The 57671-nt window shown below is 62.3% G+C and carries 55 protein-coding genes (2 of these 55 running past the window's edge); 23 read left to right on the top strand and 32 right to left on the bottom strand.

All coding sequences use genetic code 11. The features are described from left to right. On the top strand, nt 1-1125 hold the 3' portion of the coding sequence (locus KG698_RS01915; protein ID WP_213683859.1) for an aminotransferase class I/II-fold pyridoxal phosphate-dependent enzyme. The gene continues 51 nt to the left of window position 1, outside the view; 1125 of the gene's 1176 nt are visible here — the last part of the coding sequence; the start codon falls outside the window, past its left edge; the stop codon is at nt 1123-1125. Here the strand turns inward: KG698_RS01915 and eda are convergent. The 7 genes from eda to KG698_RS01950 all read right to left on the bottom strand — a co-directional run bounded on the left by eda (nt 1122) and on the right by KG698_RS01950 (nt 10186). Continuing rightward, nucleotides 1122-1763 (bottom strand): bifunctional 4-hydroxy-2-oxoglutarate aldolase/2-dehydro-3-deoxy-phosphogluconate aldolase, encoded by a 642-nt coding sequence (eda, locus tag KG698_RS01920; protein ID WP_300982811.1) that lies wholly within the window; start codon nt 1761-1763, stop codon nt 1122-1124. The two genes, KG698_RS01915 and eda, sit on opposite strands and share 4 nt — an antisense overlap. 60 nt (nt 1764-1823) lie before the next feature. Further along, the gene (gene edd, locus KG698_RS01925; protein ID WP_213683860.1) at nt 1824-3629 is read right to left on the bottom strand and encodes a phosphogluconate dehydratase; all 1806 of its coding nucleotides are present in this window, start codon (nt 3627-3629) and stop codon (nt 1824-1826) included. A 69-nt stretch (nt 3630-3698) separates the two neighbouring features. Next, nucleotides 3699-4832 (bottom strand): ABC transporter ATP-binding protein, encoded by a 1134-nt coding sequence (locus tag KG698_RS01930; RefSeq protein ID WP_213683861.1) that lies wholly within the window; start codon nt 4830-4832, stop codon nt 3699-3701. A gap of 24 nt (nt 4833-4856) precedes the next feature. After that, the gene (locus tag KG698_RS01935) at nt 4857-6530 is read right to left on the bottom strand and encodes an alpha-amylase family glycosyl hydrolase (RefSeq protein WP_213683862.1); all 1674 of its coding nucleotides are present in this window, start codon (nt 6528-6530) and stop codon (nt 4857-4859) included. 17 nt (nt 6531-6547) lie between these two features. Then, nucleotides 6548-7723 (bottom strand): carbohydrate ABC transporter permease, encoded by a 1176-nt coding sequence (locus KG698_RS01940; RefSeq protein WP_213683863.1) that lies wholly within the window; start codon nt 7721-7723, stop codon nt 6548-6550. A gap of 21 nt (nt 7724-7744) precedes the next feature. Next, nucleotides 7745-8746: a sugar ABC transporter permease gene (locus KG698_RS01945; RefSeq protein WP_213683864.1), complete on the bottom strand. Its 1002-nt coding sequence runs from the start codon at nt 8744-8746 to the stop codon at nt 7745-7747. An 81-nt stretch (nt 8747-8827) separates the two neighbouring features. Continuing rightward, nucleotides 8828-10186 (bottom strand): ABC transporter substrate-binding protein, encoded by a 1359-nt coding sequence (locus KG698_RS01950; protein ID WP_213683865.1) that lies wholly within the window; start codon nt 10184-10186, stop codon nt 8828-8830. A gap of 272 nt (nt 10187-10458) precedes the next feature. On the opposite strand from KG698_RS01950, the gene KG698_RS01955 reads away from it, so the two are divergent. Genes KG698_RS01955 through KG698_RS01965 form a run of 3 tightly spaced genes read left to right on the top strand, consistent with a single transcriptional unit; the run spans nt 10459 to nt 13795 of the window. Continuing rightward, complete coding sequence (locus tag KG698_RS01955) at nt 10459-11481, top strand: substrate-binding domain-containing protein (RefSeq protein WP_213683866.1); 1023 nt, start codon at nt 10459-10461, stop codon at nt 11479-11481. Nucleotides 11482-11505: 24 nt separating this feature from the next. Next, a complete protein-coding gene (locus tag KG698_RS01960) occupies nt 11506-12819 on the top strand; it encodes a GH1 family beta-glucosidase (RefSeq protein ID WP_213683867.1) in 1314 nt (437 codons plus the stop codon). 16 nt (nt 12820-12835) lie between these two features. After that, complete coding sequence (locus KG698_RS01965; RefSeq protein WP_213683868.1) at nt 12836-13795, top strand: glucokinase; 960 nt, start codon at nt 12836-12838, stop codon at nt 13793-13795. Here KG698_RS01965 and KG698_RS01970 read toward each other — a convergent pair. The 3 genes from KG698_RS01970 to KG698_RS01980 all read right to left on the bottom strand — a co-directional run bounded on the left by KG698_RS01970 (nt 13792) and on the right by KG698_RS01980 (nt 17317). Further along, nucleotides 13792-15261, bottom strand: coding sequence for a carboxypeptidase M32 (locus KG698_RS01970; RefSeq protein WP_213683869.1), 1470 nt, complete (start codon nt 15259-15261; stop codon nt 13792-13794). The genes KG698_RS01965 and KG698_RS01970 overlap by 4 nt on opposite strands. Then, the gene (ctaA, locus tag KG698_RS01975; RefSeq protein ID WP_213683870.1) at nt 15258-16400 is read right to left on the bottom strand and encodes a heme A synthase; all 1143 of its coding nucleotides are present in this window, start codon (nt 16398-16400) and stop codon (nt 15258-15260) included. Before ctaA ends, KG698_RS01970 begins: the two co-directional genes overlap by 4 nt. 155 nt (nt 16401-16555) lie before the next feature. Then, a complete protein-coding gene (locus KG698_RS01980; RefSeq protein WP_213683871.1) occupies nt 16556-17317 on the bottom strand; it encodes an RNA methyltransferase in 762 nt (253 codons plus the stop codon). 100 nt (nt 17318-17417) lie between these two features. Here KG698_RS01980 and KG698_RS01985 point away from each other — a divergent pair, with 100 nt between their 5' ends. Further along, a complete protein-coding gene (locus KG698_RS01985; protein ID WP_213683872.1) occupies nt 17418-18038 on the top strand; it encodes a thiamine phosphate synthase in 621 nt (206 codons plus the stop codon). A 36-nt stretch (nt 18039-18074) separates the two neighbouring features. Here KG698_RS01985 and KG698_RS01990 read toward each other — a convergent pair whose 3' ends face one another. Further along, on the bottom strand, nt 18075-18398 hold the full coding sequence (locus tag KG698_RS01990; protein WP_213683873.1) for a hypothetical protein: 324 nt from the start codon (nt 18396-18398) through the stop codon (nt 18075-18077). A 95-nt stretch (nt 18399-18493) separates the two neighbouring features. After that, entirely contained in the window at nt 18494-19111 is a 618-nt protein-coding gene (locus KG698_RS01995; RefSeq protein ID WP_213683874.1) for an XRE family transcriptional regulator, read from the bottom strand. 91 nt (nt 19112-19202) lie between these two features. Here KG698_RS01995 and KG698_RS02000 point away from each other — a divergent pair, with 91 nt between their 5' ends. From KG698_RS02000 to KG698_RS02010, 3 genes are all read left to right on the top strand, one after another. Then, on the top strand, nt 19203-20660 hold the full coding sequence (locus KG698_RS02000; RefSeq protein ID WP_367114017.1) for a class I adenylate-forming enzyme family protein: 1458 nt from the start codon (nt 19203-19205) through the stop codon (nt 20658-20660). Next, entirely contained in the window at nt 20657-21304 is a 648-nt protein-coding gene (locus KG698_RS02005) for a DsbA family oxidoreductase (RefSeq protein WP_213683876.1), read from the top strand. The genes KG698_RS02000 and KG698_RS02005 overlap by 4 nt, the downstream gene beginning before the upstream one ends. Nucleotides 21305-21383: 79 nt before the next feature. Beyond that, nucleotides 21384-22586 carry a multidrug effflux MFS transporter gene (locus tag KG698_RS02010; protein ID WP_213683877.1) on the top strand — a complete coding sequence of 401 codons (1203 nt, stop codon included), beginning with the start codon at nt 21384-21386 and terminating at the stop codon, nt 22584-22586. A gap of 6 nt (nt 22587-22592) precedes the next feature. Here KG698_RS02010 and mfd read toward each other — a convergent pair whose 3' ends face one another. Both mfd and KG698_RS02020 read right to left on the bottom strand, forming a co-directional pair. After that, complete coding sequence (gene mfd / locus KG698_RS02015) at nt 22593-26033, bottom strand: transcription-repair coupling factor (protein WP_213683878.1); 3441 nt, start codon at nt 26031-26033, stop codon at nt 22593-22595. A 39-nt stretch (nt 26034-26072) separates the two neighbouring features. Continuing rightward, the gene (locus KG698_RS02020; protein WP_213683879.1) at nt 26073-26591 is read right to left on the bottom strand and encodes a component of SufBCD complex; all 519 of its coding nucleotides are present in this window, start codon (nt 26589-26591) and stop codon (nt 26073-26075) included. Between the two features lie 169 nt (nt 26592-26760). Between KG698_RS02020 and hemB the strand changes: the two genes are divergently transcribed. From hemB to KG698_RS02060, 8 genes are all read left to right on the top strand, one after another. Continuing rightward, on the top strand, nt 26761-27753 hold the full coding sequence (gene hemB / locus KG698_RS02025; protein ID WP_213683880.1) for a porphobilinogen synthase: 993 nt from the start codon (nt 26761-26763) through the stop codon (nt 27751-27753). A 128-nt stretch (nt 27754-27881) separates the two neighbouring features. Next, nucleotides 27882-28439, top strand: coding sequence for a YSC84-related protein (locus KG698_RS02030; RefSeq protein ID WP_213683881.1), 558 nt, complete (start codon nt 27882-27884; stop codon nt 28437-28439). Between the two features lie 64 nt (nt 28440-28503). Beyond that, a complete protein-coding gene (locus tag KG698_RS02035; RefSeq protein ID WP_213683882.1) occupies nt 28504-30978 on the top strand; it encodes a penicillin acylase family protein in 2475 nt (824 codons plus the stop codon). 97 nt (nt 30979-31075) lie between these two features. Then, a complete protein-coding gene (locus KG698_RS02040; protein WP_300982813.1) occupies nt 31076-31954 on the top strand; it encodes an ATPase in 879 nt (292 codons plus the stop codon). Between the two features lie 31 nt (nt 31955-31985). Continuing rightward, nucleotides 31986-32930, top strand: a complete 945-nt coding sequence (gene metA / locus KG698_RS02045) for a homoserine O-succinyltransferase (RefSeq protein ID WP_213683883.1) — start codon at nt 31986-31988, stop codon at nt 32928-32930. Next, on the top strand, nt 32927-33886 hold the full coding sequence (locus KG698_RS02050) for an alpha/beta hydrolase (protein WP_213683884.1): 960 nt from the start codon (nt 32927-32929) through the stop codon (nt 33884-33886). The genes metA and KG698_RS02050 overlap by 4 nt, the downstream gene beginning before the upstream one ends. 59 nt (nt 33887-33945) lie before the next feature. Beyond that, nucleotides 33946-34836, top strand: a complete 891-nt coding sequence (ppk2, locus tag KG698_RS02055) for a polyphosphate kinase 2 (RefSeq protein WP_213683885.1) — start codon at nt 33946-33948, stop codon at nt 34834-34836. A 6-nt stretch (nt 34837-34842) separates the two neighbouring features. After that, entirely contained in the window at nt 34843-35460 is a 618-nt protein-coding gene (locus tag KG698_RS02060) for a TetR/AcrR family transcriptional regulator (protein ID WP_213683886.1), read from the top strand. A 27-nt stretch (nt 35461-35487) separates the two neighbouring features. Here the strand turns inward: KG698_RS02060 and KG698_RS02065 are convergent, their stop codons facing one another. Further along, nucleotides 35488-37032: a helicase HerA-like domain-containing protein gene (locus KG698_RS02065; protein WP_213683887.1), complete on the bottom strand. Its 1545-nt coding sequence runs from the start codon at nt 37030-37032 to the stop codon at nt 35488-35490. Nucleotides 37033-37440: 408 nt separating this feature from the next. Between KG698_RS02065 and KG698_RS02070 the strand changes: the two genes are divergently transcribed. Continuing rightward, nucleotides 37441-38073: an invasion associated locus B family protein gene (locus KG698_RS02070; RefSeq protein WP_213683888.1), complete on the top strand. Its 633-nt coding sequence runs from the start codon at nt 37441-37443 to the stop codon at nt 38071-38073. 20 nt (nt 38074-38093) lie between these two features. On the opposite strand, the gene KG698_RS02075 is transcribed toward KG698_RS02070, so the two are convergent. The 4 genes from KG698_RS02075 to KG698_RS02090 are packed head-to-tail and all read right to left on the bottom strand — an operon-like array spanning nt 38094 to nt 42352. Then, nucleotides 38094-39305: a beta-ketoacyl synthase gene (locus KG698_RS02075; protein ID WP_213683889.1), complete on the bottom strand. Its 1212-nt coding sequence runs from the start codon at nt 39303-39305 to the stop codon at nt 38094-38096. 6 nt (nt 39306-39311) lie between these two features. Further along, a complete protein-coding gene (locus KG698_RS02080) occupies nt 39312-39581 on the bottom strand; it encodes an acyl carrier protein (protein ID WP_213683890.1) in 270 nt (89 codons plus the stop codon). 30 nt (nt 39582-39611) lie between these two features. Next, on the bottom strand, nt 39612-40709 hold the full coding sequence (lpxD, locus tag KG698_RS02085; RefSeq protein WP_213684282.1) for a UDP-3-O-(3-hydroxymyristoyl)glucosamine N-acyltransferase: 1098 nt from the start codon (nt 40707-40709) through the stop codon (nt 39612-39614). A 41-nt stretch (nt 40710-40750) separates the two neighbouring features. Continuing rightward, nucleotides 40751-42352, bottom strand: coding sequence for a murein L,D-transpeptidase (locus KG698_RS02090; protein WP_367114018.1), 1602 nt, complete (start codon nt 42350-42352; stop codon nt 40751-40753). A 379-nt stretch (nt 42353-42731) separates the two neighbouring features. On the opposite strand from KG698_RS02090, the gene KG698_RS02095 reads away from it, so the two are divergent. The 3 genes from KG698_RS02095 (at nt 42732) to msrA (ending at nt 44381) form a co-directional block, all read left to right on the top strand. Beyond that, nucleotides 42732-43292 carry a DUF882 domain-containing protein gene (locus tag KG698_RS02095; RefSeq protein ID WP_213683891.1) on the top strand — a complete coding sequence of 187 codons (561 nt, stop codon included), beginning with the start codon at nt 42732-42734 and terminating at the stop codon, nt 43290-43292. 133 nt (nt 43293-43425) lie between these two features. After that, nucleotides 43426-43875, top strand: a complete 450-nt coding sequence (msrB, locus tag KG698_RS02100; protein WP_213683892.1) for a peptide-methionine (R)-S-oxide reductase MsrB — start codon at nt 43426-43428, stop codon at nt 43873-43875. Next, a complete protein-coding gene (gene msrA, locus KG698_RS02105; protein WP_213683893.1) occupies nt 43872-44381 on the top strand; it encodes a peptide-methionine (S)-S-oxide reductase MsrA in 510 nt (169 codons plus the stop codon). The genes msrB and msrA overlap by 4 nt, the downstream gene beginning before the upstream one ends. A gap of 48 nt (nt 44382-44429) precedes the next feature. Here the strand turns inward: msrA and KG698_RS02110 are convergent, their stop codons facing one another. From KG698_RS02110 to pufB, 4 genes are all read right to left on the bottom strand, one after another. Next, on the bottom strand, nt 44430-45101 hold the full coding sequence (locus tag KG698_RS02110; RefSeq protein WP_213683894.1) for a hypothetical protein: 672 nt from the start codon (nt 45099-45101) through the stop codon (nt 44430-44432). Continuing rightward, nucleotides 45073-46584: a PucC family protein gene (locus KG698_RS02115; RefSeq protein WP_213683895.1), complete on the bottom strand. Its 1512-nt coding sequence runs from the start codon at nt 46582-46584 to the stop codon at nt 45073-45075. The genes KG698_RS02110 and KG698_RS02115 overlap by 29 nt, the downstream gene beginning before the upstream one ends. 114 nt (nt 46585-46698) lie before the next feature. Beyond that, a complete protein-coding gene (locus tag KG698_RS02120; protein WP_213683896.1) occupies nt 46699-47034 on the bottom strand; it encodes a light-harvesting protein in 336 nt (111 codons plus the stop codon). 12 nt (nt 47035-47046) lie between these two features. Further along, entirely contained in the window at nt 47047-47202 is a 156-nt protein-coding gene (pufB, locus tag KG698_RS02125; RefSeq protein ID WP_213683897.1) for a light-harvesting antenna LH1, beta subunit, read from the bottom strand. A 330-nt stretch (nt 47203-47532) separates the two neighbouring features. Here pufB and KG698_RS02130 point away from each other — a divergent pair, with 330 nt between their 5' ends. Next, the gene (locus KG698_RS02130) at nt 47533-48162 is read left to right on the top strand and encodes a GntR family transcriptional regulator (protein ID WP_213683898.1); all 630 of its coding nucleotides are present in this window, start codon (nt 47533-47535) and stop codon (nt 48160-48162) included. Between the two features lie 4 nt (nt 48163-48166). On the opposite strand, the gene KG698_RS02135 is transcribed toward KG698_RS02130, so the two are convergent. Next, nucleotides 48167-49228 (bottom strand): Ldh family oxidoreductase, encoded by a 1062-nt coding sequence (locus KG698_RS02135; RefSeq protein WP_213683899.1) that lies wholly within the window; start codon nt 49226-49228, stop codon nt 48167-48169. 90 nt (nt 49229-49318) lie between these two features. On the opposite strand from KG698_RS02135, the gene KG698_RS02140 reads away from it, so the two are divergent. Further along, nucleotides 49319-50110, top strand: a complete 792-nt coding sequence (locus KG698_RS02140; protein WP_213683900.1) for an aldolase/citrate lyase family protein — start codon at nt 49319-49321, stop codon at nt 50108-50110. Here the strand turns inward: KG698_RS02140 and KG698_RS02145 are convergent. The 7 genes from KG698_RS02145 to speB all read right to left on the bottom strand — a co-directional run bounded on the left by KG698_RS02145 (nt 50107) and on the right by speB (nt 56067). After that, nucleotides 50107-50631, bottom strand: a complete 525-nt coding sequence (locus KG698_RS02145; RefSeq protein WP_213683901.1) for a chromate transporter — start codon at nt 50629-50631, stop codon at nt 50107-50109. The genes KG698_RS02140 and KG698_RS02145 overlap by 4 nt on opposite strands. Continuing rightward, entirely contained in the window at nt 50624-51202 is a 579-nt protein-coding gene (locus KG698_RS02150) for a chromate transporter (protein WP_213683902.1), read from the bottom strand. Before KG698_RS02150 ends, KG698_RS02145 begins: the two co-directional genes overlap by 8 nt. 188 nt (nt 51203-51390) lie before the next feature. Then, nucleotides 51391-52611 carry a mandelate racemase/muconate lactonizing enzyme family protein gene (locus KG698_RS02155; protein WP_213683903.1) on the bottom strand — a complete coding sequence of 407 codons (1221 nt, stop codon included), beginning with the start codon at nt 52609-52611 and terminating at the stop codon, nt 51391-51393. A gap of 97 nt (nt 52612-52708) precedes the next feature. Continuing rightward, nucleotides 52709-53158, bottom strand: coding sequence for a cytochrome c maturation protein CcmE (gene ccmE, locus KG698_RS02160; RefSeq protein ID WP_213683904.1), 450 nt, complete (start codon nt 53156-53158; stop codon nt 52709-52711). 109 nt (nt 53159-53267) lie between these two features. Next, a complete protein-coding gene (locus KG698_RS02165) occupies nt 53268-54089 on the bottom strand; it encodes a glutamate racemase (protein WP_213683905.1) in 822 nt (273 codons plus the stop codon). Then, nucleotides 54089-55033, bottom strand: a complete 945-nt coding sequence (locus KG698_RS02170) for a lysophospholipid acyltransferase family protein (RefSeq protein WP_213683906.1) — start codon at nt 55031-55033, stop codon at nt 54089-54091. Before KG698_RS02170 ends, KG698_RS02165 begins: the two co-directional genes overlap by 1 nt. 35 nt (nt 55034-55068) lie before the next feature. Next, complete coding sequence (gene speB / locus KG698_RS02175) at nt 55069-56067, bottom strand: agmatinase (protein WP_213683907.1); 999 nt, start codon at nt 56065-56067, stop codon at nt 55069-55071. A 141-nt stretch (nt 56068-56208) separates the two neighbouring features. Between speB and KG698_RS02180 the strand changes: the two genes are divergently transcribed. Continuing rightward, on the top strand, nt 56209-56727 hold the full coding sequence (locus tag KG698_RS02180; RefSeq protein ID WP_213683908.1) for a flavin reductase family protein: 519 nt from the start codon (nt 56209-56211) through the stop codon (nt 56725-56727). Nucleotides 56728-56852: 125 nt separating this feature from the next. Here KG698_RS02180 and KG698_RS02185 read toward each other — a convergent pair whose 3' ends face one another. Next, nucleotides 56853-57671, bottom strand: the 3' portion of a protein-coding gene (locus tag KG698_RS02185; protein WP_213683909.1) for a M20 aminoacylase family protein. 348 nt of this gene lie beyond the right edge of the window; the window shows 819 of its 1167 coding nt (coding positions 349-1167); its start codon lies off the right edge, out of view; it ends in the stop codon at nt 56853-56855.

Consider the following 57671-nt stretch of genomic DNA (forward strand, 5'->3'; position numbering starts at 1 on the left):
GGCTGGGAGATTTTCTACCGCGCGCGCGCGATGAAGGCGGCGGGTCATGCTGTGCTGGAACTTACCATCGGCGAACATGATATCGGCACAGACCCTTTGATCTTGGACGAGATGCACCGCGCGGCGCGCGCCGGTCACACCGGCTATGCCGCCGTGCCGGGCGTGGCGCGGTTGCGCGCCGCCGTGGCCGCAAGGCTGAGCGCGCAGCATGGGCAAAGCTATACGGGCGACAATGTGCTGATCGTGCCGGGTGGGCAGGCGGGGCTTTTTGCCGCCCATCACGCGGCCTGCGATCCGGGCGCGCGGGCCTTGATGATCGACCCTTACTACGCCACCTACCCCGGCACGATCCGCGCGGTGGGCGCGCTTCCTGTCGCCGTGGCCGCGCGCAGCGAGGATGGGTTTCAACCCGATCTTGCCGCATTGGCCAAGGCCGCCCCCGGTGCGCGGTCGCTTTTGATCAATAGCCCCAACAACCCCACGGGTGCCGTCTATAGCGCAGCCAGCCTTGCTGGGATCGCTGCCATCGCAGAGGATCATGATCTTTGGGTGATTTCCGATGAGGTCTATGACAGCCAGATCTGGCAGGGCCAGCATCGCCCGATCGCCAGCCTACCCGGCATGGCCGCGCGGACGCTGACCATCGGATCGCTGTCGAAAAGCCATGCGATGACCGGCTCACGGCTGGGTTGGGTCTGTGGCCCAAGCGATGTCATCGCGCAGATGATCACGCTGGCCACCCACACCACCTATGGCGTGCCGGGCTATATTCAGGAAGCGGGGCTTTTCGCGCTGGCCATGGGGCCAGCGGCCGAGGCTGCGGTGGCAGCCCCCTTCAAGCGGCGGCGCGATCTGCTTTTGGGGCGGATCGCGGGCCATCAGGTCTTGCGCGCCATCCCGCCCGAGGGGGCGATGTATGTCATGCTCGATATCCGCGCCACGGGGCTATCGGGCGATGACTTTGCCGCGCGTCTTCTTGATGTGGCGCATGTGGCCGTCATGCCCGGCGAAAGCTTTGGACAGGCGGCAGCGGGTCATGTGCGGGTCGCGCTGACACTGCCCGACGACCTCTTCGCCGAGGCGGTGGCCCGGCTCATCGGCTTTGCCGAAGCCGTGGTTTCCTAACGCGCCAACGCGGCCGCCGCGGCGGCCAAGGCGGTGATGCCGGCCCAATCGCCATTGGCGATTTTGTCCTTGGGCGCGACCCATGATCCGCCTGCGCAGATGACATTGGGCAGGGCAAGATAGCTGGCCGCATTCTCAGGCGTGATGCCACCCGTGGGGCAGAACGACACCTGCGGGATCGGCGCACCGATGGCCTTGAGCGCGGGCGCGCCGCCTGCGGCCTCGGCGGGAAAGAACTTCAGCATATCATAGCCCTGCTCCCACAGCGCCATCACCTCAGAGGCGGTGGCGGCACCGGGCAAAAGCGGCAGGCCGATCTCGATGGCGGCCGCGATCAAGCGCGGCGTGGCACCGGGCGAGACGCCAAATTTGGCCCCGGCCTCTTTGGCAGCGCGGATATCTTGCGGGCTCAAAAGCGTGCCTGCCCCCACGATGCCGCCCGGCACATCGGCCATGGCGCGGATCGCATCAAGCGCGGCAGGCGTGCGCAGCGTCACCTCGAGCGCGGGCAGGCCACCGGCCACCAGTGCATGGGCCAGTGCAGCAGCCGAGGCTGCATCATCAAGCACCAGCACCGGGATGATCGGGGCGCGCGACGCGATCTCACGCGTGGCGGCGGATTGGGCCATGGGGGTCATCGGATGATCCTTTGCGCAGATCGTGTTTGCGTATTTCCAGAAAGATGAAGGGGTCAGCGGTCAGACGACCACACCCGCCCCCATCGTGGCAGGTCCGGCATTGGCGCGGAAGATCTCGAACAACTCGCGACCAACGCCGTGGCTATTGGCGGACAGATCGGGCTGGGCGGCGATCCGGTCTGCCACACCTTGGGTCAGCACCTCTAGCTGTCCGGCGCTGGCATCGACGCGGACCAGATCACCATCGCTGAGCTTGCCGATCAACCCACCATCAAGCGCCTCGGGGGCGACATGAATGGCTGAGGGGACTTTGCCTGATGCGCCCGACATGCGGCCATCGGTAACAAGCGCCACCTTATGACCGCGATCTTGCAGCACCGACAAAAGCGGCGTCAGCGCATGAAGCTCCGGCATGCCATTGGCGCGCGGGCCTTGGAAACGGACCACAACCACCACATCACGGTTCAGATCGCCGCGCTGAAAGGCGGCTTTGACGGCGGCTTGAGACTCAAACACAGCCGCCGGGGCTTCGATCACATGGCGGGCGGGATCGACGGCCGAGACCTTCATCACGCCACGCCCGAGATTGCCGACAAGTTCGACCAAGCCGCCCTGTGGCTGGAAAGCGTCGCGCGCCGGGCGCAAGATCTTGTCGTTCAGACTGGCCCCCGGTCCTGCCTCCCACGACAGGGTGCCATCGCGGAGTTTGGGTTCTTGGGCATAAAGCGCCAAGCCTTGGCCCGCCACGGTCTTGGTGTCGGGGTGAAGCAGCCCAGCCTCCAGCAGCTCACCGATCATATAGGCAAGCCCGCCCGCCGCGTGGAAATGGTTCACATCGGCCAGACCATTGGGATAAACCCGCGCCATCAGGGGCGTCGCCGCCGAGATATCTGCGAAATCAGTGGGCTCGATGATGATGCCAGCGGCCCGCGCCATAGCGACCAGATGGATCACAAGGTTCGTCGAGCCACCCGTGGCCATCAGCCCCACGATCCCGTTCACGAAGGCCTTTTCGTCAAGGATATCGCAGACCGGCGTAAAGGAATTGCCAAGCGCTGTGATCGCTGCTGCCCGTTCGGTCGCGGCATCGGTCAGCGCCTCGCGCAAGGGGGTTCCGGGGTTCACGAAACTTGCGCCGGGTAGGTGCAACCCCATGAATTCCATCAACATCTGGTTGGAATTGGCCGTGCCGTAAAAGGTGCAGGTGCCGGGGCCATGATAGCTATCCATCTCGGCCTTCATCAGCACGTCGCGGCCCACGGCACCGGTGGCGAATTGTTGGCGCACCTTGGATTTCTCATCATTGGGCAGGCCCGAGACCATCGGCCCCGCCGGCACGAAGAGCCCCGGCAGATAGCCAAAGCTCGCCGCCGCCATCACCAGACCCGGCACGATCTTGTCACAAACGCCCAAGTACAGTACCGCATCAAAGGTATTGTGGCTGAGCGCTACGCCGGTCGCGAGCGCGATCACATCGCGCGAAAACAGCGACAGCTCCATCCCCACCTGCCCTTGGGTGACGCCATCGCACATGGCGGGCACGCCACCCGCGACCTGTGCGGTGGCGCCAACACGGCGGGCGGCAGCCTTGATCTTGTCGGGATAGGTTTCAAAGGGCTGATGGGCCGAGAGCATGTCATTATAGGCCGTCACGATCCCGATACTGGGCGCGCGCGCGGCCACAAGCGCATCCTTGTCAGCCCCCATCGCGGCATAGGCATGGGCTTGATTGCCACAAGACAGATGCGCGCGGCGCGGGCCATCCTCGGCAAGCTTGCGCATACGCTCCATGTAAGGGCCGCGCGCCGCCTTTGAGCGCGCGATGATCCGATCGGTTACTGCAGCGATACGACCGTCCAAAGACATGCCGCCCCTCCCCTTGATGCGAGTCGCCGCTAGTCTATCATGTTAGCGCTAACAAGACCAGTGACGGCCTCAATGCGGCTGCACGCCCGGCAAGAATACAGGCTGGTCGCGGAAATGCAGCGAAATACCGTCGCGGAAAACATGGACCTTCTCGGGCGATGCGCTCAGCCGCACGGTCTTGCCGCGCAGGCCGGGGTGGATACCTTGCAGCTTGCCGATCACGCTATTTTGGCCGCCATTGGGTTTGGCAAAATAAAGCAGCGTCACCTCGCCAAGCGCCTCGACAATCTCGACCTTACCTTCAAAGGCATAGGCGGCATCGGCTGTCTCAACCATATCTTCGGGGCGGATACCAACTTGCACATCCGCTCCCAAGTCACTGGGAAGCGATGGATAATGTGACTGCACCTGCCCCGCACCTTGGGCCAGTTCAAGCGTGGTCACAGCGCCCGTGCCCACGATCTTGCCCGCCATCAGGTTCATCGCGGGGCTGCCGATGAATTGCGCGACAAAGGTGGAATTGGGCCGCTCATAGAGCTCAAGCGGGGCGCCCACCTGCGCGATGCCGCCCCCCGCAAGTACCACGATGCGGCTAGCAAGCGTCATCGCTTCGACCTGATCATGGGTGACATAGATCATGGTGCTGTCAGGCATCTGTTCCTTGAGTTGCGCAATCTCGATCCGGGTCGCCACGCGCAGCGCGGCATCTAGGTTCGATAGCGGCTCGTCAAAGAGATAGACCTTGGGGTCGCGCACGATCGAGCGCCCGATGGCCACGCGCTGACGTTGACCACCCGACAGCGCCTTGGGCAGGCGGTCAAGGAAATTGGTCAGCTGCAACTTGTCAGCCGCCGCGCGCACTTTTTGGTCGATGCTCGCGCGGTCAAGCCCTGCGATTTTCAGCGAGAAGGCCATGTTATCATAGACGGTCATATGCGGGTAAAGCGCATAGGATTGAAAGACCATGGCGATGCCGCGCTGGCTGGGGGGCACGTCGTTGACCACCTGACCATCAATCTCAAGCGTGCCGCCCGAGATCTTTTCCAGCCCCGCGATCATGCGCAAAAGCGTGGATTTCCCACAGCCCGAGGGGCCGACAAAGACGATCAACTCACCCGTCTTGATATCGAGATCGATATCATGCAGCACCCTGACGGAGCCGCCATAGAGTTTTTCTACCCCGCTCAGCTTTAGATCGGCCATGTCCTCTCCCCCCCCTTGCCCGCGTTACGTCGCGTTTTGCGTATTCTCGGCGGCCGCGAAAACGGCGTGATAGGGCAGAAGGGTCAAAACACCCCCCTCCTGCTCAGCCAAGGCAAAGGGCGCGCCACGATCTTGGCGCCATTCACCCGCGGGCATCGCCACGCGCTGCGCAGTGTCGGTCATGTTGAAGGCACAAAACAACACCTGCCCCTCATGGCTGCGCTGAAAACGCAGCACACCGTCGATGGCGCTGATATCGGACAGATCGCCCTTGATCAGCGCCGCGAGGGCTTGGCGATAGCCGATCATGCGGCGGTAGAAATCAAGCATGCTGTCCGCCTGTCCCGTTTGCGCCCCCACTGCGCGGGGCAGATGTTCGACCGCGACGGGCAGCCAAGGCCGCGCTTGCGAAAAACCGCCATTGTGATTGTCGGTGGTCCAAGGCATCGGCGTGCGGCACCCATCGCGCCCTTTGAATTTGGGCCAAAAGCGGATGCCATAGGGGTCTTGCAGATCGGCATAGGCGACATCAGCCTCGGTCAGGCCAAGCTCTTCGCCTTGGTAAATGCAGACCGAGCCGCGCAGCGACAAAAGCAGCGCCGCGAAAAGCCGCACCGCCCCATCATCAAGCCCCCATCGCGTGGCATGGCGCACGACGTCATGGTTGGAAAAGGCCCAGCAGGCCCAGCCATCACCAATCGTGGCCTCATAGGCGGTCAAAACCTCGGCTACCTTGGCGGCATCGGGGGTGGTGCCTGACAGAAACTCAAAGCTGTAGCACATATGCACCTTATCGCCGCCGGCGGTGTATTGGGCCTGAATCTCCATGCCCCTTTGCGCATCGCCCACCTCGCCCACGGCGGTGGTGCCGGGATAGGCGTTCATCAGGGCGCGCAGCCGTTGGAGAAAGGCAAGGTTTTCTGGCTGGTTCTTATCATACAGGTGATCTTGCCAGTTATAGGGGTTCACCTCGGGGGCGATGGTGGCATTGCGCGCCTCGGGCGGCAGTGCCGGGTTGTCGCGCAACAGCTTGTCATGGAAGTAGAAGTTGATCGTATCAAGGCGGAAGCCATCGACCCCGCGCTCAAGCCAAAAGCGCGCCACATCCAAAAGCGCATCTTGCACATCCGCGTTGTGCAGGTTCAGATCGGGCTGTTCCTTGAGGAAGTTGTGCAGGTAATACTGCATCCGGTCGCCCGACCATTCCCAAGCCGGGCCGCCAAAGATCGAGAGCCAATTATTGGGCGGGCTGCCATCGGGCTTGGCATCGGCCCAGACATACCAATCGGACTTGGCATTGCTGCGGCTGAGTTGGCTTTCCTGAAACCAGACATGCTGGTTGGAACTGTGGCTGATCACCAGATCGATCAGCACCTTGATCCCCAATTCATGCGCCCGTGCGATCAGCGCATCGAAATCGGCCAGCGTGCCGAACATCGGATCGACATCGCAATAATCGCTGACATCATAGCCGAAATCCAGCATGGGCGAGCGGAAGAAAGGCGAGATCCAGATCGCATCGACGCCCAAACCCGCGACATGTTCCAGCCGCGCGATGATCCCCGCCAGATCGCCGATCCCGTCGGCATTGCTGTCTTGGAAACTGCGCGGATAGATCTGATAGATCACGGCACCGCGCCACCAATCAAGGTCAGGGGCAATGATATCTTCGGGCCGCAGGGATTGCATGGCAGTCATCGTGGGGGGAGGCTTTCCTATTTCACCGATCCGGCCAACAGGCCGCGAACAAGGTAGCGTTGCATTGTAAAGAACACGATCAGCGGCACTGCGATGGAGACAAAGGCCGAGGTGGCCAAAATCTCCCAATCGCCGCCGCGGGTACCCATCAACTCGACGATCTGGCGCGTCATCACCGTGGTCTGGCCGGAACTGTCGATCAAAAACACCATGGCGACGAGTAGGTCGTTCCATGTCCACAAGAACTGAAAGATCGCGAAACTTGCCAGCGCCGGAAAGCTCAGGGGCAGCACGATCTTGGTAAAGACCTGGAAATCCGTCGCGCCATCGACCTTGGCACATTCGATGATCTCGCGCGGCAGGCCGACCATGTAGTTGCGCAAAAGGTAGATGGCGAGCGGCAGGCCAAAGCCCGTATGCGCAAGCCAAACGCCCAAGTAACCCTTTCCGATGCCGATCTGGTTGTGCAGCGTCAAAAGCGGGATCAGCGCCAGTTGCAGCGGTACGACCAGCATGGCCACCACGGCGGCCACCAACAGCGCGCGGCCCGGAAACTCCATCCATGCCAGCGCATAGGCCGCGAAAGCCGCGATCAGGATCGGGATGATGGTCGCCGGGATTGTCACGGTCAGCGTGTTGAAAAAGGCCTTCGCCATCCCCTCGCGATTGCGGGGATCGAACAGCACGCCGCGGTAATTGGCGAGGGTAAATTCCGGCGGGCTTTCGGCAGTGACAAAGACACGCTGGCCCCGCCCGCTGATCTGATCGTCATTGCCCGACCAGATGTAATCGCCGTTTTCCGCCACTTGCAGGGTTTCCCCCTCGCCCAAATCGGCGGTCTCGCCGGGGCCAAAGGCCGCGATATCGCGCGAGGATACGCCCCATGCGCTGATCACGGCGGCAACATCCGCGGCCGTCTCGGCGCGGCCATCGACGACATAAAGATTGCCCTCGACGACAAAGACACCCTCACGTTCGACGCGGAACGCGCCGGGGTTTGCGGTGCGGAACACCTCGTTCTGGACAGCCGGAAACATCGCCGCCCACCAGCCCGAGGTGCGAATTTGGTCGGTGGTGCGGAACGACGACACCAACAGCCCCAGCGTAGGAAAGACCCACAAAAGCACCAATGCCGCGACCGACAGATGCACAGCCCATGTCAGGCCGGATTTCTTGCCCGCGATATTATCCATGACACGATCCCCCGCCCAGCATCACCGCATCTCCTTGCGGGCGTTATAGACGTTCCACACAAGGATCGGCGTCACGAGCAGCATGATCACCATCGCCGCCGCCGAACCCATGCCCCAATCATTGGCGCGGAACAGCTTGTCATACATGAAATTGGCCAAGACCTGCGTCTCCCACTGGCCGTTGGTCATGGCAAAGACGATGTCAAAGACCTTGAGCACCACGATAGTGATCGTGGTCCAGACCACCACGATGGTGCCCGCGATCTGTGGCACCTTGATTTTGAAAAAGATCTGGAACGGGTTCGCGCCATCGACGATCGCGGCCTCAATGGTTTCTTCGGGGATGCCGCGCAGAGCGGCCGACAAGATCACCATGGCAAAGCCCGTCTGAATCCAGATCAGCACCACCATCAAAAACAGGTTGTTCCAAAACGGCACGGTCAGCCATGTAACCGGCGCCGCCCCGCCCAGTTGCATATAGACAGCGTTCAAAATGCCGATCTGCGCCACATCTTCGGGGCGGGCATCATAGACCAGCTTGAAGATCACCGCCGCACCCACAAAGGAAATCGCCATCGGCATGAAGATCAGCGATTTCGCGATATTGCCCCAGCCGATCCGGTCGGTCAGCTGCGCGGCCAAAAGCCCAAAGGCGGTCGAGGCGGCAGGTACGATCAACAGCCACATGAAGTTGTTGCGCAGCGCTTCCCAGAATTTCGGATCGTTCAGCATGCGCGCGTAATTCTCGGCACCCACGAATGCCCCGCCCGCGTTGCGGTCGATCAAGGACAGGCGAAAGGTCTCGAACACCGGATAGGCAAGGTATAGCCCCAGGGCGAACAGCGCGGGAAACAGGAAAAGCCATGGCCGCACCGCATTGGCGCGGTTAATGTTGCGCCCGGTATTTGGGCCGCGCGCCGGAAAGAGAACCCGGTCAAGAAACAGGTTCGAGAGGTAGAAATACCCAACGCATCCGCCGACACCCACGATGATGGTGATCAAGGCCTGAAATGCCGGATTCATCTGCAAACCTCCCCCTAGACGCTCAACGGGATGATCCGGCCCCGCAGGGCCGGATCGGGATCACTGGCCCAAAGGCCAAGCTTACTTCAGCGCGTCCCAGCTGGCCTGGATCGTGTCTGCCACAGCCTGTGCATCGGCACCGCCGACGAAATCGACCATGCCGGTCCAGAAGCTACCAGCACCCACGCCGCCCGGCATCAGGTCGGACCCGTCAAAGCGGAAGGTGGTCGCGTTGAGCAAGATCTCGCCCTGACCCGCCTCAACCGCACTGGGATAGGCCTCGAGGTTCACACCCGAATGGGGCGTGAGGAAGCCACCCTGCGCCATCATGATCTCATGGGCAAAGGGTGTTTGCAGGAAGGCCATGAAAGCCGCCGCCGCATCGGACGGATCGGTCACAGCCATCAGCGTGCCGCCACCCAAGACCGGGTTGCCCAGATCTTCACCCGCGAAGGAGGGGAAGTAGAAGTAATCGGCGTCTTCGCCCACAACGGTGCCTTCGGGGAAGAAGGCGGGGATGAAGCTTGCCTGACGGTGCATGTAGCAGCCCGGGGGGGATGCGAACAGGCCCGCGGGGCTGTCACGGAAATCGGTTGTGGCAACAGCCCCGGCACCGCCCGCGACATAGGCGTCATTGCGTGCAAACGAGCCAAAAACTTCGAGCGCGTTCACGACGCGGGGGTCGTTGAAGGGCATCGCGTTGGTGGTCCAAGCGTCATAGACATCGGGGGTCTGCGTGCGCAGCATGATGTCCTCGACCCAGTCGGTAGCGGGCCAGCCGGTTGCCGCCCCCGACCCCAGACCGATACACCACGGCGTGCCGCCATCAGCCACGATCTGGTCGCTCAGCGCGATCAATTCTTCCATCGTGGTGGGGATCTCGTAGCCCGCATCCTCGAAATTCTCAGGCACGAACCACACGAGCGACTTGAGGTTCACGTTAAAGAAAAAGCCGTAGAACTCATCTTGACCGGCGGCATTGGCATAGGTGCCAAGATCAACCCAAGACGAACCAGCGGCGTAGTTTTCACCGACCCAAGCGGCCATATCAGCACCAAGGGGGCTCAGCTGGCCATTGCCTGCCAGAACGGCGGCAAGACCGGGCTGCGGGAAGACCGCGATATTGGGGGCCGAACCTGCCTCGACGTCGATCACGATCTGCTGCTCGAAGCTGTCCGAACCCGTATAGCTGGCGTCTGCGCCCGTGGCCGCTTCGAAATAGTTGAGCAGGATGTCAAAACGCTCGGCCTCGGGCGACAGCCATGGGCCGGAAACGGTCAGGGTTTGGCCAGCAAGGCTAGGCGCCGATGCCGCGAAAGCGGCGTAGCTATCCCAATTGAATGCCCCCTCGCCCTGCGCGAAGGGCATATGTGCATCGGCCAAGGCACCATTAGCCGAAAGCGCGACAACAGCCGCGCTGATCATCAAAGAATGTTTCATCTTATCCTCCCAGGAAACAGCCGACCTTGCGGGCCGGCGCGATCTTGCACCCAAGCGTTGATGGCCCTTTGCCACATCTTCCAAAGCGCTTTGGGTTGCTGTTACATTTTCGAATACAACTGAGTCTGTCAATCCGTCACAGGCGGAATAGTAAATTAACTTGAAGTATTTCGCAGTTGCAGAATAACGAAGCACTTTTGACTCTTTGACAATCCGCCCGATCCGGGGCTAGCTTTGCCGCAATACTCAAACCGGTTTGGAACGCCTCGCGCATGAATCTCAAAGAACTCGCAGATTCGCTGAAGCTCAGCCCGACGACGGTCAGCCGGGCGCTGAACGGCTACCCCGAAGTGCGCGAAGAGACCCGCAACCGCGTCATGGCCGCAGCGAAAGCGGCCAATTACGCCCCCAATATCAGGGCGCGCCGCCTGGCCACGGGGCGGGCGATGACCATCGGCCATGTGATCCCACTGACCGGTCGGGCCGAGATGGTGAACCCGATCTTTGCCGATTTCCTGATCGGCGCAGGCGAGGTTTATGCCGCCGAAGGCTATGACCTGTTGCTGTCGATGGTGCCGGAAACAGAGACCGAAGCCGCCTTTCGCCAAATGGCCGCCAATGGCGCGGTCGATGGTGTGATGGTGCAAGCCCCGCAAGAAAACGACCCACGGATCGGGCTGTTGACCGAGCTTGGCCTGCCATTTTTGGTGCATGGCCGCACGGGCGACGCGCAGGGTTACAATTGGCTTGATATCGCCAATATGCGCGCCTTTCGACGGGCCACGGATTTCTTGCTTGATCTGGGCCATCGCCGCATCGCCTTGATCAATGGTCAAGAAACCTTTGATTTCGCCCGCCGCCGCCGCCGTGGCTTTGAAGAGGCGCTGGCCGCGCGCGATATCCCCGCCCTGCCCCATCTGATGGCCAGCGACGCGATGACCGAAAGCTTTGGCTATCTGACCGCCGCGCGCATGCTTGATGGCCCCAACCCGCCCACGGCCTTCTTGGTCTCATCTGTGATCCTTGCCATCGGGGTGCGCCGCGCCGCCGGTGAGCGCGGCTTGCGCATGGGGCGTGATATCTCGGTCATCTGCCATGATGACGAGTTGAGCTATCTCAACAATGATGTGGGCGGGCCGGCCTTTACCGCGACACGATCCTCGATCCGCGCGGCGGGGCGGCGCTGCGCCGAGATCTTGATCACCTTGATCCGCAACCCCGACCATCCCCCGATCCAAGAGCTATGGGATGTGGACCTGACTGTTGGCCGCTCGACCGGCCCCTGCCCCGGCTAAACGCCCAGACAAAGGACAAACGCGATGCAATTCGCCCGCGCGGATTTTCCCGAAGGGTTCCTTTTCGGTGTTGCCACCTCGTCTTACCAGATCGAGGGGCATCGCTTTGGCGGCGCGGGCCTGACGCATTGGGACAGCTTTGCCGCCACGCCGGGCAATGTCGTGCGCGCCGAGCATGGCGCGGTGGCATGCGACCATTACCACCGCTGGGCCGAAGACCTTGACCTGATCGCGGCGATGGGGGCGGATGTCTATCGCTTCTCGACCTCTTGGGCGCGTGTGCTGCCCGAAGGGACAGGCCAACCCAATGCAGAAGGCCTCGATTTCTATGATCGGCTAGTCGATGGGATGCTGGCGCGCGGGCTGAAACCTGCGGCCACGCTTTACCATTGGGAATTGCCGCAAGCGCTGGCCGACATGGGCGGCTGGCGCAATGCCGACATGCCCGATTGGTTTGCCGATTACACCCATCTGGTGATGTCGCGCATCGGTGACCGGGTCTGGTCGGCCGCCCCCATCAACGAGCCGTGGTGCGTCAGCTGGCTATCGCATTTCGAAGGGGTGCATGCACCGGGCCTGCGCGATATCCGCGCCGCGGCCCGCGCGATGCATCATGTGCTGCTCAGCCATGGCCGCAGCATCGCGGTGATGCGCGATCTTGGCATGCAAAACCTTGGGGCTGTGTGCAATTTCGAATGGGCCGAACCCGCAAGCGACAGCCCCGAAGATATCGCCGCAGCAAACCGCTATGACGCCATCTACAACCGCTTTTTCCTTGGCGGGCTGTTCAAGGGCGCCTATCCGGCCGAAGTGCTGGCAGGGCTCGGCCCCCATCTGCCAAAGGGCTGGGAGGATGATTTCCCAACCATAATGGCACCGCTCGATTGGCTTGGGCTGAATTACTATACCCGCAAGCTTGTGCGCCACAAAGATGGGCCATGGCCCAGCTACGCCGAGGCCCCCACCCGCCTGCCGCTGACCCAGATGGGATGGGAGATTTACCCAGATGGCTTGCGCGATTTCCTGATCCGCACGGCGCGCGATTACACCGGCGCACTGCCGCTGTTTGTCACGGAAAACGGCATGGCCAATCCCGACCGCGTCGATCAACCCGATGCCGCGCGCATCGCCTATCTCGGGTCGCATCTGCAAGCGGTGCAAGGCGCAATCGCCACCGGTGCGCCCGTGGCGGGCTATTTCGCTTGGTCCTTGATGGACAATTACGAATGGTCGCTTGGCTATGAGAAACGCTTTGGGCTGATCCATGTCGATTTCGAGACCTTGGCAAGGACGCCCAAAGCATCCTATCACGCGCTCGCGCAATGGTGGCGCGGCTAAGGGCAAGACACGCGAGATGGGCAATCTGACAGATTCAGGCGGGCTGAGCCTTGTGGCCGATATCGGCGGCACGAATACCCGCGTCGCCTTGGCACGCGGCGCCGTGGTGGATCGCGCCACGGTGATGCGCCATGCCAATGCCGATCACCGCGATCTGGCATCGGTCTTGGCCCAATACTTGGCCCAAAGCGACATCGCCGCCGATCAAATCAGCGGCATCTGCGTGGCCGCAGCCGGACCCGTGCATGATGGCGTGGCGCAACTCACCAATCTCGATTGGCAGATCGACCGCGCCTTGCTGGGACGCACGCTGGGCACAGAGAAAGTCTCCGTGCTCAATGACCTACAGGCCCAAGGTCATGCCATAGGCCATATCGATGCCGCCGATCTCGACATCATCATCGCCCAACCCAATGCACCCGCCCATGCCACCAAGCTGGTGGTGGGGCTTGGCACGGGCTTCAACGCCTGCCCGGTCTTTGACACCAGCGCCGGGCGCTTCGTTCCCCCGTCTGAGGCGGGGCATGTCAGCCTGCCTGCCCTTGGCGGGGCGATGGCCGATCTGACCGCCGCGATGATGGAAGATTTCGGCTTTGCCTCGGTGGAAGAGGTACTTTCGGGGCGCGGCATCAGCTATCTGCACCGCGTCCTCCACGGCCAGATGGCCGAGCCCGCGCAAATCATGGCCAGCCTTGCCCAAGATGAAGAAAAGGCGCGCCAAACCGCCGCGGCCTTTGTGCAGGTCATGGGCACGGTCGTGGGCGATCTGGCGCTCTCGCACCTGCCCTTTGGCGGTGTCTATCTGGTGGGCGGCGTGACGCGCGCCTTTGCCCCCTATCTCGACCACTTCGGCTTTGCCGATCATCTGCGCGCCAAGGGGCGTTTCGCGGGCTTCATGGACCGGTTCGGCGTCTTTGTCGTACGCGATGATTACGCGGCCCTGACGGGCTGCGCCTCGCATTTGTCCAAGCTTTAAAGCGCGTAAAGCGCGCGATATTTCGCCTCCAGATAGCCCAAAAGCGCCGCCTCATGGACGGGCGCACCTGTCGCATGCTCTACCGTCGCGCGCGGGGTGCGCAGCCCGCCATGCGCCTGTAGATTGTCGCGCAACCAGCCCAAGGCCGGGGCAAGATCGCCCTTGGCCATGTGCTGATCCAACGCGGGCAGCGCAGCGCGCAACGCGGCATGGAGGCAGCCTGCATAAACATTGCCAAGGCTATAGGTCGGGAAATAGCCAAACAGCCCCACGGGCCAATGCACATCTTGCAGCACGCCATTGGACGGGCGATCCACCGCTACCCCGAAATCGGCAGCGAAACGGTCGTTCCATGCGGCCTCCAAATCGCCGAGCGCCAGATCACCGCTGATCAGCGCGCGCTCCAGATCGAAGCGGAGCATGATGTGCAGATTGTAATGCACCTCATCGGCCTCGGTGCGGATATATCCCGTGGCCACGCGGTTCACGGCGCGGGCGAAATCCTCGGGCGTATCCACCGAAAGCGGGCCGAAATGGTCACGCATCCGCCCAAAAAGCCAGTGACAAAATGCGGGCGAGCGGCCAAGCTGGTTCTCGTAAATCCGGCTTTGGCTTTCATGCACCCCCATCGAGACGCCTTGCCCCAAAACGCTCAGCCCAAATTCCTGCGCGATGTTCTGCTCATAGCCCGCATGCCCCACCTCATGGATGGTGGAATAGATGCAGCCCAAGGGCTCAGCCTCGTCGATCCGTGTGGTGATGCGCACATCATTATGCGAGCCGGATGAAAAGGGATGCACCGCCTCATCAATGCGGCCACGTTCCAGATCATAGCCGAAAACTTGCGCCACCTCGCGGGCAAGGGCCAACTGGCCCGCACGCGGGAAATGCCCCGTCAGCACAGGTGCCGGGGGCGCATCGCGCAAAGCCGCGCGCAACGCCACCAGCCCGGGGCGCATCCGGTCAAAAAATGCGGCAATCTCGGCCCCGGTGATGCCGGGCTCATAGCCATCCAAAAGCGCATCATAGGCATCACCGCCATCGGCCAAAGCCTGCGCCTCCACCCGGCGCAGCGCAATGACCTGCCCCAGCACAGGCAAAAAACCCGCCAAATCATCGGCCTTGCGCGCCGCGGCCCATTTGCCCTGCGAGACAGAGGTCACGCGCGCAATTTCGGCGGCCAAATCCCCCGGCACGCGGCACGCGCGGGCATAGCTATGCGAAATCAGGCGCAGCTGCGCGGCCTCCGCCTCACTGCTGGGTGTGGCCTGATCCAGCCATTCCCCCACACGCGGATCGGTGCGCCGCGCATGCAAAACACCCTCCAGCGCCGCCATTTCTTCGCCGCGCTGCACCGCGGCCCCACGCGGCATCATGGTTTCTTGGTCCCAGCCCAAACGCCCCATCACTTGGCCTAGCGCCTCGGTCTCGCGCTGAAAGGCCAAAAGCGCGCCAAGCGCGCTCATGCCTTGGCCCCCTTCACGCTTTGCACCGCGGGATACATGCTCAAGAACCGCGCGCGCAGCACCAGTGTCAGCACCGCCACAGCGCCGAGCTGATGCCAGATCGCGATATACCAAGGCGAAGAATGCATGACCGTGACCACGCCCAAGACCATCTGCGCGAATATCGCGACCAAAACCCAATCAAAGGCCCGCTTGGTGGCCAATCGCGCGCTGCGCCTTGCGGCAAACCAGACACCGATAGCCAGCGCCAAGATCACATAGCCCACCATGCGGTGAATGAACTGTACCGTACCGTCATTCTCAAACAGGTTGCGCCAGACGGGTTCGATCGCCCACATGCCGGGCGGGAAAAATCCCCCCGCCATCAAGGGCCAATCGACATAGTTGCGCCCCGCATCGATACCCGCCACCAGCGCGCCGATCAGGATTTGCACGAAACTCAGATGCAAAAGCCCCGTCGACATGCCCTTGAGCTTGCGATCACCCTCGCGCCGCGCGGCCATCAGCGCGGCCTCCTCGCGGCCAAGCTTCATGATGAACCATGCAATCAGCCCTAGGATCAAGAAGGCCAGCCCCAGATGCGTGGCCAAGCGGTATGAGGCGACCGAGATCATCCCTTCCTGCAGGCCCGAATGCACCATCCACCAACCAATGGCCCCTTGCAGGCCACCCAAGCCACCCAGCAACAGCAAGCGCCCCGTCCAACCGGCGGGGATATTGCGGCTGACCAACAGCCCCACAAACCCCAAAGCCCAGACAAGCCCAATCACGCGCCCAAGCTGCCTGTGTCCCCATTCCCACCAATAAATCACCTTGAATTCCGCAAGGCTCATGCCGCGGTTCATCAACTGGTATTGCGGGATTTGGCGATAGGCGTCGAACTCGGCCTGCCAATCCTCCGCATTCAGCGGCGGCACGGCGCCTGACAAGGGCGCCCATTCGGTGATCGACAGCCCCGAATCCGTCAGCCGCGTCAGCCCGCCCACGGCGATCATGGTAACCACCAGCGCAAACAGCGCCATCAACCAAGCCCGCACCAATCGGCGTGCAAGCCCTGTGTCACGGGTCACGCCACCCGGCGTGGCGGCAGGTTTTTGGGCACTGTCCACCTCTTGGAAAATGCTGCGCGTCTTTGCCATGAGCCGTCCCCTTTTCTCTTGGCCACAGACCTATCGCGCGACCGCTCCCCCTTCAAGCGACTGCGGCAAGGCGTCCAACCACTTCTCTGTTTTCTAAATATCCCGGGGGAGTCGCGGCCAAGGGCCGCGGCGGGGGCAGCGCCCCCAGCGCGCGATCAGCCATCCTTGCGCCGGGTCTCGGCCCAGCGGACGATCTGGCGAAACGCGCCATGCAGCGTGCGCACATCGGCCTGCGTCAGGGGCAAGCGGCTCCAGATCTGGCGCAGGTTGCGCTTCATGCGGGGCGCTTTGTCTTCGGGGAAAAAGAACCCGGCCTGCTCGAGTTTTTCTTCTAGATGATCGCCAAGTGCCGTGATCTCGGCCAGATTGGCGAAATCGGTCCCTGCCATATCCAGCACTTCGGGCGGCGTGGTATCGGCCAAGCGGCGCAACTCATAGGCGCACAAGAGCACGCATTGCGCCAAGTTGAGCGAAGGGAAATCAGGGTTCACCGGCACCGAGATCACGGCGTTCGCGCGTGCGATATCGTCATTCTCCAGCCCCGCGCGCTCTGGCCCGAACAAGACCGCGACGCGGCCGCCTTGGGCCATGATCGCGCGCGCCTGCGCCATCGCATGCTCGGGCGTCAAGATCGGCACGGTGATGCCGCGCGCGCGCGCCGTGGTCGCAAACACATAGGTGCAATCGGCAATGGCGCTTGGCACTTCGTCATAATGACCCGCATGGTCCAAAAGCCGCCCGGCCCCCGAGGCCAAAGCCACCGCGCGTTCATTGGGCCAGCCATCGCGGGGCGCCACCACCCGCATGCGTTCCAGCCCGAAGTTCCACATCCCGCGCGCGGCCGCGCCGATATTCTCGCCCATTTGCGGGCGCACAAGGACAAAGACGGGCTGGGCGGTCGGCGGCGTATAGGTCATGGCGCAAGCGGTTAGCGCGACGCGGCGCGCGCGGCAAGCGCCCCATTGCCCCACGGCCCCACGGGCGCTATCACGCAACCAGCCGCAAGGATGCCCGCACATGTCGCAAACCGAACAGCCGAACCTTTATCTGATCACGCCGCAAAGCTTCGAGATCGCAGCCTTCGCGCCGCGCCTTTCGGCGGTGCTTGATGCCGAGCCCATTGCCTGTCTGCGTCTGGCACTCGTCAATGATGACGAGGATGATCTGGCGCGTGTCGCTGATGCCTTGCGCGAGATTGCCCATGCCCGCGATGTGCCCTTGGTGATCACCAGCCATGTCGCCTTGGTGGAACGGCTGGGGCTCGACGGGGTGCATCTGAGCGATGGGGCGCGCCATGTCCGCGCCACGCGCAAGGCGCTGGGGGCTGATGCCATCATTGGGGCCTATTGCGGTGCGTCGCGCCATGACGGGCTGACCGCTGGTGAAAGCGGGGCCGGTTACGTGGCCTTTGGTCCGATGGGTGAACACGCGCTTTTGCCCGGACCGCGCGCCGAGTTTGCGCTTTTCGAATGGTGGTCGCAGATGATCGAACTGCCCGTCGTGGCCGAAGGCGCACTTGACCGCGACCTGATCGCGGCACTTGCCCCCGTCACCGATTTCTTCGCCATCGGAAACGAGATTTGGCGGGCTGATGATCCGGTCGCAGCGCTGCGTGCGCTGATTGCACCGATCCGTTAAGGCAACCGGCGCAGATCTGGGCGCGTTTGGCCGCGATTACTCGGTATTGACAAGGCCAAGGCTGACGATCGGGGCAGCTTGCACCAGATCGTAACCAAAGCCGAACACGCCACTTTCAAAAAGATAGCCTGCAAAGACATCGACGCCGATCTCGCCGGTGAACAGGTAATAGGTCACACCGGCACCTAGCGTACTTTCATTGGCGCGGTCGTTTTCCAACAAGCGCGCGGTGATGCCAAAATTCGGGTCTTGCATGGCGCCAAAGGTAAAGGTGCCACCCAGCATCAGGGCGGGGTCGGCCAAAACAGGGCCGGTGGCGACCAGAAAAGCACAGGCGGTGGCCAAGGAGAGATTTTTCACAGGACTGCTCACATTATGCGTTATCAACGCAGCAATAGTAGCAGAATTATCGAAAGACACAAGTAAGAGTGTGCGCTTCGATATCTTGGGGCAGCTTAGCCCAGCGATGTCACCCATAAGATCGTCGCATCATCCTCGGAGAGCGAGATCACATTATGCCCCATCGAGGCGTCGTAATAAGCGCTATCCCCGCGCTTAAGGTCCACGGGCGCATAAAATTCGGTCAAAAGCCGCACGACACCTGTCAGCACATAAAGAAACTCTTCGCCGTCATGGCGCACCCAGCCGTCGAATTCGTCAAAGCTGCGCGCGCGGATGCGGGCGCGGTAGGGCAGCATGGATTTGCGCGTCAGCGCACCTGCCAGCAACTCATGCTCATAGGTGGTGGTGGCATGGGCCTGCCCCTCGCCCAGCCGGGTGACGGCCATACGCCCGTTGACATGCGGGTCGGTGGGCGGCGTGAAGAGCTGCGGCACCGAGATGCCCAGACCCAGCGCCAGCTTTTTCAGCGCCTCATAAGTGGGCGACATCTGCCCATTCTCGATCTTCGACAGTGTCGAGCGCGCCAGCCCCGCGTGATTTGCGGCCTGTTCCAGCGTCCAGTCACGCGCACGGCGCAATTCGCGCACCCGCAGCCCGAGATCAACGGGTTGCGGCGGGGTCTGGTCCCCGGTTTCACGCGCAAGGCGGATCAGGCTGGGTTCTTCATTCATGGGCAGGGTTTAGCGCGGGCGCAGATGGCTTGCAACGTGGCGATGGCAGGCGTAATTCCGCGCCATGCACCCCTGCCCCAGCCCTTTCAACTTGGCCGATGACGTCCTGACCGCAGGGCGCGCGACACCTGACAAGATCGCGCTGGCCGTGCTTGGCCCGACAGGGGCCGAGCGCTGGCGCTTTGCCCGGCTGGAGGGGGCGGTGCGCGCCATGGCGGGCGGCTTGCGCGCGCTTGGCCTTGCCCCCGGCGCGCGGGTGTTGCTCAGGCTTGGCAATGATGCGCATTTTCCCGTGGCCTTCCTTGGGGCAATTGCCGCAGGGCTGGTGCCCGTCCCAACTGCGCAAGCGCTGAGCGTGGCCGAGCTTGACGCCATGATGCCGCTGATTGCCCCCGATGCGATCCTTGCCGCGCCCGGCGTCACACTGCCCACGGCACCACGCTGCACGGTGATCAGCGATCTGGGCGCGCTCATGTCCGGCACGATGGGCGATTTCGTGATGGGCGATCCGGATCGGCCCGCCTTTATCGTTTTTACCTCTGGCTCATCGGGGCGGCCCAAGCCCGTGGTCCATGCCCATCGCGCGATCTGGGCGCGGCGGATGATGTGGGATGGCTGGTATGGGCTGACCCCGGATGACCGGGTTTTACATGCGGGTGCGTTTAACTGGACCTTCACCCTTGGCACCGGGCTGCTTGATCCATGGGCGATCGGGGCCACAGCCCTTATCCCCGCCCCCGGCACCCCGCCCGAGGCGCTGGCGCTGTTGCTCAAACGCCATGACGCCACGCTCTTTGCCGCCGTGCCGGGTGTGTTTCGCAAACTGTTGAAATCAGGCGCAACATTGGATCTGCCCAAGCTGCGCCACGGGCTGAGCGCGGGTGAGAAACTGTCCGAGGGGTTGCGCCAGCAATGGCATGATGCGACGGGCCGCATGATCCACGAAGCCTTGGGCATGTCGGAATGTTCCACCTTCATCTCGGGCAGTCCCGCGCGTCCGGCACCCGCAGACAGCCTTGGCTATCCGCAACCCGGCCGCCGCATCGCGGTGATCGATGAAACGGGCACCCCGCTGCCCAAGGGTGAGACGGGCATCTTGGCCATCCACCGCGATGATCCGGGGCTGATGCTGGGCTATCTGGGGCCGGATGGCCAAGTCCATCTGCCCTTGGTTGGGGAATGGTTTGCGACCGGCGATCTTGTGCGCGAAATGCCCGATGGCGCGCTCAGCTATCACGGGCGGCGCGACGATATCTTGACCACCGGCGGCTACCGCATCGCCCCGCTGGAGATCGAGGCCGCCTTTCACGACGCCGAAGGGCTGGTCGATTGCGCCGCCACCGCGCTGCCGGTCAAGGCCGATACCGAGGTGCTGGTTTTGGCCTATTGCGGCACCACGACACCCGAGGCTTTGGCAACACTGGCCCAAGCGCGCCTTGCCCGCTACAAGCAACCAAGGCTTTATCTGCCGCTGGCCGCGCTGCCACGCTCGGCCAATGGCAAACTCGACCGAAAAGCGCTGGTGGCGCTGCTCAAGGACAGATCATGATCAAACTCGATATCCTCAGCGATCCCATCTGCCCGTGGTGCTATATTGGCTGGTCCAACCTGACCCGCGCGATGGAGGCGCGGCCAGATCACCCGTTTTTGATCGAATGGCACCCCTTCCAACTCAACCCCGATATGCCCGCAGGCGGCATGGATCGCCGCCAATACCTGACCGAGAAGTTCGGCGGCACCGATGGCGCGCTGCGCGCCTATCGCCCCGTGGTCGAACATGGGATAGCGGCGGGGATCACGCTGAACCTTGACCAGATTGCGCGCACGCCCAACACGCTTGACGCCCATCGCCTGATCCATTGGGCAGGGCTTGAGGGGCGTCAAACCCCGGTCGTTGCGGCACTGTTCCGGGCCTATTTCACCGATGGGCGCGATATTGGCGATCATGGCGTGCTGGCCCAGATCGCGGTTGATGCGGGCATGGCGCAAGACCTGGTGGCCACGCTTTTGGCCGGCGATGCGGATGCCGCCGACATCATGGCGCGCGATGCCCATACCCGTTCGCGCGGCGTAAGCGGCGTGCCGAGTTTCGTGATCGCAAGTCAACATGTGCTCTCGGGCGCGCAACCCACCGACACATGGATCGCCATCATCGACGAGATCGCGGAACAAATCCGGGATCAGCCACAATGACACTGCCAGCTTCATCTTTCCAAAAATACGCAGACAGCCATCGCACATCCGGACTTGGTCGTTGAGCGGCGCGCGCCCAATGGCGGCGGTCTCGCGGTGGGAATTCATCGCCATGATGGGGATGATGTTTGCCACCATCGCCTTTTCCATCGACGCGATGCTGCCCGCCCTGCCCGAGATCGCGCAAGAGCTGACACCAAGCGACCCGAACCGTGCGCAGCTGATCTTGACCAGCTTTCTGTTTGGCATGGGGGTAGGCACACTTTTCGCGGGGCCGCTGTCGGATGCGCTGGGGCGCAAGGCGGTCATCATGATCGGGGCAGCACTTTACTGTGGCGGCGCGCTCTTGGCCTATCTTGCACAAGATCTTGAATGGATTTTGGCCGCGCGCGTGCTGCAAGGCTTAGGCGCTGCGGGGCCGCGCGTGGTCTCGCTTGCTATGGCGCGCGATCTGTTTTCGGGCCGCGCCATGGCCCAAATCGTCTCTTACGCGATGCTCGTCTTTACCATCTTTCCCGCCATCGCACCGCTGATCGGGGCATGGATCATCTTGGGCTTTGGCTGGCGGGCGATCTTTCTGGCATTCTTGGTGTTTTCCTTCATCTCGGTCGCATGGCTAGGTCTGCGCCAGCCCGAGACTTTGCCGCGGGACAAACGCCGCCCCTTGGCGCTCATCACGCTGTGGTCGGGCCTGCGCGAGACGCTGATCCACCGCCAGATGCAGCTGTCGATCCTTGTGCAAGCATGCGTTTTCGCGGGGCTTTTCGGCTCGCTTTCTTCGATCCAGCAGATTTTCGACACCACATTCGGGCGCGGTGACAACTTTCCTGTGTGGTTCGGGCTGATCGCGCTGGCCTCGGCACCGGCGGGGCCGATCAACGGGCTTTTGGTGATGCGCCTTGGCATGCGGCCCTTGATCGGGATCACGCTGATCTTGCAGGCCGTTTTCGCCTTGGCCCTCGCCCTGCTCTTTGCGAGCGGCGCTTTGGGCGGGGCGGCGTTTTGGGTCTATTTGTTCTGGAACGTCACGCTTTTTGCCACGGCCGCCTTTACCATCGGAAATCTTAACGCGCTGGCACTGGAACCCTTGGGCCATATCGCGGGGATGGCGGCATCGGTGATGGGGTCCATTGCCACGGTGATCGGCGCGCTGGCGGGTGCCGCTGTCGGTGCGCTGTTCAATGGCACCCCCGTGCCGCTTTTATGCGCGATGGCAGGTCTGATGACCATCGGGGCTGTGATCATGCGCTTCATGCCGCAAGAGCGCGGTAAACAAGCCTAAAGCGCGCTAGGCCTTGGCCTTTTCGGCCAGATCGCGGGCAATGGCAAAGGCACCCTTGATCTTGTCTGCCTCGCTGGTCCAAGCGCGCATCAGCACGATCTTATTGTCCTTGATCCGCGCCTCGCCCTTTTGATCTTGGACAAAAGCCACAAGCCCTGCGGGGTTGGGGAACTTGTCATTGTGAAACTGCACCGTCGCCCCCTTTGGCCCGGCGTCGAGCTTGGCGATATGGGCGCGTTTGCACATCGCCTTGATCCGCACGACCAACAAAAGCGTGTTCACCTCGCGGGGCAGCGTGCCGAAACGGTCGATCAATTCGGCGGCGAAACCCTCGAGGTCGACCTTGGTCTCAAGCTGGCTGAGGCGGCGATAAAGCCCAAGGCGCACATCCAGATCGGGGACATAGGCCTCGGGGATCAAGACAGGCACGCCCAGATTGATCGTGGGCGACCATTGGCCGTCGGCAACAATCGGTTCGGCCGCGCCTGAGCGGATCGCGGCAATCGCCTCTTCCAGCATGGATTGATAAAGTTCGAACCCCACCTCGCGCACATGGCCGGATTGCTCTTCGCCTACGATATTGCCCGCGCCGCGGATATCGAGATCTTGCGATGCGATGGTAAATCCCGCCCCAAGGCTGTCGAGGCTGCCCAAAACCCGCAGGCGCTTTTGGGCGGCTGGCGTCAGCTTCAGCCGTGGCTTGGTCGTGAGATAAGCATAGGCGCGGGTCTTGGCGCGCCCCACCCTGCCCCTGATCTGGTAAAGCTGGGCCAGCCCGAACATATCTGCGCGGTGGATGATCATCGTGTTGGCGGTCGGAATATCGATGCCCGATTCCACGATGGTCGTGGCCAAAAGCACATCATATTTGCCGTCGTAAAAGGCGTTCATGCGGTCGTCGAGTTCACCTGCCGCCATCTGGCCATGGGCCACGACGACGCTGACCTCGGGGACTTGATCGCGCAAGAAGGCCTCGATCTCGGGCAGGTCTTCGATCCGGGGGACAACAAAGAAAGACTGGCCGCCACGGTAATGTTCACGCAGTAGCGCCTCGCGCAGTGTGACCGCGTCGAACTCCGACACATAGGTGCGGATCGCAAGCCGGTCGACCGGCGGCGTGCCGATCATCGACAGATCGCGCACACCCGTGAGCGACATCTGCAAAGTGCGCGGAATAGGCGTGGCCGACAGCGTCAGCACATGCACATCCGAGCGCATCTCTTTCAGCCGCTCCTTGTGGTTGACGCCAAAGCGCTGTTCCTCGTCCACGATCAACAGGCCCAGATCCTTGAAAGCCACCCCCTTGGCCAAAAGCGCATGGGTGCCGATCACGATATCGACCGAGCCATCGGCCATGCCGCGCTTGGTCTCGGCCACCTCTTTCTGGCCGACAAAGCGCGACAATTGCCGCACATTGACGGGAAAACCCCGGAAACGGTCGGTGAAGGTCTTGGCATGTTGGCGCGCCAAAAGCGTGGTTGGCGCAATCACGGCCACCTGTTGGCTTTGGGCTGCGGCAACAAAAGCCGCGCGCATCGCCACCTCGGTCTTGCCGAAACCCACATCGCCCACGACAAGGCGATCCATCGGGCGGCCCGCCTCCAGATCGCTCAGCACATCGGCGATGGCCGATAGTTGATCATCGGTTTCTTCATAGGGAAAGCGGGCGCAAAACGCCTCCCACATATCGGCGGGGGGTATCAAGATCGGGGCGCGGCGCAATTCACGCTCGGCGGCGATGCGGATCAGCTTATCAGCGATCTGGCGCAGCCGCTCTTTCAGCTTGGCCTTCTTGGCCTGCCACGCGCCGCCGCCCAAGCGGTCCAAAAGCCCATCATCTTGCCCATAGCGCGAGAGCAGTTCGATATTCTCGACCGGCAAGAACAGCCTGTCGCCGCCTGCATATTCCAGCAAAAGGCATTCATGCGGCGCACCCATCGCGGTGACGGTCTCTAGCCCCTTGTAGCGGCCCACACCGTGATCGACATGGACCACCAGATCGCCGGGGCTGAGCGATTGCGCCTCGGTCAGGTAATTGTCGGCGCGCTTGACCTTGCGCTTGGGCCGGATCAAGCGATCACCCAGCACATCTTGCTCTGAGATCACGCAAAGCCCGTTGCCAGTGAACCCCTCGTCCAGCGGCCAAACAGCAAGGCTAAGGCTGCCCTTGGGGCCAATGGCGCGCGCATCATCGACCAGCTTGGTGTCGGCAAGCCCCTGATCCTCAAGCAAGCCCTGCAAGCGCTCGCGCGCGCCCTCGGACCAAGAGGCGATGACAACGGCGCTTTCTTCACGTTTTGCTTTAATATGATCCGCCAAAGCACTGAAAAGGATAATCGATTCACTTTGGCGTTCCGGCGCGAAATTGCGACCGACCCGTCCACCCACATCGATCACGCGCGGCCCCGGTGCGGCGGGGATGGGTGCAAACTGCAGCACGCGATGGGTGGCGACCGCGCCCACCCAAGCCGCATCATTGAGATAAAGCAGCTCGGGCGGCACGGGCTTATAGACCGTATCAAGCCGCCCTTTCTGGGTCAGCGCGGTTTTGCGCGTATCATATTGATCGGCAATGCTATCCCAGCGCGCCACGCGCTGCGCGCTGGTCTGGTCATCAAGCGTGATCCGCGCATCGGGCAGGTAATCAAACAGCGTCTCCAGCCGTTCGTGGAAGAACGGCAGCCAATGCTCGACCCCTTGATGCTTGCGTCCGGCGCTGACCGCCTCGTAAAGCGGGTCATCGGTACCTGCCGCGCCAAACTCGATCCGGTAGTTCTGGCGGAACCGCGTGATCGCAGCCTCGTCAAGGATCACCTCGGACACGGGCGCAAGCTCGACCCGGTCAAGCTTTTCGGTGGTGCGCTGGGTCGCGGGATCGAAGCGGCGCGCGCCATCAAGCAGATCGCCAAACAAATCCAACCGCACCGGCCCGCTGGCCCCCGGCGGCCAGACATCGATAATGCCGCCGCGCAGCGCGTAATCGCCGGGCTCGCTGACCGTGGGCGTCTGCACAAACCCCATGCGCACCAGAAATTGCTTCAGCCCCGCATCATCGATCCGCGCGCCGACCACCGCAGAGAACGCCGCCGATTGCAGCACCGCGCGCGCAGGCACGCGCTGGGTCGCGGCATTAAGCGTGGTCAAGACGATGAAGCGCCCGGTCAGCCCGCCCGCCAACGCCGCAAGCGTGGCCATGCGCGCCGCCGAAATCTCGGCATTGGGCGAGACACGGTCAAAGGGCAGGCAATCCCACCCCGGAAAAGACAAGACCACGGCGGATGGGTCGAAAAAGGCCAAGGCGCGGGCCATCGCGGCCATGCGCTTGTCGTCGCGTGCGATATGCAGCACGGGTGCCGCTGCACCCTTGGCCAATTCCTTGAGCACAAGCGACGCGTCAAACCCCTCGGGCGCGCCAGAGACAAGAATATGATCGGGTGTGTCAGCCATGGCCGCGTGACCTACGCCGCGGGGGGGCGGTGTCAAGCGCTAGTACAGCGGGCTAACCGTGACATTGGTGTACATGCCCCAAAAGGCGGTGATGAAAATCGAGATGATGCCCATCAGTTGCACGGTCATCCGATGATGGCGCATCCGGCGATAAAGCTGGTCGATCTCGACATTCTGCACCCGATGCGCGGTCAAGACGTTAAGCCCCGTCACCGCCAAAAGCGGCAACAAAAGCAAGACGATGGCTTGGGCAAACTCGACCCCATAGCCCCAGCCCAAGACCAAAAGCGAACTGATCACAAAACCAGCCCCCCCCACAAAAAACACGCCCGAGATCGCGCCGAACTCTTGGATGCGGCGGGTATTGACCTCGACCAGAACCAAAAGATCGCGCTGACTATCGGCATGTCCGCGGTGTGCGCGCTGGACCATGTGATAGGGAATACCGAGCACCCAATGCGAGAGCGATGACCACATCACCGCCAAAACGATCCAGTACCAAAGATTCGAAAATGACCGCATGTCGATCACTTCGGTGACAAGATCGAAAAAATCCAAAACTGCGCCGCCCGACTGCCAATACTATTGCTTTGTCGTTTCTATACTGTGCCTGCCGTCGGTTTCTAGCCCCGGCTTGCAACATGGCCGCAAACACCACAAGCCTTGCCCTTGGCGCGCACCCGTGGCACCGCTTAAAGTTGCAAAGCCCCAAGGAAAGGCCCGAGCCATGCCCCAAGCCGCATTTCCCGCGATCCGTCACCGCCGCCTGCGGGCAACACCTGCCCTGCGCAATCTGGTGCGCGAGCATGAGCTGAGCGTCAATGACCTGATCTGGCCGATCTTCGTGCGCGATGGGGTGGGCATCGAAGAGCCGATTTCCTCCATGCCCGGCGTTTATCGCCGTTCGGTCGACAAGATCGTCGCCGCCGCGCGCGAGGCTGCATCTTTGGGCATTCCCGCGATCTGCCTGTTCCCCTACACCGATCCTTCGCTCAAGACCGAAACCTGCGAAGAGGCGTGGAACCCCGACAACCTGTCGAACCGCGCGATCAGCGCGATCCGCGACGCAGGGCTTGATATCGCGATCATGACCGATGTGGCGCTCGACCCCTATAACATCAACGGCCATGACGGCATCGTGCGCGATGGTGTCATCGTGAATGACGAAACAGTTGCGGCACTGGTCAAGATGGCGCTGGCCCAAGCCAAGGCCGGGGCCGATATCATCGGACCATCCGACATGATGGACGGGCGTATTGCTGCGATCCGCACGGCGCTCGAGGCAGAGGGGCATCAGAATGTCACCATCATGTCTTATGCGGCCAAATTCGCCAGCGCCTATTACGGGCCGTTTCGCGATGCGGTGGGTGCGTCCGGCGCGCTCAAGGGCGACAAGCTGACCTATCAGATCGACCCCGCCAACCGCCGTGCGGCGCTGGCTTGCGTCGAGCGTGACCTGATGGAAGGGGCCGATATGGTGATGGTCAAGCCGGGGCTTCCCTATCTCGACATGGTGCGCGAGGTCAAAGACCGCTTTGGCGCGCCCACCTATGCCTATCAGGTCTCGGGCGAATACGCGATGATCGCAGCCGCCGCCGCCAATGGCTGGGTCGATGGCGACAAGGTCATGCTTGAAAGCATGATGAGTTTCCGGCGCGCAGGCTGTGACGGAGTGCTGACCTATTTCGCGCCGCGCTTGGCCCGAATCCTCAACGGGTAGCGGGCGATCGGCGGCTGACCGCCAAGGCTTGTGTTTTACCCGTGACAGGGGCGCGCGAAAGTCGTAGGATATCGCTCAATATGCGGGCAGCAAGACCCGCCCCCGAGGCTATTGGCAAGAGGCATCACATGCGCAGCATCACCCGTCGTCATTTCGTGATCACCGCCGCGGCGGTTCCGCTCGTGTCGGCCTGTGGCAACGGCGTCAATTCAAACGGCGGGCAGCGCATCGATGCGCGCGTCGACAGCGCCTTGGAGTTCATGAACGCCGAGGTTCCGGGCGCACAGGAACTGAGCGCAAACGCAGCAGGCATTTTGGTCATGCCACTGATCACCGAGGCGGGATTTGGCCTTGGTGGCTCTTACGGGCGGGGCGCTTTGCGCATCAACGGCGTGACGGTCGATTACTACGCCGCCGCCGCGGGCACCTTTGGCTTGCAGATCGGCGCGCAGCAATATGCCCATGCGCTGTTCTTCATGACCGATGCCGCCTTGCAAGATTTCCGCAATTCCAACGGCTGGGCCGCAGGCGGCGATGTCCGCTATGCGTTTAACGATCGCGGCGGCATGCTGGGCGTCGATACCACCACGCTGACCGACCCTGTCATTGCCATTGTCTTTGGACAGGCCGGCATGATCGTGGGCGCCACACTCGAAGGCACGCGCTACACCCGTATCTTGCCCTAAGCGCAATCTTTGCATTTCCCCGCGCTTGGGGTAGCAGGCGTTATGTAATTTTCGCCGAGGGGCCATGGTCTTCCTGCTGCGCTGGCTTGTACGTTTAGGCTCTGTCGCCGTTGCGCTGACGGTGGTCATTGTGCTGGCCATGTGGTGGATCGGCTCACGCTCGATCCCCGATTATGACGCGGCTTGGTCGGTGCCGGGCCTCTCGGCCCCGGTCGAGATCGTGCGCGACACCGCCGCCGTGCCCCATATCTTTGGTCAAAGCGATGCAGATGTGTTCTACGGCCTTGGCGTGGCGCATGCGCAAGACCGGCTGTGGCAGATGTTGATGATGCGCCGCACCGCACAGGGGCGCTTGTCCGAGATCTTTGGCCCGGCCACTTTGCAGATCGACGATCTGACACGCCGCCTTGATATCTACCAACTGGGCAGCGCCTCGGTCGCAGCGCTCGACGCAGACACGACAATGGCGCTTGAGGCTTACGCCGCTGGCGTCAACGCATGGCTTGGCCTTGTGGGGCAAGAGGCGTTGGGGCGCGGCGCGCCGGAGCTCTTCTTGTTCACGCCAGACATCACGCCATGGCGCCCCGCCGATAGCGTCGCTGTGACATTTCTCATGGCGCTGCAACTGACCGGCCACCACGATGAAGAGGTGTTGCGCGCGCGCCTGTCGCTGGCGCTGAATGATCCGCGCGGTCTGGCCGATCTGATGCCCGATGCCCCCGGCGCGGGCATGGCCGAATTGGCCAGCTATCAAGATCTTTTTGACACCGCCCTGCCCCGGTTTGCTCAAGCCACATCTCCCCCGCGCCACCCGCTGCATCCCAATGTGCTGGGCCGGGGAATGGCCGGTGCCTCCAACGCTTTTGCCGCGACACCGGCGCGCGCGGCTGCATCCGGGGCGCTTTTGGCCAATGATCCGCATCTGGGCCTGACCGCGCCCGGTATCTGGTATCTTGCGCGATTGGAACTTTCGACCGGCGGCGTGATTGGGGCCACCATCCCCGGCATGCCCGTGATCCTCGCGGGCCGGTCGGAACGGCTGGCGTGGGGGATCACCTCGGCCTATCTCGATGATATCGACCTTTATGTCGAAGCGCTGAACCCCGCCGATACGAACCAATACCGCACCCCCGATGGCTGGGCCGACTTTCGCACCGACCGGCGCGTGATTGAGGTGGCGGGCGAGGCAGATATCACCATCACGCGGCGCTGGACCGAGAATGGCCCGGTCCTGCCCGGTCAACATTTCGATCTGTCCACCGTCACGCCCCCCGGCCATGTGATGAGCATGGCTTGGACCGCGCTAACTGATCGCAATACCTCGATCCAGACGGGGCTCAGGCTGATGCGGGCGCACACCCTCGAAGATGGGCTTGCCGCAGGCGAGGATTTCGTCGCCCCCGCCCAGAACTTGATGCTGGCCGCCGCAGATGGGCGCATCGCGATGCAGGTGATCGGCCGCATGCCGTGGCGGATGAACGACCATGAAACCCAAGCGCGCATGCCCGCCCCCGGCTGGGTAGCCGAAAATCGCTGGCAGGGGATGACGCTTTATTTTGCCAATCCGCGCTTCATCGACCCCGCAAGCGGGATGCTGGGCAATACCAACAATCGCACGGTTGATCGCGCCTTCCCGCTGCATGTCACCCATGACTGGGGCGATACACAGCGCATTACGCGGCTCTCGCGCTTGATGGAGGCGCGCGATGTCCACACCCGCGACAGCTTCATCGAGGCGCAGCTTGATACGGTTTCGGCGGCCGCGCGCAATATCTTGCCCTTGGTGGCCCGTGATCTGTGGTTCACCGGTGAAGCGGCACCCGCTGGCACGCCAGAGCGTCGCCGCCAACGCGCGCTTGCGCTTTTGGCCGATTGGAACGGCGAGATGAACGAGCATCTGCCCGAGCCCTTGATCTATGCGGCATGGATGCGCGAATTACAGCAACGCCTGATCCGCGACGATATCGGCCCCTTGGCCGACGAATTTCAAAGCTATGAGCCACTCTTTATCGAGCGCGTTTATCGCGATATCGACGGGGCCGCACGCTGGTGTGACATCAGCCATTCGACAGCCGTGGAAAGCTGTACCGATATCGCGCGGCTCGCACTCGACGATGCGCTGCAATGGCTGGAAGAGCGCTATGGTGCGGAATTGGAAAGCTGGCGCTGGGGCGCGGCCCATGAGGCGCGTCATGACCATTCTGTGCTGGGCCAGACGCGGCTATTTTCATGGATCGTGAATATCCGCCAACCCACCAGCGGCGGGGATTTCACGCTTAACCGCGCGGCCACCCCCGGCACGCTGCCCGATCCCTTCCTCAATATCCACGCCGCGGGTTATCGCGGGGTCTATGATTTCGCCGATCCCGACAGCTCGGTCTTTGTGATCGCCACGGGGCAATCGGGCAATCCCTTGTCGCGCCATTACGATGATCTGGGCGAGTTGTGGCGGCGTGGCGAATATATCCCCATGACGCTTGATCCCGATCTGGCGCGCGCAGGCAATATCGGGATCACGACGCTTTTGCCATTGCCGTAGGATGCACCTTCAGGCGCTGCCCAAAAGGACAGACCCTTTTGCATCGCCGCGCCCTGCGCTATGAGGCGATAAAACCGCCAAGCCCGAGGCCCAAGCCATGCCCCTGATCTATGACAGCCCCGCCGCATGGCTGGAGGCACCCGAGAAACGGCTTGCCGTCTTTGGCATGTCAGGGCTTGGCAAAACCCGGCTTGCCTCCATACTGCGCGCGCAAGGCCAGTGGTATCACTACTCGATCGATTACCGCATCGGCACGGCCTATATGGGCGAACACATCGCCGACAACCTCAAGCGTCAAGCGATGCAGGTGCCGTTTCTGGCCGAGCTTTTACGCTCGGACAGTATCTATATCGGCTCAAACATCAGCTTTGGCAATTTGGCCCCGCTGTCCACATTCTTGGGCAAACCCGGTGATCCGGCTTTGGGGGGCTTGCCCTTTGACGAATACATGCGCCGCCAAGCGCTGCATCGGCGCGCCGAGATCAACGCATTGCTCGATACGCCCAGCTTCGTGGTGCGCGCCCGCGATCTTTATCACTACCCCCATTTCATCGCCGATACCGGCGGCTCCATCTGCGAGGTGGTCGATCCCGAAGATCGCGCCGATGAGGTTTTGGCGACCCTCTCGGGCCAATGCCTGATGGTCTGGATCGAGGGCCCTGAAAGCCATACGGCAGAATTGATCCGCCGCTTCGACCGCGACCCAAAGCCCATGTATTACAAGCCCGAATTCCTTTTGCCGCTGTGGCAGGGCTGGCTGAACGAACAAGGGCTGAGCGCGGAGACAGCCGATCCCAACGCCTTTATCCGCTATGCCTATGCCCATGCGATGGCCCATCGCGCGCCGCTTTATGCCGCGATGGCGCGCAATTGGGGTGTGACAGTCACCGCCGCCGAGGTCGAGGGCGTGCGCGACGCGCAAGATGCCACCGCCCTTGTCGCCACAGCCCTTGGCCGCGCGCGCGCGCGCCCCTAGTTCCGCTTTCCCAGTCAAGGACGGTCTCGCAATGCCCATCAAGCTGCCCTCTACCCTGCCCGCCTATGCCGTGCTCAAGCGCGAGGGCGTGATGGTGATGGGGGCTGATGCAGCCGATAAGCAAGATATCCGTCCCCTGCGGGTGGGTTTGCTGAACCTGATGCCGAAAAAGATCCAGACCGAGACGCAGTTTGCCCGCCTGATCGGGGCCACGCCCTTGCAGGTGGAGTTGTCGCTGATCCGCATGACCGATCACACGACCCGCAACACCGCTGCCGCGCATATGGAAGAATTTTACCGCCCCTTTGCCGAGGTTGCCGCCACCGGCGAGAAATTCGACGGGCTGATCATCACCGGCGCACCCATCGAACATCTGGATTTCGCCGATGTGACCTATTGGGACGAGTTGCAACAGGTGTTCGATTGGACCCAATCCCATGTCCATTCCACCTTTGGCGTCTGCTGGGGCGGGATGGCGATGATCAATCATTTCCACGGCGTCGCAAAACATTTGCTCGATGCCAAGGCCTTTGGCTGTTTCCGCCATCAGGTGTTGGAACCTGCCTCGCCCTATTTGCGCGGGTTTTCGGATGATTTCATCATCCCCGTCAGCCGTTGGACCGAAATGCGCCAGCCCGAGATCGACGCCGTGCCGGGGTTGGTGACGCTTTTGGGCTCGGACGATGTCGGCCCCTGTCTGGTCGAGGATCGCACCCATCGCGCGCTCTATATCTTCAACCATTTCGAATATGACAGCGACACGCTGAAACAAGAATATGACCGCGATACGCAAAACGGCACGCCGATCAATGTGCCGATGAATTACTACCCGCAGAACGACCCGCGCCGCGCGCCGCAGAACCGTTGGCGCAGCCATGCGCATCTGCTCTACAGCAATTGGGTGTCGGAGATGTATCTGACCACGCCCTTCGACATGGCCGAGATCGGGCAGCGTTCGACCGATTGGCGGGAATGAGCGACGGCACGCTCATCGCCTTGACCTTCGCCGCGACGCTGATCGGGTTTTGGGGCCTGACGCTCTGGCGGGCGGCCCGCAACGAGGCGCGCGCGCGCCAGAGCCACCCGCCGCTGGGCCGCTTTCTCACGGTCAGGGGCAAGCAGCTTCACCTGCTGCAACAGGGACAAGGCCCCGATATCGTGCTGATCCATGGCGCAAGCGGGAACATGCGCGACTTTACCCATGATCTGATGGGTCGGCTGGTGGCCAGCTACCGCGTCACCGTGCTGGACCGGCCGGGCTTGGGCTATTCGCAACGGCTTGATCGAGACGGGGCCACGATCTTTGAGCAGGCCGACCATCTGGCCGCCGCGATGGCCGATCTTGGGGTCAGTCGGCCCTTGGTCTTGGGCCATTCCTATGGCGGGGCGGTGGCGCTTGCCTGGGCGGCACGCCATCCGGGCGGGGTTGCGGGGCTTGTCTTGCTGGCTGCGGCGTCAAACCCGTGGAACACGCCCTTGTCACGCTATTACAAGATCTTGTCGCACCCAATCGGTCAACGGCTTGCGGCACCGATCCTGACGGCATGGGTGCCGACGCGCATCGTGACCGACACCATCGCCCAGATTTTTGCCCCCCAACCCATCCCGCCGGGTTATGCGGATTATATCGCAGCGGGGCTAACGCTTCAGCGTGGGGCGCTGCGCGAAAACGCGCTGCAACGCGCCGGTATTTTAGCCGAGATTGACGCGCTTGTGCCACTTTACCCCGGCCTCGATCTGCCGGTCGAGATCTTGCACGGCGATCGCGACACGACCGTGGGGCTTGCGATCCATTCCATCCCCCTATCGCAACAGGTCGCGGGTGCCGCGCTCCGCGTGATGGAGGGGGTCGGCCATTCACCGCATCACGCTGACGCCACGGCGGTGTTAGCTGCCATCGACCGCGCGGCCCGGCGCGCCGCATTGCGCTAGGCCCGGCTTATCCCTAATGTCAAAGCCTGTAACATCCCTTGGGAACATGGTGCGCGCGTATGTCTAAACCTTTCAACGGCGCCATTTCGGCGTTTTTCGAGACCGAAGCCCCTGCTGATATCCGGCAGGCCATTATGGCTGCGGATAAAGATCAGATCATCAATCCGACCTACCCCTACGCCGTGCGCATGGACCGCGGGGATTACGAAGATCAGCTTGCCGCGCTGCAAATCGAATTGGTCAAGTTTCACGCATGGGTGCGCGACACGGGCAAACGGGTCGCCGTTGTCTTCGAAGGGCGCGATGCGGCGGGCAAGGGTGGCTGTATCGCGCGGGTGCGCCAAAACCTTAACCCGCGGGTGGCGGGCATCGTGGCGCTCACCAAACCCACCGAGCGCGAGGCCGCGCAATGGTATTTCCAACGCTACATCGCGCATCTGCCCGCAGGTGGCGAGATCAGGCTGTTTGACCGAAGCTGGTATAATCGCGGTGTCGTCGAGCATGTCTTTGGCTTTTGCACCCCCACCGAGCGCGCGACATTCTTTCAGCAATTGCCCGATTTCGAGCGGATGATCGTGGATGATGGAATCAAGCTGACCAAGATTTGGCTCAATGTGGGGCGCGCCGAACAACTGCGCCGCTTTCTTGACCGCGAGGGCGATCTGCTCAAGCAATGGAAGCTGAGTGCCATCGATGTCGATGGCCTCCAACGCTGGGACGCCTATTCCGCCGCCATTGCCGAGACCTTGCAGCGCAGCCATAGCGCACATGCACCTTGGACGGTGATCCGCTCGGATGATAAGCGCAGGGCAAGATTGGCGGTGATCCGCGCGATCCTTGCCGATCTGGATTATGACGGCAAAGATCACGAGATCGTCGGCCGCCCTGACCCCGCCATTTGCGGCGGACCCGAGATCTGGACCGATACCGCCACGGCAAAGGTGGCATGAGGGCATATGAGCAAACGCGGCTATCATCACGGCAATCTGAGACAAGCATTGGTCGATGCCGCGCTGCACCTCATCGAAGAGATGGGGCCAACGGGCTTTACCTTGTCGGAGGCCGCAAAAACCGCGGGCGTCACCCCCGCCGCTGTCTATCGCCATTTCGAGGGGCGCGAGCAGCTGATCGCGGAATGCGCGTTACAGGGCCACGAGATCTTTGCCGATCTGATGGAACATGCCTATGCCGATGGCCAACCCTCGGCCCTTGCGGCCTTTGCGGCGACAGGACGGGCCTATCTGGCTTTCGCGCGCAAATACCCCGGCCATTACATGGCGATGTTCGAAAGCGGCACATCAGTCAATGCCACGGCGGAATTAGCGGCAGCCGCCGCCAAATCGCGGGGCGTGTTGGAACGCGCGGCGCAAGCGCTATCGCAACATATCCCGGCCGATAAGCGCCCGCCGCCCGCGATGTTCTCGGCCCATATCTGGGCGATGAGCCATGGGGTGGTCGAGCTATTCGCGCGGGGGCGGCCGGGGGCCGTGGCCCCCTTTTCGCCCGAGGATCTGCTGGAAGCGGGGATCGGCATCTATCTGCGCGGTCTGGGGCTGATCGCGCCTGACCGCTAGAGTGTGTCGCGTTCACGGCAACAGGCTTTAGCGCCCGCGAAACAGCCCCCCCAAGATCCCCCTGACCACGGCTTGGCCCGATTTCGTGCCCAATTGGCGCGCAAAGCTTTTGGCGAAAGCCGCGCCGACACTGTCGGAGCGCGCGCTGCTTGTGCGGCGTGTTTTGGCCGGCGCATCACCGGCGGAAAAGCGGCGCGCCGCTGTGAATTCGCGCGCCTCATCGGCCGCGCGGGTCGCGGCCTTTTCGGCCTGTTCGGCGTCATGCGCCGCCGCCTTCGCGCGGGCCTGTAGGATTTCAAAGGCGCTTTCGCGGTCGATCAGCTGGTCATATTTCCCCGCCAAGGGCGAGGCCGCGATCACCGCCGCGCGCGCAGCGTCATCAATCGCACCCAGATGCGAGGATGGGGGCCGGATCAGCGTGCGCTCCGCGATGCCCGGCGCGCCCTTGCGCTCCAGCAGCGATGTCACCGCCTCGCCCGTGCCGACCTCGCGGATTGCATCCTCGATATCGAAGCGGGGGTTGTCGCGGTAGTTCTGTGCCGCTTGGCGCAAATCCTGCCGGTCCTTGCCGGTGAAAGCGCGCAGCGCATGCTGCACACGATTGCCAAGCTGACCCAAGATATCCTCGGGCACATCCGCGGGATTTTGCGTCACGAAATAGACGCCCACACCTTTGGACCGGATCAGGCGCGCCACCTGTTCGACCTTATCGACCAAGGCCTTGGGCGCATCGTCGAACAACAGATGCGCCTCGTCGAAGAAGAAGACGAGCTTGGGCTTGTCGGGATCGCCCACCTCGGGAAGGGTCTCGAACAGCTCGGACAAGAGCCACAAAAGGAAGGTCGCATAAAGGCGCGGGCTTTGCATCAGCTTGTCGGCGGCCAGAATATTGATCCGCCCCGCCCCGCTTGGATCGGTCAGGAATAGATCACCTAATTCCAGCGCCGGTTCCCCGAAAAGCCGATCACCCCCCTGCCCCTCAAGCACCAAAAGGCGGCGCTGGATCGCCCCGATCGAGGCGGGCGCGACATTGCCATAGCGCAAGGACAGCGCCGCGCGCGCATCGCCCAGCGAGGTCAGCATCGCTTGCAGATCCTTGAGATCAAGAAGCGCCATCCCCTCTTCATCGGCAACGCGGAAGGCGATGTTCAGCACCCCCTCCTGCGCCTCGGTCAGCTCCAGCAGGCGGGCCAGCATCAAGGGCCCCATTTCAGAGACGGTGGTGCGGATCGGATGGCCCTTTTGACCGTAAAGATCCCAGAAAGTGACCGGAAACGCCCGATAGGCGTAATCCGTAAAGCCGATGCGCGCGGCACGTTCGGTAAAGGGGAGATGCAGCTTGGCGCTGTCGCTGCCCGCTTGCGAGAGCCCGGCCAGATCGCCCTTCACATCTGACAGAAACACCGGCACGCCCGCGGCCGAGAAGCTTTCGGCCAAGATCTGCAAGGTCACGGTCTTGCCAGTGCCTGTCGCCCCCGCGATCAAGCCATGGCGATTGGCGTATTTCAGCAAAAGCTGCTGCGGCTGGGTATAATCCGCCCCACCACCGCCGATGAAAATCCCGTGATCCATGCGCGCTCCTCACTCGTTACATGGGGCGACAATACATTCTTAACCTTTTTGCGCCAGTCTCTGCGAACAGCCGATGCAATGCGCGCGGCTGTCTTCCTCCCTGTTGACTGGCCGCGCCTGAAAGGGCGCGGTTTTTTCTTGGTCGCCCGCGCTTTGCAAAGACATTCATTGCAGTGTTGACGAATTTAAATCTCTGACATAGCGTCCCAGCTACGAAGTCGGCCAGTCCGACAGGGAGAGAAAAAAATTCCAGAAAGGGTCCGATCTTCGGGCCCTTTCGCCTTTTGGGGCGGGCCGCGCAAAAGCCCGCCGCAAGGGGCGGTTCGCTGGATTTTGCCCCTGACAGGGCGCATGGCACATGCTAGCCAAGGCCCAACCGGCCGCCGCGCCGATAAAGGAGTTTGCTTGATGCCCTATCACCCCGCCCTGCGCGCCGGATTGGCAATTGTCGCGATTGCATGCGCACCAACCCTTGCGGTGGCCCAAACCACGGGGGCGGCTGATGCCTTGCCCACAGGCCAAACGCCCGTCGGGGCAACCTATGTCGCGGAAACGCATGGCGATTGGGAAATCCGCTGCATCCGCGCCGAGGAAGGGCAACCTGAACCCTGCCAGCTTTACCAGCTGATGCGCGACAGCCAAGGCGGGGCCGTGGCCGAGTTCAACGTTTTCGACATTCCCGATGAGGGCCAGCTTGTCGCCGGTGCCACGATTGTCACCCCGCTTGAGACATTGCTGACGCCCGGTATCCGCTTGCGCGTGGATGAGGGGAATTGGTCGGAATACCCGTTTGCCTTTTGTCAGCCGATTGGCTGTTTCGCGCGTCTTGGGCTGACCGAAGAAGACCTGACCGCCCTGCGCCGTGGATCGCGCGCGACGGTTGCCTTGGTGCCGCTACCCGCACCTGACCAGCTGGTACAGATCTCGGCCTCGCTCAGCGGCTTTACCGCAGGCTTCGCAGCGCTTGAGGCGCGCAATGACGCCGCGCTGAGCTTGCTTGAACAACTGCGCCAAGAAACAGGCAGCCCGCCCGCGCAGTAAGCCTTGGCGGCGCGCCAACCCTAAGGTGCGCGGCGCAGCGCCAGCACCGCGTTGAACCCGCCAAAAGCAAAAGCGTTGGACAAGCACGCCTCGACGCGCACCTCGCGCGCCTCATTCGGCACGACATCAAGCGCGCATTCAGGATCATGTTCCTCATAGCCGATGGTCGGCGCGATCACCCCATCCTTCAGCGCCATGATACAGGCCAACAGCTCAACCGCGCCGGTGCCGCCGATCAAATGCCCATGCATGGATTTCGTCGAAGAGATCATCAACTCATCAGCGTGATGGCCAAAAGCATCGGCAACGGCCGCACATTCGACCTTGTCATTGGCCGCCGTCCCCGTGCCATGGGCATTGATATAGGCCACATCCGAAGGGTTGAGCCGCGCATCTTTCAATGCGCCCGCAATGGTGCGCGCGGCCCCCTGTTTCGAGGGCATGACGATATCGGCCGCATCCGAGGTCATGGCAAACCCCACCACCTCGGCCAAAATATCGGCACCGCGCTTTTTGGCATGCTCATATTCTTCAAAGACGAAAACCGCCGCCCCCTCGCCCTGCACCATGCCGTTGCGATTGGCGCTAAAGGGGCGGCAGGCGTCCTTGGACATGACGCGCAACCCCTCCCATGCCTTGATGCCGCCAAACGACAGCATCGCCTCGGACCCGCCCGTGACCATCACATCGACAGCACCGCCCCGGATCAGCTGAAAGGCCAGCCCCATCGCGTGGTTCGAAGAGGCACAGGCCGTGGCGACCGAAAAGCTCGGCCCCTTGAGGTTCCATTCCATCGACACATGCGAGGCGGCGGCATTGTTCATCAGTTTCGGCACGACAAAGGGGTGAACGCGGTTCTTCCCCTCTTCATAGACGGTGCGGTAATTCTCATCCCAAGTGTTCACGCCGCCACCGGCCGTGCCTAGCACCACGCCCGAGCGGACGGCCAATTCACCCGCAAAAGACAGGCCGCAGCCATCCATCGCTTGGCGCGCGGCGATCAAGGTGAATTGGGTGAAACGGTCGTAAAGCGCGATCTGTTGGCGGTTAAACAGCGCCTCGGGATCATAGCCCTTGACCTGTGCGCCGATCCGCACCGAAAGCCGCTCAACATCGCGCAGTTCCAATTCAGCAATCCCGCAACGCCCCTCGCGCATCGCGGCCAAGGTCTGTGGCACATCTTGGCCAAGCGCGTTGATCGTGCCTTGGCCGGTGATGACGACGCGGCGCATCGCGGCTCAGACGCCTTTTTGGGCGGCAACCAAACCCTCGACCGCCGCGATGATGGCATCGACCGAGGAGATGTCGAAATCGCTTTGATCGGGTTCATTCGCGTTGAAAGGGATCTGGATATCAAAGGCCTCTTCGATGGCAAAGATCGACTCGACCAACCCAAGGCTATCGATCCCCAAATCGGGCAGCGTCGCCGTGGGCGTGATGTCACCGGGCTCTAGTACCGCCTGCTCGGCGATGATCGCGATCACCTTTTCCCTGACACTGTCGGTCATGGCATCACTCCGTTATGCTACGCGGGTCAATTACGGCGTCTTGTCGCCCTTGAAAACGGCTTTCTTCACCTCGGCAACCGCTTGCGCGAGCCGGGGCAAGCGGCGCAGGTTTTTGTACATCGCAACCTGCGTTTCCATCCGCACCGCCGGATAGCCCAACATCGCGCGCCCCGGTGGCACGGTGGACAAGATGATGGTCGAGGCACCAGTAACCACATCTGATCCGATCTCGAGGTTATCGGCGACACCTGTTTGGCCGCCCAAAACTACCCGATCCCCGATCTTGACCGATCCCGCGATCCCCACCTGACCGCAGAGCAGGCAATCGCGCCCGATGCGCACATTATGGCCCACATGAACCATGTTATCGAGCTTGGTGCCATCACCGATCACGGTGTCGGCAATTGTGCCCCGGTCGATGGTGGCATTGGCCCCGATCTCCACATCATCGCCAATTATGACCGCACCCAGCGAATGGATGCGTCGCCAGCTTTGTGGCGGCACCGCTCCATCCTCTTGCCCAAGGCTGTGACGGATGCGCTCAACCTGGCTGGTCTCGGGGGTGACAAAGCTAAAGCCATCGGCACCGATCACGCAGTTGGGCTGCAAAATGGCGCGCTGCCCAATGCGCACCCGCGCCCCTATCCGCGCCCCTTGCAAGATCAGCGCATCATCGCCGATCCGCGCCCCCTCAGCGATCGAGACATGGCTGGCGATCCGCGCATGCGCGCCGATCACCACATCCGCGCCGATCACGACAAAGGGACCGATAGCCGCCCCCGCCCCGATCTGGGCGCTGGCATCGATCACGGCGGTTGGATGAACGCCTAGCGCGATGTCGGGGCCGCGATCCATGATCTGCGTCACACCCGCCATGGCGAGCCTTGGGCGCGGCACGACAATGGCCGCCTCCAGCCCCAAGGCGCGCCAATCCATATCCGCCCCGATCAAGGCGGCGCGCGCGCGCCCCTTGGCCAGATCCGCCGCGTAAGACGCGCGCATCGCCATGGCCAAATCATCTGGCCCCGCCGCCGCAGGCTCGGCCAAGCCCGTCACCACGATATCGCCCGCGCCAAATGCCTGCGCGCCCAATGCTGCTGCGATTGCCGTGATGCTATGCCCTGCCATCTTGCCCTTGCGCCCCGCAGCCATGCTTTGCAGGGTCACGATTAGCTGGAAGCCTCGGGCATGACCACCCCAAGCGACATGATCGCGCGGCTCAAGATCGCGTTGCGCCCATAGATATCGGGCCTTGTCTGCAAATGACCATCGCTTTCCACCCAAGCCGTCCAATAGGTCAGATGCACCGGGATATGCTGATCGAGATGCAGATAGGTCTCTTGGCCAGAGGCAAGTATCCCTTGGAACAGCCCCACCGGATCATCGCTTTGACGCGCGAGCAAATGATAGGCGAAGTCATGCGGATCAGCCAAACGGATGCAGCCCGAGGAATAGGCCCGCACCGGGCGCTGCATCAAATGCTGCTCGGGCGTGTCATGCAGATAGATGGCATGGCGATTGGGGAACATAAACTTTACCGTGCCAAGCGCATTGTTCGGCCCCGGCGGCTGACGCAGGTCGAAGGGAAAGCTTGCGACAGAGAATTGGCTCATATCAACGCTCGAGCGGTCGATGACGCGCCCGTTCGACATCAGCTGCATATAGTTGCTGCCACCTTCCAAGATGCCCGCGATATAGCTGCGCTGCGCAATCGAACGCGGCACATACCAGCTTGGGTTGATGACCATATGCTCCATCTCGTCCGAGAACTCGGGCGTCTGGCGGTCGGGCGCGCCGATCACCGAGCGGGTGATGAAACTCACCTCGCCATTGTCGATGACACGGGTGTGGAAATCGGTCAGATTGACGAAAATCAGCCGATCATGCACCTTTCCGTCATTGAGCCAGCGATGCCGCTCCATCGCCAGCACCACTGCGTTCCAGTGATCCTCGACCGAGGTGTTGACCGCGGCAATCGTGTCGGCCCCCGCCACCCCATCAGCCGCGAGGCCGTTGTTGACCTGAAACGCCACCACCGCCGCTTGTAGCCGCGCATCATATTCGGCGGTGGCCGCACGCGCCAAATACCCCATGCGGATCAAACGGTTGCGTAGCTGGATCACCGCAGCACCGCTATCGCCGGGGCCAAGCCGCGTGGCTTGCACCTGAGGCCCGTAGCCGCCATCGCGCGCCAAAGCCTCGAGCGACAGCTTCATCCGCATCAACCGGTTATAGCCCGGGCTTTGCGGGGGCAGCGTGGCCATGAACCGATGCGGCTCAGTTTCGAGAAGACCCGCCATCAAGGCATAGGGGTCACGATGCGGCTGATCTTGGAAGATGTCGGGGATCAGGCGCGCGGGGTCGAGAAAGCCGCCATGCACATCGCGCGCGTAGCGCAAGAAGATGCGGCTTGCCATGACATCGGCCTGTCCGCGCATCCAAGGATTTGTCGCCGCAGCAAAGGCCGCGCGCAGCCCCGCGAGATCATACCGCGCGACAGGCAGGCCGTGATGCCCGGCTTTCTCAAGCGCACGCACAAGTGCGCTGCGCCGTGCCTCATCATCCGGACCGGTCCAGACAGGGGCAAAATCGCGGTCGCGGTAAAAAGCCACCAGCGCCTCATCCGCGGCGGCAGCCTCGGCAATCGATTGCCGTTCGGCAGAGAAGGCCTGCGCCATGGCAGGCTGGACTGTCAGCGCCCCAAGACCAAAGGCACTTATGCCAAAAATCGCTGAGAAGAGGAACATCTTGGCAAAGCGAAGGGTCGTCACAGCATCATCCTTCAAAAACCGAGGTACAGATCCCAAGAATTTTCCGCAGATTGCGACGGGATTTTTACAATGTGACAAGGCATTGGCCCCAACATCCAGAGCGCGCAACAGTATTCTTTCGCGCTGTTGCGCCAAGGCCGCATGGCTTGGGCGCAGCGAGTCTTGCCATTTTTGATCGTCGATCTGTGCCAAAACCATGGAAAGTGGCGGAAAATTGCCGAAAATCGAAAAATCGTCTCAAAGTTGATCACAGACTCTTTTCCAAATGTGTCGTCTATGTCATCACTTGGTTGCGCCTGTGGGGGGAATGCAAAAAACGACCTCGAAATAAGGGGGTCGCCAGGTGACGAAGGAAAGACGACATGGGGCGTTCTGACCAATGATTGAAGCAAAGGTAACGCGCCGTGCGCTTTTGCGCGCTTTTGCAGCTACGGCTGTGACAGCGGCACCTGTGATGGCAAATGCAGCGGGTTTGTTGCGCGGTGCGGGCGATATTCGCCGCCTGCGCATGCACAATGGCCGCGCGGGCGAAAGCCTCGACATGATCTACTGGATTGAGGGTGAATATATCCAACCGGCATTGGATGAGATTGCTCATTTCATGCGCGATTGGCGCAACGGGCGTGTGCATCGCATCGATCCGCGCACCATCGATATCATGACCGCCGCGCATAACCTTCTCGATACGTCCGAGCCCTACACGCTCCTCTCGGGTTATCGCAGCGCCGAGACCAACGCGATGCTGCGCCGCCAATCGTCGGGCGTTGCGCGCAACTCGCTGCATGTGCGCGGCGAAGCGGCCGATCTGCGCCTGTCCTCGCGCAGCGTGACGCAGATCTTTAATGCCGCGCGCGCCTGTAATGCCGGTGGCGTTGGGCGGTATTCGCGTTCGAATTTCGTGCATATGGACTGCGGCGATGTCCGCGCTTGGGGCGGCTGATCGCTGCTGCACATTCCATTGCTGAACGAAAACGCCCAACCTTCATCGGTTGGGCGTTTTCACATTGGGATGATTGGACAGCGCAAGCCATGCGCCCCATATAGTCACGGGAACGCCAAGATCAGGGATACCCATGACCCGCTACACCAAAAATCCCGACATCATCGCCGCCTTGAGCGCCGCGCAATTCCATGTGACCCAGCAATCGGGGACCGAGCGTCCGGGAACCGGCGCTTATCTCTATAACAAGGAACCGGGCATCTATGTCGATGTCGTCTCGGGTGAGCCGCTTTTTGCCTCATCCGACAAATTCGAGTCTGGTTGTGGCTGGCCCAGCTTCGTGAAGCCCATAGAACCCGCCCATGTGATCGAGCTGCGCGATATCAGCCACGGGATGATCCGCACCGAGGTGCGCTCGAAACATGGCGATAGCCATTTGGGCCATGTCTTTCCCGATGGTCCGCGCGACCGGGGTGGCTTGCGCTATTGCATCAACTCGGCCTCGCTGCGCTTTGTGCATCGCGATGATATGATGGCAGAGGGGTATGGGGATTATCTCGATCAGCTGGAGGATATCGCATGAGTTCCGCGCGCGCCGTTTTGGCAGGTGGTTGTTTTTGGGGGATGCAGGAATTGATCCGGCACACGCCCGGCGTGATCGATACACGGGTGGGCTATACGGGCGGCGATGTGGCCAATGCCACCTATCGCAATCACGGCACCCATGCCGAGGGGATCGAGATCATCTTTGACCCAAGCGTGATCAGTTACCGTCAGATCCTCGAATTCTTCTTTCAGATCCACGATCCGACCACGCCCAACCGCCAAGGCAATGATCGCGGGCCAAGTTACCGCTCAGCGATTTACTACGTCGATGAGGCGCAACGCCTTTGCGCCGAAGAGACCATCGCCGATGTGAATGCATCCCGCCTTTGGCCCGGCCCTGTGGTGACCGAACTCGCCCCCGCAGGCCCGTTTTGGGAGGCAGAGCCAGAGCATCAAGATTACCTCCAGCGCTTGCCGCATGGCTATACCTGCCACTTCATTCGCCCCGGCTGGGTTCTGCCCAAGCGCCAAGCGGCGGAATGACAAAAGGCCGGGCGCGATGCCCGGCCTTTCGTTTTCAAGGGCACGCGGTTAGGCGCGCTTGGACAATGTCGGCCAGCCGAAAAGTTCGCTGATGCGCGGATGCCCGGTCAAGATCTTGCTCCGGCTGCGATGCGCGCTCACGCTGCGGGCCGAGGTCAAGAAATGCCGCCGCCCCGAGATCACGCGCGATGCGCGCGGCTTGTCGCTCAGCAGCTTGCCGGGCCAAAACAGCCGCGACATCGGCCCCCTGCCCTTGAGCAGGTTATCGGGTGCCTCGCGGCGGCGGGTAACAGTGGGCCAGCCCAAAGTATGGGTCGCGCGCCACTCGGCCCAGCCGGAACCCGCGTAATCCTCGCGTGTCATCATCATCGGATGGCTGGTCAGCACACTGTTGAGATGCTGCTCAAGCTTTGGCTCTTGGCGGATATAGCTGTTATCAGCGGCCAGCGCCGTGGCGCTATCGGCAACCTCCATCGCACGGCGCGCCGCGCCAAAGGGCGTAAAGGGCGCGCGGCACACCAGCACCGCTTGGCCGGCCTGTATTTGGCGCACATAGTTGCTTGCGACGCCTGCTGGCACGCCGGCGGCGGTCATGGCGGCAAGATCGGCGCTTGTCACGACCGCAATGGTTTGTTCCGGAAAACCGTCGCTGCGCAATTGCGCGGCCACGCGGTTGGCGGTGTCGACCTGATCATAAAGCCGTGAGACGACTGTCGTCATGGGGCTCTTCTCCTGTTGGCCGCCTGTCGCGCGGCTGGGGGTCAGTAAAGGCGGCGGGCCGTTCCGGTCGTCCCAACGCGCGATGATAGTGCTTGGTCTGGAAAAGTCCCGCCTCGCGGCGGCGCAAAGCGATCAAAACCGCACCCGTGGCCAACAAAAATGCCAACTCAAGGGCGAAAACCGGGGTATAGGGTGCCTCTGGGCGCATGAATTGCGCCGCGGGCAACGCCGCGACCGTGTCACGGATCACGCCGCCAAGTGCGACCGCGATCCCCGCCGCCGTTGCCTGCACAGCGCCCCAAGCGCCGAGCGCAAGCCCCACCTGTGCGCGCGGTGCAGCCCGCATCGTGGCCGTCAGCGTGCCATGCCCGAACAGCCCCGCCCCAAGGCCCGCAAGCCCGGTGCCCATAACAAACAGCGACACCATCCCCAAAGGCCCCGCCGCGATGATCATCGCGAAAGCGGGCAAACCGATCAGCGTGCCCCACCATGCGACTTGCACAGGTGCTACCCCGTCCAGCAACACGCGTGAGGCGATGGCAAAACCCAATAGCCCGCCTGCCGCCAGCACCGCGGTCAACCGCGTGGTCGCACCGACCGCCATATTCAGCACTTGCCCGCCATAGGGCTCGAGCACGACATCGGCCATGCCGAAACCCATGGTGCCAAGCGCGATCACGACCAAAAGCCCCACCGCCGCGCGGCCCTGCACGAACAGGCGCCATGCATCGCGAAACTCGGGCTGTGTTTCGACGCGGGTAGCACGCGCGCGGTCGCGCGGCTCTTGCTTCCAAAGTGCTAGCAGGTTCAGCGCCACGGTGATCACGGCGGCCCCTTGCACCACTTGGATCAAGCGGCCCGGCGTATAGGGTTCAAGCAGCCAGCCAAAGATCAGCGCCGATCCGATCATGCCCAACAAAAGCATGACATACATCAGCCCCACGACCTTGGGTTGCTCGTCGACGCTGACGAGATCGGTGGCCAAGGCCAGCCCCACGGTCTGAACGGTATGGATCCCCGCCCCCACCAGCAAAAACGCCAAGGCCGCCGCAGAATGGCCGATCCAGATCGGCGCATCGGCTGCCTGATCATAGCCCGACAGCACCAAGAGCGCGAAGGGCATGATGGCAAAGCCACCAAATTGCAGCATCGTCCCCTTCCAGATGTAGGGAACACGCCGCCAGCCAAGCGCGGATTTATGAATATCGGATTTATACCCAATCAGCGCGCGAAACGGTGCAAAGACCAGCGGCAGCGCGATCATCAGCCCCACCAAGCTGGCAGGCACGCCCAGCTCTACGATCATCACGCGGTTCAGCGTGCCGACCAAAAGCACCAGCGCCATGCCGACAGTCACTTGGAACAGCGACAAACGCAACAGCCGCGACAGCGGCACCGCCTCGGTCGCGACATCCGCAAAGGGCAGAAATCGCGGGCCGATGGTCTGGATCTTGCGCAGCGCGCTATCGCGTAAACTGGCCATCTTATCCGCCTTCTTTCCGCCCATTGACCGGGGGCAGGCCGGGATCGGGTCGGGGGTGCGCTTAGGCGCGGCCTCCGACCCGTATGTTACGGTCGTTCAGCATCAGATCGGTCCTTACCGCAAGGCGGCTTGGGTCAGATCGTCAACTACCAGTGTTGCCGTGCGCCCATCGGGCAAAATCACCCGCATGGATTGGGTGCCATCGGCCTGTGCTTCCAGATACATGGGAAGCGAGGTCGCCGCATGTGCCGTTGCGGGCAAAATCGCCTGCTCGGTCTGCAACGCCGCGCTGCCGCTTGCAGCGGATGCGCCAGAGAGGAAATCGGCAACCCATGTCGTATTGCTCAACACCGCCACATGGACAGCGAAAGAGCCCACGGCAACAGCGCCAAGGAACAGCGGCACGCCCACGGTCGGCTTCACCACGAGCCACATCTTTGCGTTATTCATGATGTGCCTCCCTCAGCCAAGCCACGGTGTGGAGACGGCCACCAACACATGCGCCAAAAGCGCAATCGCGCCGAAGACACGTGTGCCGTCGATGAGGTAGCTATGCACCTCTTCTGCTTCTTTCAGGGTCAGGCCAGTTGGCCATACCTTATCGGGATCGTTGGACATCCTACGCCCCTCCTTTCTCTTCTTGTCAAAGGCGGGCGGGATGCCACGCCGCTCATGAGGCCACGCCTGAGGAGTGCACGGTCCTCTAAAGAGAGAGTGTCATGCTAAGTTTACAACTTCAACTGTAATTTTTACGTGACATATCTGACGCCTAACCTCACGATATGTCTATATAACATGGCAACAGCACCCAAAAAGCGTGCAAGAGATTTCGCAAAAGCCAAGAAAATCTTCCGATTCTCCACCCGCAAGCGCCAAGCCGCTTTACCCGATATGCCGCGCGGCGCTATAGCGGTCGGGCGAAACGAAATAGATGGAAAGACTTGCACCATGTCGATTGCGCAAACCGTCTATGCGGCATTCATCGATGGCTTGCGCATTGGCACCTACCTGCCCGGTGATCGCATCCGCGCCGAAGATGTGGCCAAAACCTTCGACGTCTCGCGCACCCCAGTGCGCGAGGCGCTGTCACGGCTGCAAGAGCGTGGGCTATTGCAGATGACCGCCACGGGCCTTGCGGTGACGCAGCTTGACCGCACCGCCGTGCTCGAGCTTTACGCCGTGCGCGAATTGATGGAGGGGTCAGCGGCGCGCTTTGCCGCCCAGCATGCCTCGCCCTCGGATCTGTTCACCATGCGCCAGATCGCCGAAGCCTTTGCCGCCACCCCCGCCGATGATCCGGCCCGCGTGGCGCAGCTCAACCGCGCCTTTCATGCTGCGCTCTATGAGGCGGCGCATAACAAATTCCTGCTCACCATCCTTGATGGGATGCATGACACGCTGATGCTGTTGCCCTCGACCACCTTTGCCGTGGGCGGGCGGCAAGGCGACGCGGTGGGCGAGCATCTGGCCATTCTGGATGCCATCGAGCGCCGCGATCCGGACGCGGCCGAAGATCACGCGCGCAGCCATATCCGCCATGCCCGCGACACGCGGCTGGGGATGATGTTTCAATATTGAGCCATCAAAGCCCTTGTGGCAGGGCAAATCCCTTGGCGCGCGCCAAATCCACCAACGGGGCCAGATCAGCGCGGGCGTAAGGGATGCCGTCGATCAGCCGCGCGGCTTCACGCCGGGCTTCGATCTCGCCGGGCATGTAGATTTCATCGACACCGGCGGCCTTGGGGTTGGCTTTGACCCGCGCCACCAGATCACCCATGCGCGCGGCCACCTCCTCGGCGGAGAGGAATAGATCGGGGCGCATCACCAAGATGAAATGGCCCACGCCTTGCGGCCGGTCAAAGCGCTTGTATTGATCGCCCACCTCGCCGCCATAGCGCGCGCCGGTCAGCACGCCGCAGAGGATATCAAGCATCATCGACAGACCCGCCCCCTTGGGCCCGCCGATGGGCAGCAGCACGCCCCCCGCCATCGCAGCGCTTGCATCGGTCGTATCCCGCCCCTCGGCATCAAGCGCCCAGCCTTGGGGGATGGGCTTTCCGTCGCGCGCGGCCTTGCGGATCTTGCCGCGTGCCACGACCGTGGGGGCCATATCCAGCACGAAAGGCACCGATCCGGGCGCTGGCACCCCCACCGCAAAGGGCGAGGTGCCAAACATCTCGCCCCGCCCACCCCAAGGCGGCAGCGCAGGCGAGGCATTGGTATAGACCATCGCGGCAAAGCCCGCCTCGATCGCCTGCAACAGATAGGTGGCGGCCATGCCATAATGGGTGGAGTTGCGCACCCCGATCAGGCCCAGACCCATCTCGCGCGCCATTGCGATGCCGTGATCCACCGCGCGGGTCGCCACGACGAAACCCAGACCATTCTTGCCGTCGAGCCTTGCCGCATTGGGGGCCACAGCCTCAAAATCCAACTTTGGCGCGGGATCGACCAGCCCCTTGGCGATGCGGTCCAGATATCCGGGAAGCCGCACCATGCCGTGAGTATCGACACCGCGCAGATCGGCACGCACCAAGCAGCGCGCGGCGATGGCGGCGTCGGCCTCGGGCACGCCCGCATCAAGGAGAAAGGGGATGGCGAAACCCTCGGCCGCGGCGCGGGTCAGTATCAATGTCTCGGTCATCGCTGCCCCTGCGCGTCTTGCCCTGCTGGACACGGATGAATACACCTGCATGCAGGATTGTCGAGCCACCGCCGCACCGAAAGGGCCATCATGTCAGCCGCAAGCTATCACAACCCGCTCAAGGCCAAGCTGGCATCAGGGGCCGCCGTCTTGGGCATGAGCGTGCGGATGGTGCGCACGGGCGAAATCGCGCGGATCGCGCGCGCCTCAAACCATGATTTCTTGTTCATCGACACGCAGCACGCGATTTTCGGGCTGGAATCGATCCACGCCATCGCCCAGACCGCGATCGAGGTGGGTGTTGCCCCCTTGGTCCGCGTGCGCGGCTTGGACGACCCCGATGTGTCGCTCATGCTCGACAACGGGGTGCAGGGGATCATCTATCCCGACATCGACACCCCAGAACAGGCCGCGCGCGCGGTCGCCATCTGCCGCTTTCCGCCCTTGGGCAAGCGCGCCGTGTCTGGTGGCTACATGATGTTCGATTTCGAAGGCCTGCCCCTGTCGCAGACCATCCCCGCGCTTGAGGCCGCGACGCTGGTGGGGGTGATGATCGAAACACCCGAAGGTCTTGAGAATGTCGAGAAAATCGCCGCCGTGCCGGGTATTGATGTGATCCATGTCGGCACCAATGATCTACTGGTGAATATGGGCCTTCCTGGTCAGTTCGATACGCCCGAGATCTTGGCCGCCCAAGCGCGCGTCAATCGCGCCTGCGCGGCCAATGGCATTATCGCGGGATGTGGCGGCAATCGCTCGGTTGACCGCCAAGCCGCCGCGATCAAGGGCGGGGCGCGGTTCTTGACGACACAGACCGATGTGGCGTTTCTGTCAGGCGCGGCCAAGGCTTGGACCCAAGGCCTGCGCGCGGCAAGCAGCTAAACCAACCCCAGCGCCCCCAAGACCGCGGCCAAGGACAAGATCGCAAGCGGCGGCAATCGCGTGCGCAGCGACAGTGCCGCTGCACCCCCCGTGACGCCAAGCGCCATCGGGCTCACCGCCGAGGTTTGCGTCAACAAGGCCGCGCTTGAGGCAAGTAACCCCACCGTCACCGGCACCAAGCCCTTGCGCAGCAGATCAAACCACCGCTCATCGGCCCAGCGTGACCAGCCGCGCGCCAAAAGCACCGACAAGATGAACGAGGGCAGAACAAAGACGCAGATCGCCAAGGCGCCAGCCCATAATCCCGCCATGCGCCAGCCCACCAGCGCCACAAAGATCGTATTCGGCCCCGGCGCGGCCTGTGCAAGCGCGAAAAGCGCCGCGAAATCCTCGGCCTCGATCCAGCCATTCTCGACCACGACCACTCGCTGCAACTCGGCCACCACGACATAGATGCCGCCGATTGCCATCAGCGATTGCGCCAACAAATGCCCAAACAGGCTGAGGATCGCGTCATCCATGCGCGCGCCTCCGCCACCATGTCAGCGCGATAGAAACCGGCCCAAGCATAGCCAAAACCCAAAGCAGTGGCATGCGGAACCACGCAATCGCGATCAAAACCAAAAGCCCGATCCCGATGGCCACCGGATTGGCGCGCTGCGGCCAGAAAAGCCGCGCGGTGATCGCGATCAAAAGCCCCGCCGCCGCCGCCGCGATAGACCGCACCGCCCCTTCGACGGCGGGAAGATGCACGAAACTCGTATAAAGCGCGCCTAAAGCCAGCACCAAGATCACCGGCAACAACAAAAGCCCCAGAACCGAGACGAACGCCCCCGATAGCCCACATGTGCGCATGCCCATGACCATCGACATATTCACGATATTGGGGCCGGGCAGCACTTGGCACACGGCCAGAAGTTCGGTGAATTCCTCTTGATCAAGCCATGCGCGCTTGCGCACCACCTCATGCACGAACACCGGCAAGACACCGCCAAAGCCGGTGACGCCGACGATCAGAAAACAGCGAAACAACCCCTGCCGCGTGATGCCGCGCTGCGTCAGGTCACGCGGCGGCGCATCGGTGCGTGGCACCGCAGATATGTCAGGGGGCAAGATCAGTCATCCATCAAGATTGCCCGCAAAGGCAACAGCAAGACGGCCAGTCAGCATGGCGCCAGCCGACCGCCGGGCAGGCGCAAATCCTTGCGGATACACCTGAATTCTGTCGTATCCATTCTACCGCGTCAAGCAGCAGGGCGCGCGCGCGCCCCGCTCTTTGATCAATCGGCTGCACCACCTGCAAAGGCATTGCCATTCCTCCAATCGCACGGTGCCTCCTGCATCTGAAGATGCAGGCCGTTGCCGGTGTAAGGATTGGCAAGGGCCACCGCATCATTGAGCTCGATCCCCAAGCCCGGCGCAGTCGGCGCATCGACAAAGCCACCCTCGACCTTGGGCCTGCCCGTGACCAGCGCCTCGTGAAACGGTGTCTCGATTGCCTCGACCATCAACAGGTTCGGACAAGCCACGCCCAGATGCACATTGGCCGCCCATTCGACGGGTCCAGCATAAAGATGCGGCGCAATCTGCGCGCCATGCGCCTCGGCCAGAAGGGCGATCTTGCGCCCCTCCCAAATGCCGCCTGCGCGGCCCAAGGCGGGCTGCACGATACGCACGCCAGCGCGCAGCGCGGCCATGAATTCCATCTTGCCGCACAAACGCTCACCCACCGCGACGGGGATAGATGTTGCGCGCGCCACCTCGGCCAGCCCTGCGATATCATCGGGGGGGATGGGTTCTTCATACCACAGCGGGTCATGCACCTCGAGCGCGCGGGCAAGCCGGATCGCATGGCCCGGCGTGAACTGCCCATGGGTTCCAAAGAGCAGATCGGCCCGATCCCCCACCGCTTGCCGGATCAAGCCGCAAAACTCGGCCGAGCGCGTGATATCGGACATGGCGGGCGCATGACCGCCCCGGATCGTATAGGGGCCTGCAGGGTCGAATTTGACCGCCGTCCAGCCTTCGGCCACGCATTTTGCGGCAGCCTCGGCCTGTGCCGGGCCATCGACCCAAAAGCTGGGGCTTTCGCGGCCAGGTTCGGGATAAAGATAGGTATAGGCCCGCACCCGCGCGTTCATCTGCCCCCCCAAAAGCGCCCAAACAGGCCGCTCACGGGCTTTGCCCAAGATATCCCAACAGGCCATCTCAAGCCCGGCAAAGGCACCAAAAGCGGTCGGATCGGGCCGCTGGGTAAAGCCCGACGACCAAACGCGGCGCGACATCAACTCGATATTCTCGGGGGTCTCACCCTGCATATGGCGGGCAAAGACATCTTCGATCACCGCATGCATCGCCTTGGGGCCAACAGCGGCGGCATAGACCTCACCCAAGCCCGTGATGCCACAAGCGGTGGTGACGCGAACGATCAGCCAATAGCGCCCACCCCAGCCGGGCGGTGGCGGTGCCACGGTGAAAATCTCGAGATCGCTAAGCCGCATCGCATCCTCCCTTGCGCCAACAAGGGTAAGGCTATCGCGGCAAAGCGCAGGCCACCAGCGCGAAGGCGACACGCCAAAGCATCATTGCGCCGTGATGTCAGGTTCCCGGCGCGCTTTCGCGATAGACGCCTTGGGCCTCAAGCGCGTCGATCACCTCGGCGGGCATGTATTCCTCATCATGGCGGGCCAAGATCTCGGTCGCCTCGAACACACCATTGACCAGCCGCCCGGTGCCGACCATCCCCTGCCCCTCGCCGAACAGATCAGGCAAGATGCCGGTATAGGTCACGGGAACTTCTGCGCCGCCATCTGTGACCAAGAAATGGATCGTCTCACCCGCATCGCGCACAAGGCTGCCTTCGGCGACCAAGCCACCAATGCGGAAAACCTCATCAGGCGGCGGCGGGTTTTCAGCCACCTCGGAGGGGGGGCGAAAGAAATTGATCCCGTCGCGCATCGCGTAACCAATAAGCGAGGCGGAAAGCACAAGGGCCAAGGTCGCCAGCATGACGATCTGGATACGACGCTGTTTCTTTAACCCCCGCATGGGTGGCCCCCCTCAATATCGGTTCACGCAAACGCGCACTGGCGCACAATCTGTGCGCGAATGGTTCGTTTGTGAAGGGGGCGCGGCAATTTGGGCCACAACTGACCCATCAGGTCGCAGGCGCGCTTTGAAACTCGATCCGGCGGCGTAGGAATTGCGTGGCCTTGTTCGACACCGATTTCGGATCGCCCGTGGTCAGGAATGTCGCCCCCTGCCCCGGCCCAACCTTGCCCGGATGACGCGTCAGGTAATCGGCCAAGGCCTCGGCCACCAGCTTGGGCTGGGAATACACGGCCACATCAGCCCCAAGCGCGTCGCGAAACACCTCTTCGACCAGCGGGTAATGGGTGCATCCAAGGATCGCGGCCTGTGGGCGCGGCATCCGGCGCATCAGCGATTCCACATGGCTGCGCACCAGCGCATCGGCCAAGATCATATCGCCCATCTCGATGGCATCGACGACACCGGCGCAAGGCTGTGCCTCGACATCGACACCGATGGCGCGAAATGCCAACTCGCGCTGAAAGGCGCGGCTTGACACGGTGGCAGGGGTGGCAAACAGCGCGACAGTCTGCACCGCCACGGGCCGCGGCGGGGAATTGTCCCCCCATTTCCGTTCGGTCAGCGCCTCGATCAGCGGCACGAAAACGCCCAAGACCCGCTTGTCCTTGGGCACCCAGCCCTCTTGCATCCGGCGCAGCGCCGCCGCCGAGGCAGTGTTGCAGGCCAAGATCACCAGATCGCATCCCGCATCAAAAAGCGCCTGCACCCCGCGCGTTGTCAGGTCGTAAATATCATCGGCATCGCGCACCCCGTAAGGCGCATGGGCATTATCGCCGAAATAGACCAGCGGCACATCAGGCAGGCGCGCGACCACCGCATCAAGCACGGTCAACCCGCCCAAGCCACTATCGAAAATGCCAACCGCCATCAGTAGCGATCCCCCAAGATCTTGCGCTTGCGCCCCTCATTCTCTTCAGGCGAGCGGTGACGCTGCTCAAACTCGAAACCGCGCGCCGATGCGTCCAAGGGGCGCGGGCTAAGACCATAGGTGGTTTCACGCAAAAATTCCATCATCGCGCGCGCGTCACCGGCATAGTCATCAAGCGCCGCGCGCGGGATCGGCTGGCCAACCACCACATCGACCGGGCTATTCAAACGGGCGCGAAACTCCTTGATCAATAGCCCCATGCGCAACGTGGTGTGCAAATGGCTCATCAATTGGAACAGCCGTGAATTATGGCCATCGAAAAACACCGGCACCACGGTCGCCTCGGATTTCGCGATCATCCGCGCGGTGAAACTGCGCCAGCCCGGATCCATCGGCCGCCCAAAGGGCTTTGCCGCGGTCGAGACGGTGCCGCCGGGGAAAATCCCAATCGCGCCGCCTTGGGCCAGATAGGCCAGCGCGGTCTTGCGCGTCTCGATATTCAGCGCCAGCGCCTCTTTCGTCTCGTCAAAGGAGATGGGCAAAATCACCCGCTCAAGATCTTCGGCCTTACGAAAGACCCGGTGCGCCATGATCCGAAAATCACCGCGTACAAGGCTGAGAATATGGCCCATCATCAGCCCGTCGAGAATACCGTAGGGGTGATTGGCGATCAAGATCAGCGGCCCCTCGCGCGGGATCAAATCGAGCGAACCACCCACCACCCGCAAGTTAAGGCCGTAGCGTTCAACAATCACCTGCCAGAAATCGCGCCCCAGCCGCACCTCGTCATCATAACCACTGGCCCGCTTGATCAGCTCGAGCCGCCCCGTGGCATTCTCCATCACCCGGATCATCGCCCGCCCCCCGCGTGACGCGGCGGATGAGGCATAAGAAATCTCGCGCGCAATGGCACGGCGCGGATCGTTTTTGGAAAGACGCGGCATGGTGGCTTAAGCCCTTTTCATTATCCTGTTACGATCTAACCTGTTACCGATGAGTCGGTCCAGCGCTGAGCGTCGCGCCGCGTCCAACCCCAAAGACAGATCAACTCCATCGCAACATGGGCTGCGGCCACTGCGGTGATATCGGCGTGATCATAAGGCGGGCAGACCTCGACCACATCGCCGCCCACAAGGTTGATCCCCGCCAAGCCACGCAAAAGCCCTGCCGCTTGCGCGCTCGACAAGCCACCCCAAACGGGCGTGCCGGTTCCCGGCGCAAAGGCCGGATCAAGCGCATCGATATCAAAACTTAAGTAGACGGGTCGCCCCCCCACACGCGCGCGCAGATCGGCCGCAACCGCATCGGCCCCGCGCAGATGCAGCTCGCGCACATCATGGATCTTGATGCCCAGATTATCGGCCACAACAGTGCGGATGCCGACATGCGCCGAAGCCGCGACATCGATCAGCCCCTCTTGCACCGCCTTGTAGCAAAATGTGCCGTGATCGAACCGGGTTGCATCATCATCGGGCCAGGTATCGGTATGCGCATCGCACTGGATCAAGGCCACAGGCCCGTATTTGGCAGCATGCGCGCGCAAAATGGGCAAGGTGATCGCGTGATCGCCCCCCAGCGTGATACACGCGGCGCCTGCGTCCAAGATCTCTGTCACATGGGCGGTAATCAGCCCCGGCACATCGGCGCTTTTGGCATAATCAAAGGCCATATCGCCATAATCGGCGATGGCGAATGCCTCCAAGGGCGAGAACCCGTCCCAACCATAAGGCGGGTCATATGGCTGCAAGCTCGACGCCGCCCGGATCGCGCGTGGCCCCAAACGCGCGCCGGGCCGGTTGGTGACCGCTTGATCAAAGCCAATGCCCGTGACCGCCAGATCGACGCCGCGCAGATCCTTGCTATAGCGGCGGCGCAAGAAACTCGGCGCCCCGCCAAAGGCGTTCTCAAAGGCCAAACCCTTGAAACCCGGGCGCGTGAATGCGCCATCCACATCACGCTTTGCATCTTCCAAGCTCATGGCTCACCCTCCATCTCGACGCTGCTTCGCCTGCCCAAAGTTGCAAGAAAACGCAAGCGCCGACGTGATTTTTGCACCCTTGCCCCTCGCTGCACCATAAGGCAGTTAGCCCTTTGTGCGATCACCCCAAGGAGACTGGCCATGAGCAACACGACCGGGCCGCGTGACGCCCTGCGCGCAGCCTTTCTTGAAGGCATGAGCCGGGCGGCAAGCGCTGTCAGCGTGGTCACCACCGATGGCCCCGCAGGTCGCGCCGGCGTGACCGTTTCGGCGATGACCTCAGTCTCGGCCGATGGCGAAGCGCCGACCATGCTGACCTGCCTCAACGCAACCTCCTCGGTGCTGCCCTTGGTGCTCGAGAATGGCTGTTTTTGCATCAACCTGCTGCAAAGCGAGCAAACCGCGATCTCTGATATCTTCTCCTCGCGCAGCCCCGCGCCGGGTGGCGACAAATTCGCCGCCGTCGAGATTTTTACCGCCGCCACCGGCGCGCCATGCTTGGCGCAAGCGCTTGTCAGCTTTGACTGCACGCTGCTGTCGGCCGAACGGATCGGCACACATCATATCTGCATCGGCGCTGTCAAAGCGGTCCATGTCGCAGCCGAAGGTGCGCCACTCCTTTATGGCATGCGCCGCTACCTGCGCGCCGTGGCACATTAAGGCCATCTTTGCTTCATAAATACTCCGGGGGGCCCGGAACGGGCGGGGGCAGCGCCCCCCAAACAAACAGCGTCGCGCGCATGGCGCGCGGCCTTGATGCGAATTTTCGTACGAAAATTCGCGCCCTACCCCGCGACAGGCAAGGCGCGCTCGGCCAGCCGCGCCAAAAGGCTCGCACCGATCGGCAAAATCTCGTCGTTGAAATCATACCCCGCATGATGCAGCCCCGGCCCCGCGCCTGCGCCCAAGAACAGATAGGCGCCAGGACGGGCTTGCAGCATATAAGAAAAATCCTCCGCCCCCATCTCGCGGCCTGCCGCTGCATCAACGCGGTCGGCACCGACAAGCTCGGCTGCGACCTCGGCTGCGAATGCGGTGCGCGCGGGGTCGTTGATCGTGGCCGGATAGCCGATGGCATAGTCCAAGCGGGCTTCCACCCCGAAACTGGCCGCTTGGCCTGTTACGATATCGCGCATCCGCGCCATCACCATGGCCTGCACCTCGGGCGCAAAGCTGCGCACCGTGCCGTTGATCATGGCGCTTCCGGGGATCACGTTGTCGGTCGTGCCCGCATGGATTTGCGTGACCGAGACGACCAGATCTTGCAGCGCGTGATGATTGCGCGACACGATGGTCTGGATCGCTTGCACCATGCTGACGGCCGCGGGGATCGGATCAATGGTCTCATGCGGCATCGCGCCATGGCCGCCGCGCCCTTCGATCTGGATGGTAAACTCATCGACCGCCGCCATGATCGGGCCGGGCGTGGTGAAAATGCGCCCCGCCTCTTGGCCCGGCGCATTATGCAGCGCATAGACCTCGGCGATGTCGAAACGGTCCATGATCCCTTCCGCGACCATCACGCGCGCGCCGCCGCCATCCTCCTCTGCGGGCTGAAAGATCAGCGCGACACGGCCGCGAAAACTGCGCGTCTCGGCCAAGTA

It is taken from the genome of Roseicyclus sp., assembly GCF_018402035.1.
In the GTDB taxonomy this organism is placed as follows: domain Bacteria; phylum Pseudomonadota; class Alphaproteobacteria; order Rhodobacterales; family Rhodobacteraceae; genus Roseicyclus.

Coding starts and splice junctions, on each gene's coding strand:
- KG698_RS02140 (WP_213683900.1), top strand. CDS start 49,319: ATGTCAGCCGCAAGCTATCACAACCCGCTCAAGGCCAAGCTGGCATCA.
- mfd (WP_213683878.1), bottom strand. CDS start 26,033: ATGGCTGACACACCCGATCATATTCTTGTCTCTGGCGCGCCCGAGGGG.
- KG698_RS01980 (WP_213683871.1), bottom strand. CDS start 17,317: ATGACCTATACGCCGCCGACCGCCCAGCCCGTCTTTGTCCTTGTGCGC.
- KG698_RS02005 (WP_213683876.1), top strand. CDS start 20,657: ATGATCAAACTCGATATCCTCAGCGATCCCATCTGCCCGTGGTGCTAT.
- KG698_RS02065 (WP_213683887.1), bottom strand. CDS start 37,032: ATGGATCACGGGATTTTCATCGGCGGTGGTGGGGCGGATTATACCCAG.
- KG698_RS01945 (WP_213683864.1), bottom strand. CDS start 8,746: ATGAATCCGGCATTTCAGGCCTTGATCACCATCATCGTGGGTGTCGGC.
- KG698_RS02080 (WP_213683890.1), bottom strand. CDS start 39,581: ATGACCGACAGTGTCAGGGAAAAGGTGATCGCGATCATCGCCGAGCAG.
- KG698_RS01965 (WP_213683868.1), top strand. CDS start 12,836: ATGGGCAATCTGACAGATTCAGGCGGGCTGAGCCTTGTGGCCGATATC.
- edd (WP_213683860.1), bottom strand. CDS start 3,629: ATGTCTTTGGACGGTCGTATCGCTGCAGTAACCGATCGGATCATCGCG.
- ctaA (WP_213683870.1), bottom strand. CDS start 16,400: ATGGCAAAGACGCGCAGCATTTTCCAAGAGGTGGACAGTGCCCAAAAA.
- KG698_RS02030 (WP_213683881.1), top strand. CDS start 27,882: ATGCGCAGCATCACCCGTCGTCATTTCGTGATCACCGCCGCGGCGGTT.
- metA (WP_213683883.1), top strand. CDS start 31,986: ATGCCCATCAAGCTGCCCTCTACCCTGCCCGCCTATGCCGTGCTCAAG.
- msrA (WP_213683893.1), top strand. CDS start 43,872: ATGAGTTCCGCGCGCGCCGTTTTGGCAGGTGGTTGTTTTTGGGGGATG.
- KG698_RS02010 (WP_213683877.1), top strand. CDS start 21,384: ATGGCGGCGGTCTCGCGGTGGGAATTCATCGCCATGATGGGGATGATG.
- eda (WP_300982811.1), bottom strand. CDS start 1,763: ATGACCCCCATGGCCCAATCCGCCGCCACGCGTGAGATCGCGTCGCGC.
- KG698_RS02130 (WP_213683898.1), top strand. CDS start 47,533: ATGTCGATTGCGCAAACCGTCTATGCGGCATTCATCGATGGCTTGCGC.
- KG698_RS01955 (WP_213683866.1), top strand. CDS start 10,459: ATGAATCTCAAAGAACTCGCAGATTCGCTGAAGCTCAGCCCGACGACG.
- KG698_RS02170 (WP_213683906.1), bottom strand. CDS start 55,033: ATGCCGCGTCTTTCCAAAAACGATCCGCGCCGTGCCATTGCGCGCGAG.
- ccmE (WP_213683904.1), bottom strand. CDS start 53,158: ATGCGGGGGTTAAAGAAACAGCGTCGTATCCAGATCGTCATGCTGGCG.
- KG698_RS02070 (WP_213683888.1), top strand. CDS start 37,441: ATGCCCTATCACCCCGCCCTGCGCGCCGGATTGGCAATTGTCGCGATT.
- KG698_RS01930 (WP_213683861.1), bottom strand. CDS start 4,832: ATGGCCGATCTAAAGCTGAGCGGGGTAGAAAAACTCTATGGCGGCTCC.
- KG698_RS01935 (WP_213683862.1), bottom strand. CDS start 6,530: ATGACTGCCATGCAATCCCTGCGGCCCGAAGATATCATTGCCCCTGAC.
- KG698_RS02180 (WP_213683908.1), top strand. CDS start 56,209: ATGAGCAACACGACCGGGCCGCGTGACGCCCTGCGCGCAGCCTTTCTT.
- KG698_RS02075 (WP_213683889.1), bottom strand. CDS start 39,305: ATGCGCCGCGTCGTCATCACCGGCCAAGGCACGATCAACGCGCTTGGC.
- KG698_RS01960 (WP_213683867.1), top strand. CDS start 11,506: ATGCAATTCGCCCGCGCGGATTTTCCCGAAGGGTTCCTTTTCGGTGTT.
- KG698_RS02115 (WP_213683895.1), bottom strand. CDS start 46,584: ATGGCCAGTTTACGCGATAGCGCGCTGCGCAAGATCCAGACCATCGGC.
- KG698_RS02145 (WP_213683901.1), bottom strand. CDS start 50,631: ATGGATGACGCGATCCTCAGCCTGTTTGGGCATTTGTTGGCGCAATCG.
- KG698_RS02095 (WP_213683891.1), top strand. CDS start 42,732: ATGATTGAAGCAAAGGTAACGCGCCGTGCGCTTTTGCGCGCTTTTGCA.
- KG698_RS02040 (WP_300982813.1), top strand. CDS start 31,076: ATGCCCCTGATCTATGACAGCCCCGCCGCATGGCTGGAGGCACCCGAG.
- speB (WP_213683907.1), bottom strand. CDS start 56,067: ATGAGCTTGGAAGATGCAAAGCGTGATGTGGATGGCGCATTCACGCGC.
- KG698_RS02060 (WP_213683886.1), top strand. CDS start 34,843: ATGAGCAAACGCGGCTATCATCACGGCAATCTGAGACAAGCATTGGTC.
- KG698_RS01950 (WP_213683865.1), bottom strand. CDS start 10,186: ATGAAACATTCTTTGATGATCAGCGCGGCTGTTGTCGCGCTTTCGGCT.
- pufB (WP_213683897.1), bottom strand. CDS start 47,202: ATGTCCAACGATCCCGATAAGGTATGGCCAACTGGCCTGACCCTGAAA.
- KG698_RS02110 (WP_213683894.1), bottom strand. CDS start 45,101: ATGACGACAGTCGTCTCACGGCTTTATGATCAGGTCGACACCGCCAAC.
- KG698_RS02120 (WP_213683896.1), bottom strand. CDS start 47,034: ATGAATAACGCAAAGATGTGGCTCGTGGTGAAGCCGACCGTGGGCGTG.
- KG698_RS01995 (WP_213683874.1), bottom strand. CDS start 19,111: ATGAATGAAGAACCCAGCCTGATCCGCCTTGCGCGTGAAACCGGGGAC.
- KG698_RS02135 (WP_213683899.1), bottom strand. CDS start 49,228: ATGACCGAGACATTGATACTGACCCGCGCCGCGGCCGAGGGTTTCGCC.
- KG698_RS02050 (WP_213683884.1), top strand. CDS start 32,927: ATGAGCGACGGCACGCTCATCGCCTTGACCTTCGCCGCGACGCTGATC.
- KG698_RS01970 (WP_213683869.1), bottom strand. CDS start 15,261: ATGAGCGCGCTTGGCGCGCTTTTGGCCTTTCAGCGCGAGACCGAGGCG.
- lpxD (WP_213684282.1), bottom strand. CDS start 40,709: ATGGCAGGGCATAGCATCACGGCAATCGCAGCAGCATTGGGCGCGCAG.
- hemB (WP_213683880.1), top strand. CDS start 26,761: ATGCCCCAAGCCGCATTTCCCGCGATCCGTCACCGCCGCCTGCGGGCA.
- ppk2 (WP_213683885.1), top strand. CDS start 33,946: ATGTCTAAACCTTTCAACGGCGCCATTTCGGCGTTTTTCGAGACCGAA.
- KG698_RS02155 (WP_213683903.1), bottom strand. CDS start 52,611: ATGCGGCTTAGCGATCTCGAGATTTTCACCGTGGCACCGCCACCGCCC.
- KG698_RS02035 (WP_213683882.1), top strand. CDS start 28,504: ATGGTCTTCCTGCTGCGCTGGCTTGTACGTTTAGGCTCTGTCGCCGTT.
- KG698_RS02165 (WP_213683905.1), bottom strand. CDS start 54,089: ATGGCGGTTGGCATTTTCGATAGTGGCTTGGGCGGGTTGACCGTGCTT.
- msrB (WP_213683892.1), top strand. CDS start 43,426: ATGACCCGCTACACCAAAAATCCCGACATCATCGCCGCCTTGAGCGCC.
- KG698_RS01985 (WP_213683872.1), top strand. CDS start 17,418: ATGTCGCAAACCGAACAGCCGAACCTTTATCTGATCACGCCGCAAAGC.
- KG698_RS01940 (WP_213683863.1), bottom strand. CDS start 7,723: ATGGATAATATCGCGGGCAAGAAATCCGGCCTGACATGGGCTGTGCAT.